This window comes from Sphingomonas longa (assembly GCF_016892685.1).
GTDB classification, from domain to species: domain Bacteria; phylum Pseudomonadota; class Alphaproteobacteria; order Sphingomonadales; family Sphingomonadaceae; genus Sphingomonas; species Sphingomonas longa.
The window spans coordinates 563,956-618,741 of sequence record NZ_JAFEMC010000002.1; the positions used below are offsets into that span (position 1 = coordinate 563,956).

Here is a 54,786-nt window from a genome sequence, read left to right on the forward strand (position 1 = left end):
GGACCCCGCCTTCACCCGCCGCAACACCAAGGACAATACGCCGAGCGTGCTGCACGTGGAGATGGTGCCGGGCACGACGGTGTCCGTCGACGTCGCGGCGAAGGGCGGCGGGTCGGAGAACAAGTCCAAGTTCAAGATGATGAACCCCAGTGATTCGATCGTCGACTGGGTGCTGGAAATGCTGCCGCAGATGGGGGCGGGCTGGTGCCCGCCAGGGATGCTGGGCATCGGCATCGGCGGCACCGCGGAAAAGGCGATGCTGCTCGCCAAGCAATCGCTGATGGGCGCGATCGACATGGGCCAGTTGAAGCAGCGGGGCCCGAGGAACGACATCGAAGCGCTGCGCATCGAACTGATGGACAAGGTGAATGCGCTCGGCATCGGTGCGCAGGGCCTGGGCGGGCTGTCGACCATTCTGGACGTGAAGATTCTCGACTGGCCGACGCATGCGGCGTCGAAGCCCGTTGCGATGATCCCGAATTGCGCCGCGACGCGCCACGCGCACTTCACGCTCGACGGTAGCGGCCCGGTGTATCTGGAGACGCCGAAGCTGAGCGATTGGCCGCAGGTGAACTGGACGCCGGACAAGACCGCGATCCGCGTCGACCTCGACACGCTGACGCCGGACGTGGTGGCGACGTGGAGGCATGGCGATCGGTTGTTACTCAACGGCAAGATGCTGACCGGGCGCGATGCGGCGCACAAGCGCATCGCCGACATGCTGGCGAAGGGCGAGCCGCTGCCGGTCGAGTTCGCCGGCCGCGTGATCTATTATGTCGGGCCGGTCGATCCTGTCGGCGAGGAGGTGGTCGGACCGGCCGGGCCGACGACCGCCACGCGCATGGACAAGTTCACGCGCATGATGCTCGACCAGGGCCTGCTCGCGATGGTCGGCAAGGCGGAGCGCGGTCCCGCCGCCACGGAAGCGATCCGCGAGGCGAAGTCGGCCTATCTGATGGCGGTCGGCGGTGCGGCGTACCTCGTGGCGCGCGCGATCAAGGGCAGCAAGGTCGTCGGCTTCGAGGATCTCGGGATGGAGGCGATCTACGAGTTCGAGGTCAGCGATTTCCCGGTGACCGTGGCGGTGGATAGCGAGGGGCAGAACGTCCACCAGCTCGCGCCGCTGGTCTGGCGCGAGAAGATCGCGCGCGAGGGGTTGCTGACACCCGCGTGATCACGGCCGTCGCGGCTGGCGGTGGCGGCGGACGGACGAGCAGCAGGAACGTCCGCCCTCGGCGGGTCGTTCTGGGTGCGTCCACCGGAGTATGTGCCATGAAGTCGATCGCTGCCCTCGCCCTGCTACTGTCGAGTCCCGCCGCGATCGCGCAGAGCGGGGGGCAGACCGGCGCGTCCTCTGCTCCTGCGGCGCGGCAGGGGGGCGGGTTGCTGGGGCAGATGGGCGGATTGCTGGGCAATAGTGGTCTGCCGGCGATCGGCTCGGTCGGGGCGGGCAACGCCGCCGGGCTGTTGGGCTATTGCGTCAAGAACAGGCTGCTGGGTGCGACCGGATCGTCGACGGGCGCGGCGGGGGTGCTGGGACGACTGACGGGCAAGCGCGCGATCACCTCCTCCCCAGAATACAAGGCGGGGCAGGCGGGTGAGGTGCAGGTGCCGAACGGTGAGGCGCTGTCGCTGGACTCGCTGGGCGGTCAGATGAAGAACCAGGTGTGCAAGGTGGTGCTGAACAGGGCGCGATCGTTCCTGTGACGGGTCACTTGCGACGCCGGCGCGCCGATTCGGCGGTCAGTAATTGAACTGAAGCTGCGTGCGGATCAGGCTGCCTTCGGCGCGGCCGATGCGCCGCTCGTCGGCCTCCTGCCGGTGCATGCGCGAATAGGCGAGGGTGAGTTCAAGCGGTGCGATCGGCTGGAACTCGATACCCAATTCCAGCTCGTTCGTCGCCAGTCGCGGGGCGTTGATCGCCGCCTTCCACCCACCGCGATACCGCTGCCATCGCGCATAGGGCATGAACGTCCCCAGCGGGGATTGACCGACCCGCCACATCGTCTGGATATAGCCACCATCGAGCGGCCGGGTGGTGATTGCGCCGAGGCGTGTATCGAATTCCGGACCCCGACCCCAATTCCACTCCGCCTGGATGCCGAACGGCTGCGGATAGAGCATCGCGTGCAGGCCGACGCGCTCGTCACGGAACGCGGTCGGACTGGTGCCGCCGGTGCGGATTTCGGGCTGGACCCGGTTGCGGAGCAGCGCGCCGCCGAACTCCACCACCTGTCCATTCGCCAGTTCCACCGGCCACGTCGCCATCGCGACGGTCATCAGGTCGTTGTTGACCTCGACGCGGTTGATGCCCTGCCCGTTGAAGACGCCGACGCCGAACGCGCCGTAATTGCCGAACAGCTTCTGCCCGGCGTCCGCCAACCGATCCCAGATGCGCTGCACGGAAGGGGGTGTATAATAGGCGACGATGCCGAGTTCGCGCTCGCTGGGGATCGCGCTGTTGATCCCGTCGCTGCGATCGAGCGTCAGCCGGTTCGATGAGGATTGCAGGTTTTCCCACCCGAACGGCACCTTGGACTGGCCGAAGCGCAAGCGGAGGCGATGCTCCTTGTCGGGAAACCAGTCGGCATAGGCGTCGCGGATCTGGCCGAACCCCTCCCGTGGTTCGCCGACGGACTGACCACCGACGCGGGTGGCGAAATCGGGCTGGATATAGATCGAGACGTCGTCGCTGACCCGTCCTTCGAGGACGATGCGCAATCGCCGGAACGTGAAATTGCCGGCCTCCGTCACACCGCCGTCATGAACCGAGCGTAGTCGCGATCCCGACGGAATATCGAGGTCGCCGCCCGAGATCGTCTCGTTCAGACGCATCTGCGTGTAGCCGCGCAGGCGCAGCCGGTCGTACCACGCCTTGCGCTGGGGCGGGGCGACGGCGACCTGGGCGGGCCCGGTCATCATCGGGCGGGGCGGTGGTATCTCGGCAACCTGCGGCGGCGCGGGCGTGGGTGCAGGTGGCGTCGCGAGCGCGGTTGCAGGGGTCCGTTGCTGCGCCTCCTGCTGGAGCTGGCGGACCATCGTCTTCAGCTCGTCGATCTGGCGTTGCAGTTCCTGCACCGACTGCGCGGCGGCGGGAGGTGCGAAGCAGAGGACGAGTGTGAATGCCGTCACGCCGGGCGCGATGCGATAGTGCCTGACGCCCCGTGTCATCGTCGCTTACCCCAGCGACGGCGGCTCGCAAACCGAGGTGCCGTCGAAAGGGCGGCGTTATGACCCGTTGGGCGATGCCGCAAGAGCTGGCGGACGCGCAGACGCCGAATAGGCATGTCCGTAGCCCGGATATGAAAAGAGGTTGCCGAGCGCCTCCCGGCGACTCGACAACCCCTAAACATGGTCAGCGGCCGGAGAGCTCCAGCCCGGGAAACCATGATGCTTCTGACATCCTCGTCGTGCCGTTGATTGGGGGAGGATACCCCCCGACACGATTCAAACGGATATTAGAAGCGAGTCTCCCGAACGAACTGAACCGACCCCACTGCTGAACCATGAGACATCGGATCACCTCCTTTCGCTTGTTAATAGCCACGTGACCGGACCCGATCACAACCGGAATGTGCGGTGTCCGGGCTGCGGATACAAGAGGTTTTTCGGGTATTCGTCCGCTCATGCGATGGACCGTTCAGCGGCAGTCCTGAACGACGCGGCCGACCTCCGCATAGGGGGGGATCACCAGTGTCGGCGCGCCCGGCTGTTCGACCACTACTCGCCCGCGGCTGAATGCCATCGCATCCAGTAATGGGTCGGTGGCGGCGAACGCGGCCGCAACATAGGGCGGCGTGCCTCCCGTCGGTTGGACGGCGATCGCGCGGGTCGCGCTGCTGGTGCGGATCGTCAGCGCTGCCGTCGCCGCACCGCTGCGCGACAGATAGATTTGTCGGGCCGTCGTGTCGCACCGCAGGGTCAGGCCAGCGTCACTGCCAGTCTGGCCGAACAGCGCGAGGCTGCCGCGGGCGTCGCGGCGATAGCTCCAGGTGCCGGGCGTGACCGGCCAGTCCTGCCAATCCCCTGATAACGCGACGGGTTTCGGCGGCGGCGGCAGCGCGACCGGCGCGGCGGGGGCGGGCGCGCGCTGGACCGGCGGGGCGACACAGCCGGCGACGGCCAGCACGAGAAGCAGGGGGGATGCACGCATCGCCTTCGTCTACGGGCGGCGGCGGCGATGCTCAACCCGCGTGAGGCCCGGTTCGGCGATGGAACCGGCAGGGCGCGCCACAGGTTCGACCGGCGACCATCAGGAGTAACCCATGTCGACCGAGCAGGCCCCCACCCAGTTGCTGATCCAATCCAATGTCGCGCACACGCTGAAGGTGGAAAGCCGCGACGGTGACGCGGTGGGGCAGGTCTATTCGTTCATGGTCCACAAGGGATCGGGCCGCACCACGCATGCGGTACTGTCGCTCGGCGGGTTCCTGGGGATGGGCAAGAGTTTCTATCCGGTGCCGTTCGGCCTGCTCCAGTTCGATCCCGTCCGCGATTTGTACGTCATCACCGTCGACCGCCGCCTGCTGGAGGGTGGGCCGAGCTGGTCCAACAACGCACCCGTGTTCGACCAGGCTTACGCGGACCGGGTCGCCAGCTATTACGGTGTGTCGGGCGAAGACCTGAACGCGGGCTAAGCCAGCCCGTGACCGTACTGCACGTCGCCGGCATCAAGTCAGGGGAGGGCGGAACGGCCGCGATCGACGATCATGTGCGGTTCGCGTTCGAAAGTCCCTTTGGCACCGGAGGTACGGGCACGATCGTGGTCGTCGATGAGCCCGGCGGGATGGCGGAGATCGGGATCGATTGCGCGACCGGGCGATTGCGGGGCGCGACGCTCGTGACTTTCGCCCGGCAGGTTTTGGACGTGCCCGACGACCTGGTGATGTCGCTGCCGGTCGACGAAGGGCTTCCCGTCCTGTCAGCCGATATGTTCGCCGGGGATGCGGACGGGCTATTGCCGCGGATCGTCGTTCCGGGTCCGATCGACCTGCTCCGCGGCGCAAAGTTCGGGATCGTCAGGATCGGCACAGCCCAGCCCGACCGGGTGATCCGGTCGGGCGACGCGGTGTTCCTGATCGCCGGCGACGCATTGTGGGGCTTCGGCGCGGATCGCCTCTCGGCTGACGCCCGCGCGCGGATGACGGGGTAGAGGCTACCGTCCGCCGCGCCGACCGCCCATCCGCATCTTCGATTCCTTGCCGTAGCGGGTCTTGCGGGTGCCGGGCTTGCCCTCGTTGCTGCGGCCCATGACGGGCGCTTTCTGTTCGTGGCTGGGCAAGCCGAGTTCGTCGTTCTCCAATGCGCGAATCTCGTCGCGGAGACGACCCGCGGTTTCGAACTCCAGATCCGCGGCGGCCTTGCGCATCTGCTTTTCGAGATCCTCGATATAGGCGCGAAGGTTGTGGCCGACCATGTGCGGACGGTCCTCGTCGATCGGGATGGTGACCTGATCGCCTTGCGACACGTGCGAAATGATGTCGCCGATGTTGCGGCGGATCGTCGTCGGCGTGATGCCGTGGATGATGTTGTATTCCTCCTGCTTCTCGCGGCGGCGACCGGTTTCGTTCATCGCCCGCTCCATCGAGCCGGTGATGCGGTCGGCGTAGAGGATGACGCGGCCGTCGACGTTGCGCGCGGCGCGGCCGATCGTCTGGATCAGCGAGGTTTCGGAGCGCAGAAAGCCCTCCTTGTCGGCATCGAGGATCGCGACCAGCCCGCATTCGGGGATGTCGAGCCCCTCGCGCAGCAGGTTGATGCCGATCAGCACGTCATAGACGCCCAGCCGCAGGTCGCGGATCAGTTCGATGCGCTCCAGCGTCTCCACATCGCTGTGCATGTAACGGACCTTGATGCCCGCTTCGTGCATGAACTCGGTCAGGTCCTCGGCCATACGCTTGGTCAGGGTGGTGACGAGCGTGCGGTAGCCGGCCTCCGCGGTCTTGCGGCATTCGACGATCAGATCCTGCACCTGCTCCTCGACCGGCTTGATCTCGATCGGCGGGTCAATCAGTCCGGTCGGGCGGATGACCTGCTCGGCGAAGACGCCGCCGGTCTGCTCCATCTCCCACGGGCCGGGCGTTGCGGAGACGCACACCGTCTGCGGGCGCATCGCGTCCCATTCGTTGAAGCGCAGCGGCCGATTGTCGATCGCGGACGGAAGGCGGAAGCCATATTCCGCCAGCGTGATCTTCCGACGGTGATCGCCGCGCGACATGCCGTTGATCTGGCCGATCGTCTGGTGCGACTCGTCGACGAACAGCAGCGCGTTCTCGGGTAGATATTCGAACAGCGTGGGCGGCGGCTCGCCGGGGAGGCGGCCGGTCAGGAAGCGGCTGTAATTCTCGATGCCGTTGCAGCTGCCGGTCGCGGCGATCATCTCCAGATCGAAATGCGTCCGCTGTTCGAGCCGCTGGTGCTCGATCAGCTTCCCCTCCGCCTCCAGCTCCTTCAGCCGTTCGGACAGCTCGTGCTTGATGGCCTCGGCCGCCTGCTTCATCGTCGGGCCGGGCGTGACATAGTGGCTGTTGGCGTAGACACGCACGCTGTTGAGCGAGGCCGATTTCTTGCCGGTCAGCGGATCGAACTCGACGATCTCCTCGATGTCGTCGCCGAAGAAGCTGATCCGCCACGCGCTGTCTTCATAGTGCGAGGGAAAGAGTTCGAGCGTGTCGCCCTTGACGCGGAAATTGCCGCGCTGGAACGCCGCGTCGTTGCGCTTGTACTGGAGCGCGACGAGCTTGCGGACGATCTCGCGCTGGTCGACGGTCTGACCCTTTTTCAGGTCGAAGATCATCGCGGAATAGGTCTCGACCGAGCCGATGCCGTACAGGCATGACACGGAGGCGACGATGATGACGTCGTCCCGCTCCAGCAGCGACCGCGTCGCCGAGTGGCGCATGCGGTCGATCGCCTCGTTGATCGACGATTCCTTCTCGATGTAGGTGTCGGAGCGTGGGACGTACGCCTCGGGCTGGTAATAGTCGTAATAGCTGACGAAATATTCGACGGCGTTGTTCGGGAAGAACGACTTGAATTCGCCGTAGAGCTGCGCCGCGAGGATCTTGTTCGGGGCGAGGATCAGGGCGGGCCGCTGCAACGCCTCGATCACCTTGGCCATCGTGAAGGTCTTGCCCGAACCGGTGACGCCGAGCAGCACCTGATCCTTCTCCCCCGTCAGCGCGGTATCCACGAGTTCGCGGATCGCGGTCGGCTGGTCGCCGGAGGGGGTGTATTCGCTGACCAGTTCGAAGCGTTTGCCGCCCTCCACCTTTTCGGGGCGGGCGGGGCGGTGGGGTACGAAGTTCTCGCCGGTTTCCGGTTCGGACAGGTTCGTGCGGATCTGGATGGCCATGCGGGCGAATATGGGGAACGGGAGCGGAACAGGCAACGTGGGGCGTGCCCAAGATGCGCTATGGTTGCAATGCAGCGGACCCGCCCATATTGCGCATTGTTCGCAAAACATCGGAAGCTTGATGACCGACACTGTCACTGCCGTGGAGCGCGCGCCCGCGCTGATCCCGGAGAACGCCGCGTTCCTGACGTCGAAGGTGCTGTGGGTGCGCCACTGGAACGAGCATCTGTTCTCGTTCGCGATCGAGCGGCCGGACAGCTTCCGGTTTCGTTCGGGCGAGTTCGTGATGATCGGCCTGCCGGGCGAGAAGAAGCCGTTGATGCGCGCCTATTCGATCTGCTCGCAGCATTATGCGGAGGAGCTGGAGTTCCTGTCGATCAAGGTGCCGGACGGCCCGCTGACGTCGCGGTTGCAGCTGATCGAGCCGGGTGACGAGCTGTATCTGGGCAAGAAGCCGGTCGGCACGCTGGTGACCGACGCGCTGCTGGGCGGGAAGCGGCTGTTCATGTTCGCGACCGGCACCGGCCTTGCGCCGTTCCTGAGCCTGGCGCGCGATCCCGACGTGTACGGGATGTTCGACGAGGTGGTGATCGTGCATTCGGTGCGGCGCGTGTCGGACCTTGCCTATCATGACGAGCTGGCGGCGCGGTTGACGGACGATCCTTTGGTCGCGGACGAGGCGGCGACGCAGTTCCACTATGTGCCGACCGTGACGCGCGAGCCGTTCCACACGTCGAAGCGCATCGGCGGCCTGATCGAGGACGGCAGCCTGTTCGCAGAGCGGTTGCAGGGTCCGCAGCATCTGGACCCGAAGAACGACCGCGTGATGCTGTGCGGATCGACGGAGATGATCCACCAGACGGCCAAGATGCTCGACGAACTGGGTTTCGTGGAGGGCTCGAACTCGCAGCCGGGGACGTATGTGATCGAGCGGGCGTTCGTCGGGTAATCGAGGGCCGTCACTCCGGCGAACGCCGGGGTGACGGCTCTACCGGCTGTTGCCGGTCAGTCGAACAGCCCCAGCGCGGCGACCTCCTCCTTCGTCAGGGCGATGCCGAACATCAGGCCTAGGCGCATGCGATAGACGCGCGGGTCGTCGATGATGCCGGCGGTTTCGTTGTCGCCGGCGCGGCGGCGATAGGCGCGGTCGGTCAGGCCGGCGAAACCGTGCGGCAGGACGATGCTGGCGATCGCGTGCGTCGTGAAGCGCGTGCCCGGCGCGGTCGAGGTCCAGTGGTTGCTGAGCGCGAGATCGGCCTGCTCGACGGTCGCCAGCGTGAAGCTGTACTGCCGCTGCCACCCGGCACCGCCGCCGCGCCCGTCGGTCGTCGCGGCGGGGCCGTCGCGCAGCAGCAACCAGCCGTCGCCCTCGGTCACCAGCAGGAAGCGGGCACCGTCGGGCGCGACCGCCTCTGCGCCGTCGATCAGCGGCATCGGCGGCGCATAGCTGCCGCCGAACCCCGCATCGGCGATCCAGTGCTGACCCTCGATCGTCACGAGGCTAAACGTGTGGGTCAGTGGTGGTGGTGTCGTCATGCCGAGCCACACGCGGGCGAGCAGTGGGCGCACGATGAATCCGAGCGCCGACAGTGCGTCGCCGAACAGTCGGTCCTGTTCGAAGCAATAGCCGCCGCGACGCGCGGTCACCAGCTTGTCGAACACCGCCGCGCTGTCGATCGCGATGCCGCGTCCGAGCGCGACGTCGAGGTTTTCGAAGGGCACGGCGAGGCGATGCGCCAGTTGCAGGCGAGCGAGCCCGGCGGCGTCGAGCGTGGGGCGGGCCGGCATGTCGATGCGGGCGAGATAGGCGTCGAGGTCGAACATGGACCGCGCTGTAACCGCTGAGAGGTCACTGGCGCCAGCCGCAAGCACGGCTATGCTGTCCTTCGATCAGGGGGATAGACCATGCGTTACATCGTCGCGGTTGCCGGGCTGTTCGCCGCGGCCAGTCCGGCCGCCGCCCAGACGCCCGACTGGGCCGCGGCGGTGAAGGCGGATTACGACCGCGATCTGGGGCAGATGTGGGACTGGTTCCACCGCAATCCCGAACTGTCGATGAAGGAGGCGAAAACCGGTGCGCGCATGGCGGCGGCGCTGAAGGCCGTGCCGGGCGTCGTCGTGACCGAGAAGGTCGGCGGCACCGGCGTGGTCGGCGTGCTGAAGAACGGCGCAGGGCCGGTGGTGCTGGTCCGTGCCGACATGGACGGCCTGCCCGTGGAGGAGAAGTCCGGGCTGCCGAATGCCTCCACTGCGCGGCAGGTCGGGATCGACGGGGTCGAGGCGCCGGTGATGCACGCCTGCGGCCACGACACGCACATCACGGCGCTGGTCGCGACCGCGCGGCGGCTGGCGGCGCTGAAGGATCGCTGGCGCGGGACGGTGGTGTTCGTGGTCCAGCCGGGCGAGGAGCGGGTCGCCGGCGCCAAGGCGATGCTCGCGGACGGGCTCTACACGCGCTTCCCGAAGCCGGCCTACGCACTGGCGTTCCACGTCGATTCCGAACGCGCGACGGGCACGGTGTCGGCGTCGGAGGGTATCCAGTACTCGTCGTCCGATTCGGTGGACATCACCGTGCCCGGCGTCGGCGCGCACGGGGCCAGCCCGCATATGGGCAAGGACCCGGTGTATATGGCGTCGCAGCTGGTCATCGCGCTGCAAGGTGTCATCAGCCGCGAGCGTCAGCCGCTCGATCCCGGGGTCATCACGGTCGGATCGTTCCACGCGGGCCTGAAGCACAACATCATCTCCGATGTCGCGAAGTTGCAGGTGACGGTGCGCGCCAATGACGAGGCGACGCGGGCGAAGCTGATCGACGGTATCCGGCAGGTCGCGCGCGGGGTCGGCGTGATGAACGGCATGCCGGAGGACAAGATGCCGGTCGTGACCGTGACCGAAGGTACGCCGACGACGATCAACGACGCCGCGCTCGCCCGGCGGCTGAACGCGACGATGGCGCGCACGCTGGGCGCGGACAAGGTCGCCGTCTTTCGGCAGAAGGGGATGGGGGCGGAGGACTTCGCCTATTTCGTGCAGCCGGATCTGGGCGTGAAGGGCTATTACTTTTCGGTCGGGGGTACGCCGCAGGCGGCGATCGACGCCGCGCGCAATGGCGGTCCGCCGGTACCGTCGCATCATTCGCCGCTGTTCAAGATCGCGCCGGAGCCGGCCATCGTCACCGGAGCGGTGGCGATGACGGCGGCGGTACTCGACCTGTTGCCCGTGGGAGGACCCGTTTCGTGATCGGATATGTGACGCTCGGCACCAACGACCAGCCTCGGGCGCTGGATTTCTATGACGGCTTGATCGGCGAACTCGGCGGGCGGCGGCTGTCCACCTTGCCCGATGCGCGCGGCTTCACGCTGTACGGAACGAAGCGGGGCGAGCCGATGCTGGCGATCACGCGGCCCTATGACGGCGGGCCGGCGAACCCCGGCAACGGCACGATGGTCGCGCTCGGCATGGCGAGCCGGGCGCAGGTCGATGTGGTATATGCCCGGGCGCTGGAACTGGGCGCGACCGAGGACGGTGCGCCGGGGTCGCGCGGGCCGGACACGATGGATTTCTACGGCGCGTATGTTCGCGACCCGGATGGCAACAAGCTGTGTTTCTACCGGATGGGGTGAGGCTCACCAGCCTCGTGGCAACTGGACCCCGGCCTTCGCCGGGGAGGTGTGGCAATCGACGGCCCAGCCACGCAATCTACTGGAGTGCCGTGACCGCCGGCGTGTTCAGGCATGCGGCCAATCCTGCCGTCCCACGCTCGTGGAAGGGGGCGTAGGGGGCGACGTCCACCGGGCGGCCGATCCGGGCCATGTCGAAGCCGCGTTGGCCGCGGCAGGCCATGACCGCCTTCAGCAAGGCGGGCGGCGTGCGGAACTGTTCGTAGGACAGGCGGAAGGTGCCCCAGTGGATCGGGATCGCGGTCGCCGCGCCGAGGCGGGCGCGGACTTCGGCGGCCTGGATCGGCCCGATATGGCTGCCGCTTTCCATCTGGCCGGGGACGAAGCGGAAGGCGCCGATCGGGATCAGCGCTAGCCGGATCGGGCCGAGCGCCGCCGCCTCCGCCGGCCAGCGGCCGTCGCCGAAGCCGGTGTCGCCCGCGAAGAACAGGTTGCCGCCCGGCAGGTGCACGACGAAGCTGGACCACAGTGCCCGGTTGCGATCGGTGAACCAGCGGCTGCCCCAATGGTGGTTGCGCGTGACTGCGACGCGGATCGTGTCGTTCCAATAGCGTACGGGAGAGATCCGGGGTCGGCCCTTCACCGTGACCGACTGCCGCCAGTCCGCCGCGACCGCGGGGATGTTGCGCGAGCGCAGAATGGCGTCGTTGCCGAGGCTGGTGACGATCATGGGTCGATCGCGCCGCCACACCTTTTCCAGCGTTGGGAGATCGAGATGGTCGTAATGGTTGTGGCTGACCAGCACGAGGTCGATCCGCGGCAGGTCGGCAAGCGCGATGCCCGGCCGGGCAACGCGTTGCGGCCCGAAGCCGAGCGGCCCGGCCTTTTCCGCCCACACCGGATCGGTGAGGATGTTGAAGCCGGGTAGCTGCACCAGCACCGACGCATGCCCGATCCAGGTCACCCGCATCGGCGTCCGCGCGACCTCTGCCGGCGATGCGGCCTTTAGCTGACCTCCGTTCAAGAGGGACGGCAGCAGTTCGGCTGGGCGGGTCGTCCGGACGGGGACGGTCGTCGGCCATGCCGGTCGCCCGTCGCTACCCGTCAGATAGCGCCAGAAGAACGACGCGCGGCCACCCCCGCCGGGCGGACGAATCGTGTCGTCGTCGCCATCGGGATTGGCGAACCGCTCCCCGTCGAAATGGCCGCTCTCCGGCCCCTGATAATAGATGCGGTCGAGATGGGCGGGGATGATCGTCGCGGCGAGGCACACTCCGACCACGAGGAGCAACAGGAGTTTGCCGAAGGTCTTTGCGGTGGCGGGCAAGTGTGATCCTGACGTGCGGGTGACGGTTTAACGAAGGTTAGCCTGCGCAAGTTCACATTGCCGGACGATTTCGGCCGCCGAAATGGTTGCACTGCAACGGAGCGGCTGCTTTTGTCCGGCCGCACAGGGTGATCCCGGGGGAAAAGATGAAGCGTTCGTCGATCGTTGCCGCGTTGGCGCTTTGCCTCGCCCCGGTTCCCGCTGCGGCCCGGTTCGTGCCGGTCGAGGAACAGTCGATCGCCGATCTTCAGGCGATGCTGAAGGCGGGCAAGGCGTCGAGCGTCGATCTGGTGAAGGCGTATCTGGAACGCATCGCCAAGCTCGATCGTAAGGGCCCGACGCTGCGATCGGTGATCGCGCTCAATCCCGATGCGCTGGAACAGGCGAAGGCGCTGGATGCGGAGCGCAAGGCCGGGCGGCTGCGCGGGCCACTGCACGGCGTGCCGATCCTCATCAAGGACAATATCGAAACCGCGGACGCGATGGCGACGACGGCGGGAAGTCTCGCGCTGAAGGACAATATGACGCGCCGCGACGCGCCGGTGGTGGCCGAACTGCGCAAGGCGGGCGCGGTGATTTTGGGCAAGACCAACCTGAGCGAATGGGCGAACATCCGCTCCACCCGGTCGATGAGCGGATGGAGCGCGATCGGCGGGCTGGTCCGCAATCCCTATGCGCTGGATCGCACCGCGTGCGGATCGTCGTCCGGATCGGGCGCGGCGGTCGCGGCAAGTCTGGCGGCGGCGGCGGTGGGGACCGAAACCGACGGATCGGTCGTGTGCCCGTCGGCCATCAACGGACTGGTCGGGCTGAAGCCGTCGATCGGGCTGGTCAGCCGCACGCATGTCGTGCCGATCAGCCATTCGCAGGATACGCCGGGGCCGATGGCGAAGACCGTGCGCGATGTCGCGACGATGCTGTCGGCGATGGTCGCCGCCGATCCGGCCGATGCCGCAACGGCGGGAGCGAAGACGACGGACTATGCCGCGGGCCTGTCGACCAGCGCCCTGTCTGGCCTGCGCATCGGGGTGGTGCGGCCGGAGATGCCCGCCGACCTTGCGCGCGCCTACCAAAAGGCGCTCGACACGCTGAAGGCGGCGGGCGCAATTCTGGTCGAGGTGAAGCAGCCGAAGCTGGACGGGCTGGGCGAGGCGGAGTTGCTGGTGCTCCAGACCGAGTTGAAGGCCGAGCTCGACACTTATCTGGCGACGACGCCGCCGGCGGTGACGACACGCACGCTGGATCAGGTGATCGCATTCAACGCCGCCAATCGTACGACCGAGATGCCGTTCTTCGAGCAGGAGACGTTCGAGGCGGCGGCGAAGACGAAGGGGCTGAACGACCCCGCGTACAAGGCTGCGCGCGCCAAGTCGCTGCGACTGGCGGGAGCGGAAGGGATCGACGCGATGCTGGCGGACGCGCGGGCGACGCTGCTGGTCGAGCCCACCTATGCGGCGGCGTGGCTGTCGGACCCGGTTTACGGCGACCAATATGGCAGGCCGTCGTCGTCGGAATTGCCGGCGGTGGCGGGCTACCCGAACCTGACGGTGCCGATGGGGCTCGTCCGCGGCCTACCGGTGGGGCTGTCGTTCATCGCGCACAAATATGGCGAGGCGACGGTGCTGGGCGCGGGATATGCGTATGAGCAACTGACGAAGGCGCGGGTCGCGCCCCGTTACCTGCCGAGTGCGGACGTGGGGGCCGGGCTGGACGGGGCGGTGACACCGGCCAAATAACGGCGCGCGAACCCCGCCTGCCACAGCATCAGCAGCGGCACGACGATCGTCTCCATCCCGAGTCCGAGGATGTGGCCGGTCGATGGCACCCCGACCGCGATCAGCGACACGCCGCGCGCCAGCCCACCGACGACGATCAGGCCGCCGAGCAGGCGAAAGCGCGCGCCCTTCGCTTCGACGGCGGGCACGCAGGACAGGAAGCCGAGCCCGGTCGCGAAGAAGATGCCGGAAATGTAGCGGAAATGGCTGTCGAGATCGCGCGGCACGTCGGTCAGGTGGCCGAACGGCGCGGGGCCGTGAACAATGCCCTGTCCGCCGACGACCAGCGGCAGCAGGCAGGCGATCAGGATCACCGCCTGTAGCGCGCGCTTCTCGATCATCTCAGCAATTCCTGGCGAACGTGGATCGCGCGCAGCGATACGCGGACCTCGATCATGAAGCTGACCAGCGCGGCCACCAGCAGGATCATCGCGAGAATGAACGACAGCGCGACGATCGTCGCCAGATGCAGCTTCGCCAGAGTCGCGATGAACAGGCAGGCAATGACGATGCAGGTCATGATCGCGCTCGACACGGCGAGGAACAGCGCGTGGTTGATGATCGAGATGCGGCGATCGAGCAGGCGCAGTTCCCAGACGTGGCGGTCATGCTCCGGTCCGCTGGAGCGGGGGTGAAGCACCTCCAGCGCGCGTGTGCGGTCGACGACGCGGCTGAGGCGACCGGCGAGCACGTTCAGAAGCTGACCGATACCGGCGAGGAGGAACACCGGTGCCAGCGACAGGGCGATCGTCTGGGCGACGGTCGTCACGCCGGGCAGGGTGGGGATCATGCGCAATGCCTTTTTGGCTTGATGGCGGGGCTTGGTAAGGACTTCCTGTCTAGGGAGTGCGCGATGAACGGTCCATCCTCCGCAATCTGGCACGACGGGCTGCCCGAGGCGATCGATGCCGTCGCCGAGCATGCACCAGCCTCGCACCGCTTCCTGCGCCGCGCCTGGTATGCCGCCGCCGCGCGGGGCCGGGCGCGGACGCTGGTGGTGGACGGCGGGCTTGCGCTGCCGGTCGTGCCGCGTGGCGCGCGCGTGTTCGGGCTGGTCGAGGTGCCGGGGTGTTATTGGCCGTTGCGCAGTTTCCCGCTGGTCGATGCGGGCGCGATTCGAGTGGCGCTGCCGATGCTGGCCCAAGGGGCGCGGGCGATCCGGATCGGGCCGGTGCCGGACGGCGACCCCGCCGTCGCGCCGCTGGTCGCAGCGGCGCGAGCGGCGGGCTGGGCGGTGCTGGACCGTTTCGTGGCGCACAGCTGGGTGCTCGACATCGCAGCGTTCCGCACGGCGGGGGGATGGCCGCGCACGTCGACGCTGAAGAAGAACCGCTTTCACGAAAAGCATCTGGCGGAGCATGGCGCACTGGAATGGCGCTTCCTCGGCACGGACGACTGGCCGGCGGCATTCGACATGCTGGGAGAGATCGAGCGGAAGAGCTGGATCGCCGCGCGGACCGATGGCCGCGACGCCAAGTTCACGCATGACGGGCATCTGGCGCTGTGGCGGGGGGCGGCGCGCGACCCGGTGCTGGCGGCGATGATGCGCGCGGCGCTGCTGACGGTCGACGGACGGGCGGCGGCATTCTCGTTCGACATGGAGGTCGGGGCGACCTGCTATGCGATCGCCAACAGTTACGATCCCGCTTTCGCGAAGCACTCGCCGGGCAAGCTGCTGTACTGGCGCAACCTGTCGGCGATGCTGGCGCGCGAGGTCGCGACGGTCGACTGGGGCGCGGGGGACAGTGGGTACAAGCAGGTCATCGGTGCGGTGCAGGGTCCGGCGATGCGCGACTGGCTGCTGGTGCGGCCGGGCGTGTCGGCGGCGGTGGCACGGCGGCTGGCGGGTATATGGACTGGCAGCGGCCAGCACGATCCTGCGCACGCTCCGTCGCAACCCACTTAAGTGCCTGGCAACCAAAAACTAAGGACCTTTGGCTAGGCGCAGTATAACGACGGCCAGCCGTCGCACAGGAGAATCGAAGAATGCCCTGCACCGTGCTCATCGTCGAAGATGATCCGACGGTGCTCGCTTTCCTCGAAGAAGGGCTCATCGATCGTGGCTACGAGGTGCTCAGCGCCCGCAGTGGTGGCGAGGCGCTGAGCGTGCTCGACAGCGGGCTCGACGATATCGACGTCCTGGTCGCCGACATCCGCATCGGGGCGGGCCTCGACGGCTGGGAGATCGCCCGCTGCGCGCGGGAGATCTCGCCGGACTTTCCCATCGTCTACATCACCGGCGACAGCGCCTCCGCTCATGAACTGGAGGGCGTGGCGAACAGCCGGCTGCTGCAAAAACCGTTCGGCAGCGAGCAGCTGGCGCGAGCGATCGAGGCGTTGCTGCCCTGAACCGACGGGCGAGCGTCTACACCCCCTCCAGATAGCGCAGCATCAATTCGACGGCGGTCGGCGTGATGCCGACCATCTCCACGCCGCTCTCGGGCGCGGTCCAGCGATGGGCGAGACCCGACTCGGTGAGTACCAGCAACCACCGCCGGCCGTTCGCCGGCGCGGTGTGGCGTGCGATCAGATCCACCGTCGATCGGGCCACCCCCTCTTCATGGGCGATGAACAGGTCCAGCAGGATATCCCATGCGGGTTCGCTGAAGACGGCGGTGAATCGGCCGAACGCGGCGTCGCGGTCGCGGCGTTGATGATAGAGCGCACGCGCCTTTTCCAGATCGGTGGGGTGATCCGGGCCCTGCGCCGGCATCCGGCCGAACGGTTCCGGCGACGCCTCCTGACTGTGCGCGACGGCGATCGACACCTTGCGCAGCGCCTCGATCAGGCGCCGGAGGGCATCCCTGTCTTCCTCAGGCCACCGGATCAACCGGACGTCGGTGGATGTCGACGTTCCAGGCCGGGTCATGACCGAATTCCCGACAGCGCCGCCGATGCCGGATCGTGCCCGCGACGAGCAGCGCCATCAGCGGATAGGCGATCTGCCCGATACTCCACGCATAGACGAGCGGCACCAGCGCGCGGTCGACGATGCGGATGACGTGGATCGCGACGGATACCATTTGCAGCGCCGCCAGCCAGATCGGCCAGTAGCGGTTGGCCCTGAGCGCCACCGCCGTGAAGGCGGCGAACAGCACCGCATCGACCCCGAACCCGCTCCAGTCGAGCGAATGGAACGTCGATGCCGGATCGTAGGGCAGCAATGCGGTCGCCGCGTTCGCGGCGACCATCAGCCCGGCCACCCACCGCTCCGGCGCGCCCCCGCCCCAGAGGGCAAAGGCGGCGACGGCGATCAGCGCGACGTTGAAGACGAGGATGTGAAGCATCAGTGCGCTCCCCACCGCGATACGGCCGGCGTCGCATCAGGCCGCGACGGAGGACTCGGCGCGCACGCCGACCATGCCGCTGGGCGGGTATTTGCGGCTGTCGCCGAAATCGTCGGCGGCGGTGAAGTCGATGCCGAAGACGCGGGCGATCTTTTCCAGCGAGCGATGTCCGTCGATGGTCGATCCGCGGGCGGAGGACAGGTGGACCAGCGCCTCGCTGAACGCCTTGAACGCGGGCTGCCCGACCGCAGCGCCCAGCCGCTGCTCCGCCTGCGCCGCCGCGAGCATCGTCGCGACTTCGCCACCGATCGCGAAAGCGGCGTCCTGCGCCTGTTCGAATTCGCGCAGCAGCAGGTACAGGCGCTGCGCTGCACCCGCATCCTCATGGCTGGTGGAGCACGGCGACGATGAAGTCGGTGACGAAGCGGAGGCCTGCGGCGAGCATGCCGAAACCGACCGCAAAGGCGAGCGCGAGAAGCGGGATCCACGCGAGACGCTGGAGGGGGCTGAGGTCATTGTGGGCCGATCCTTTGGCGCGAAAGGGAAGCCGCAGCGAACCGCTCGCTGCCGACGCCTGCTTCCCTGCTGCCGCGGGTGCGGTCGGAACCACCCGCGAAGGTTGACCGGGTGGATTTTGGGGGTCCCCCAGCCGCTCGTGCGCCTGGAACCAGAGCGCCGCCGTGGCGCGGTCGGGCGCACCCAGCACCTTGGTCGCGCTGTCCAGATGGCCGTAGACGGTGGATTCGGAAATGCCGAGATCGTTGCCGATCCGCTTCGCTGACTTGAGCGCGACGAGCCCGCGCAGGCAATCGCGCTGGCGCGGGGTCAGCCGATCGAAGTTCGGGTCGGTCATGGGCGAAGGCGGATAGCCGCCGCGCGATCCGCGCTGCCAGCGTCTCGCCGGGCGCATGACCGCGACGCTACTATCCGTCCTTCAAAATCGCTCCCGAACCCCACGCTGTCCTTCGCTTCGACTGCAAGTTTCTACAATGTCGGCACATTGCACATGGTTTGGCCCCATGTCTCGACAGAAGCGCGAGGGATCGGTCGGCGCGTCAGACGCGGACGTACCGGAAATACCAGACCTCGTGCCCCTGCCGCCGTGCCTTGCGCTCGTAGCGGGTTTCGGGCCAGTCGGCGGGGCGGGTCAGGAAGTCGGCGGCCTCGCTCGCCTGCCACACGAAATCGCGGCGCTGGTTCATGACCATCATCGACCAGCGGCAATAGGTCGGGTCGTCGGTCCCCAGCCGGAACTCGCCGCCCGGCCGGAGCTTGGCGGCGATCGCGTCGAGCGGGCCGTGGTTCATCATCCGTCGCTTCGCGTGGCGCGCCTTGGGCCAGGGATCGGGGTGGAGCAGATAGACCCGCTCCAGCGAGGCGTCCGGCAGGCGCTCCACGACCTCCAGCGCGTCGCCCATGTGCAGGCGGACATTGTCCAGCGCCTCGTCGCGAATGTGGTTGAGCGCGCCGACGACGCCGTTCAGGAACGGCTCGCAGCCGATGAAGCCCGCTTCGGGATGCGCCGCGGCCTGGCCGGCGAGGTGCTCACCCGCGCCGAAGCCGATCTCCAGATGCAGCGGCCGCTCGTTTCCGAACAGCGTCGCGGCGTCGAGCGGTCCCGTGTCCGGTACGGCGACCTGCGGCAACAGCTCCTCGACCAGCGCGGCCTGACCGGTGCGCAGCTTGTGGCCCTGACGACGGCCATAGAGGCGGCGGATGACGGCGGGATCGTTCATGGCGGCGGCCCTTAGCGCGGCCGTCCGCCGGAGCAAAGCACGAGCCGGGCCGTTACCGTCGCGCAATGGATCGACACGACACGCCAGACCCCGACGAAACCGGCGATGTCGAGGACCTGAAAGCCGCCGACGCGCGCGAGCTTCACCGTACCGTCCGCGAAACCGGCGAAGAGGAGCTGAAGCGGCCTGCGGCGGCGTTGTTCTGGTCCGGGCTGGTCGCCGGTCTGGCGATCACGACATCGTTGATCGCGGAAGCGGCGATCCACCGCGCCCTGCCGCAGGAGCCGTGGAGCGAACTGGTCGTGGCGCTAGGCTACCCGATCGGGTTCCTGATCGTGATCCTGGGCCGAATGCAGCTGTTCACGGAGAGCACCGTGACCGCGATGCTGCCGCTGGTGACGCGCCCGTCGCGCTGGGCGCTAACGCGGACGCTGCGGCTGTGGGGGATCGTACTGGCCGCCAATCTGGTCGGGACGGCGGTGGCGGCGGCGCTGATTGACGCCGGACTGCTGGGCAATACCGAACTGCGACATGCCGCGCTGACGATTTCGGCCCGCATTCTGGAACTCGGCGCGTGGGACACGTTCCTGAACGCGATCCCGGCGGGCTTCCTGATCGCGATCATCGCGTGGACGCTGCCGAACGCGCGCGAACAGGCGTTCTGGGTCATCCTCGCGATCACCTATATCGTTGCGATCGCCGGGTTCAGCCACTCGGTGGTCGGTTCGGACGAGGCGTTCCTGCTGTTGTTCGCCGGTCAGACGACGCTGGTCCAGACGCTGTTCGCGCTGATCCTGCCAGCCGTGCTCGGCAATCTCGTCGGCGGCGCGGGGCTGTTCGCGCTGCTGGCGCATGCGCAGGTCAAAAGTGATGTGGAGGATGCACCGGGTGGGTAAGGCGAAGACGACGATCAAGAAGATCGGACGCGCCGAGCGGGCGTCGACGCACCGGGCCGCGCGTCGCAAGAACGGGCCGTTGATCGACGCTGCCGGCAAGGCGGCGGAAATTGCCGATCAGCCGCCACTGATCGCGATTTCGGTCGTGACGATCCTGGTGGGGGCGCTGGCGCGACGTCCGGCGGTGACGCGCAGCGGTGTGCGGATGCTGGCCAGCCATCTGCTGGCGACAGGCGTCAAGACCGTGCTGAAATCCTCGATCGATCGAACCCGCCCGGCGCGCGCGCTGCGCGGCGGGCATCATATCGGCAAGGGCGACGGTGCCGACGATACGACGCTCAACTCCTTCCCGTCGGGACACACCGCCGGGGCCGTAGCGGTGGCGCAGGCGGTCGCGACCGAATCACCGCGGGCCGGACTGCCGTTGCAGGCAGCGGCGATCGCAGTCGCCGCGCTTCAGCCGAGCGGCGGCAAGCATTATTGGAGCGACGTGCTGGCGGGGGCCGCGATCGGCTGGGCGGCGGAGCGGGTCGCGAACGCGGGTCTTCGAATCGCCGAGGCGACGGTGAAGAGTGCGCTGGATCGAACCGACGGGCTCGAACCGCCGGCCCTCGCGACGCCCACCTAGGCCGCGATCAGCACCGGGCATCGCTCCACGTCCAGATCGAGCACGTATTCGATGCTCGACGCCGAATCGCTGCGCGCGGCCGAAGGGCGCTGCATCATCGTCCCCGTCGGCCGGAACCCGAGCTTGCGCAGGACCTTGCCGGACGCCGGATTGTCCGCGAAGTGCCATGCACCCAGCCGCGCCAACGGTAGAGCGTGGCGGGCCATCGCGATCACCGCACGACCGGCTTCGGTGGCGTAGCCGCGACCCCAGGCGGCGGGGGTCAGCCAGTAATGGAATTGCGGACCCTCGCCGCAACGATCGGCGATGCCGATGCCGCCGACCAGCACGGGCGTCCCACTCTCCAGCGAATCGATTAGGAAGCGCGGTTCGTGCGCAGCACGCGGCTCCAGCGTGCGCGCGACCGCGTGGTCCAGTGTGTAAGGATGCGGGATGCGGGCCAGCATCCGGGCCACGCGCGCATCGGCCAGCGCCGATGCCAGTGCGCCTGCGTCCTCCGGCCAGGCCGGGCGCAGCAACAGTCTCTCCGTCCGCGCGAACATGTCGTCGTGTCTCCTCGTCGCGTCGCGCCGGGCCTGCCACGTCTTGATGACGGGACAGCGACAGGCGCGGGGGAGGGAGCACGAAAAAAGGGAGCCGGGATGACCCGTCTCCCTTTTAGAGCTGGTTCCAATGCGGAACCCGGGTCACCCTGGTGGGCAACCCGGTTGGTCGCCCGTTATTCTGCGGCCTGCGCAATCTGCTCCACGAAGCAGAACTTGCGACCAAGTTTGCCCTGCTTGAACGCCACGCGGCCATCGACGAGCGCGAACAGGGTATGGTCGGTGCCCATGCCCACGTTGACGCCCGGATAGAACTTCGTGCCGCGCTGACGCACGAGGATGTTGCCGGCGACGCATTCCTGCCCACCGAACTTCTTGACGCCGAGGCGACGACCGGCCGAGTCACGACCGTTGCGCGACGAACCGCCTGCTTTCTTATGTGCCATGTCGAATAGCTCCGATTTTCTAGCCGGTTACGCCTGCGCGCCGATCGACACGATCTTCAGGATCGTGTGATTCTGGCGGTGGCCGTTCTTGCGGCGATAATTGTGACGGCGGCGCTTCTTGAAGACGATGACCTTCTCGGCCTTCGCCTGCGCGATGATCTCCGCGGCGACGGTCAGCCCGTCGACGCTCTTCAGATCCGAACCCTCGCCCGCGAGCAGCACGTCGCCGAGCGTGATCGACGAACCTGCGTCACCGTCGATCTTCTCGACGACGATCTTGTCTCCGGCGGCGACGCGATATTGCTTGCCGCCCGTGCGCACCACTGCGAACATGGCCCTCATCACTTTCCAAATGCGTAGCCCACGCCGGACGCACATGCCCGCCGGGGAAGAAGGGCCAGCTACGGCGATCAGTTCCGCATGTCAACCGTTCAGCGCCGATTCCCGCCCGTCGGTGCGGCTTCGATGATGTTGCGGTGCGGCAACAGGCTGCGGCCAAAAGGACGCTGACGTACCGATGCGGCATTGAGCCCGGCCAACGTCGTCATACAAGTGTCACGTCGGATCGAGCCGAACTCGACCGCGATATCAGGGGGTTTCATGCGCCGTAATACCATCGTCCTGTCGTTGACCGTATCCACGCTGGCGCTGTCGACGCTGGCGCTTTCCGCGCCCGCTTTCGCGCAGACCACGATCGCACCCGCCGATCAGCAGGCCGACCCGAGCGTTCCGGACGCGGTGGGGACCGAACCGGGGCAGGAGATCCTCGTCATCGGTACGCGTGCGCAGGGGCGCACCGTCGCCGACAGCCCGGTGCCGATCGACGTCATCGGCGGCGAGGCGCTGGTCAATGCCGGCTACACCGAGACGGCCAAGGTGCTGAACCAGCTGGTGCCCTCGTTCAACTTCCCGCAGCCGTCGATCACCGACGGCACCGACGTGGTGCGCCCGGCGACGCTGCGCGGCCTGTCGCCCGACCAGACGCTGGTGCTGGTCAACGGCAAGCGCCGGCACACGTCGTCGCTGCTCAACATCAACGGGTCGGTCGGGCGCGGCTCGGCGGCGGTCGACCTGAACACCATCCCGTCGCTGGCGATCGAGCGCATCGACGTGCTGCGCGACGGTGCCGCGTCCCAGTACGGGTCGGACGCGATCGCCGGCGTCATCAACATCCAGCTGAAGAAGCGCGAAGGCGGCCGCGCTCAGGCGACCTACGGCAAGTACGTGACATCGTTGCAGGACGTGTCCGGCGTGTCGGGGGTGCAGACCGGCGCCAACGGCCAGCCGGTGCTGCGCGCGTCCGACGGCACGTTCGCGCTGAACGAGACGGGCAACGACCGCAAGGCGCGTGACGGCGAGACCATCACCTACGCCGCGAACATCGGCTTGCCGGTGGGCGAATCGGGCTACCTGAACTTCACCGGCGAATATCGCGGGCGCGACGCGACGAACCGCGCCGGCTACGATCCCCGCCGCATCTACCCGCGCCAGACGAACGGGCAGGTCGATCCGCGCGAGCTGACGTTCGACCGGCTCAACCACCGCTACGGCGACGCGAAGACCGACGATCTGAACTTCTTCGTCAACGCGGGAGCCGATCTCGGCGCGTCGGCCGAACTGTATATGTTCGGCAGCTTCGGCAAGCGCGACGGCGAGAGCGCGGCTTTCTATCGTCGTGCGGCAGGCGTCGACACGGCGTTCGCGGGCACGATCCAGGACCTGCGCAACTGCAACTACGCCACGGGTACGTGCCAGCCCTTCTACGCCGATGGGTTCCTGCCGCTCATCACCAGCGAGTCGACGGACTATTCCGCGGCGGTCGGGATCAAGGGCAAGTTCGGCGGCGGCATCAACTACGACCTGTCCTACGTCCGCGGCCACAACAGCTTCGATTTCTACATCGCCAACAGCTACAACACGTCGTTCGGGCCGAACAGCAGCCAGGGCTTCGACGCCGGCGGCACGCGGTTCGCGCAGGACGTCGTGAACCTCGACCTCCAGAAGCAGGTGGAGGTGGGCTTCCTGTCCAGCCTGTCGCTGGCGGCGGGCGCGGAATATCGGCGTGAGAACTACAAACTGGTGGCGGGCGACGTGCAGAGCTACGCCGCCGGACCGTTCGCGACGACCAACAACGCCCCGGCCGGCGCGCAGGGCTTTCCCGGCTTCCGTCCGGCCAATGCTGTCGACCGGTCGCGCGACAGTGTCGCGGGCTACGTCGAGGCCGACGCCGACATCAGCGACGCCTTCACGGTGCAGGCGGCGGGCCGCTACGAGCATTATTCGGACTTCGGCGACACGGTGAACGGCAAGCTCGCCGCGCGCCTCGCACCGATCCGGGGTATCGCCGTGCGCGGCTCGGTCTCCACCGGCTTCCGCGCGCCGTCCCTCCAGCAGCAATATTTCTCGTCCTTCGCGACCAACAACGTGAACGGTACGCTGGTCGAGGTCGGCACCTTCGCCGTCAGCGATCCGGTCGCGGTGGCGCTCGGGTCGCAGCGGTTGAAGGCGGAGAAGTCGCTCAACCTGGGCGGCGGCGTGACGCTTGATCCGTTCCGCGGCTTCACGCTGACGGCGGACTATTACAACATCAAGATCGACGACCGCATCGTCGTGACGGAGAACCTGCAAGGGGCGGGCGTGGTCGCCATCCTGCGCGGGGCGGGGATCAACAACATCACCTCCGCCCGGTTCTTCATCAACGGCATCGACACGCGGACGCAGGGCGTGGAGGTGGTCGGCACCTACCGCGTGCCCGATCTGGGCATCGGCAAGATCTCGCTGACCGGCGGCTTCAACTACAACAAGACGCGGATCACCGATCGTGCGGTGCTGCCGACGCTACCGACGCTGACGCTGTTCGGGCGGCAGGAGTCGCTGCGGCTGGAGCGTGGCCAGCCGCGCACGAAGATCAACCTCGGGGCCGACTGGTCGCTGGGCGCGATCGGCGTGACGGCCCGGACCAACCGGTACGGCAAGGTGCTGTCGCCGGGATCGACCGCGGTCAACGACGTGACGCTGGAGCCGAAGTGGATCACCGACCTGGAGGTTCGCGGCGAATATCGCGGGATCGAGCTGGCGGTGGGTGCGAACAACGTGTTCGACGAATACCCGACCCGCCTGCCGGTGCTGGGCACGGCGGCGACGATCAACAACTACTTCATCCCGTATTCCAGCTTCTCGCCGTTCGGGTTCAACGGTCGGTACCTGTACGCACGGGCGGGGATCAGCTTCTGATCTTCGATGCCTCGTGGCTCATGAAGAGGCGGCGGGAGCGATCCCGCCGCCTTTCTTGTGTCGGGCGGACAGAGCCGACCCACCATCCGTCAGCCAGCGAGATTCGCAGCCTCACCAGCGGGCGAGGACCGACCCCTCACTCGTCACCCCAGCGAAAGCTGGGGTCTCGTGCGAGGAACAGCCTCTCTACGACGAGACCCCAGCTTTCGCTGGGGTGACGGTGATGGGCAGGGTTACGACGTCTGGCGAGAGCCGCGTGCGGTCAACGGGAACGCAAGACCAGACACCCCGAACCCTAGTGCCGGTGTTCCCGCTTCAGCGCGTATCGGCCGTCGGCATATTCCGTGAACAGGCCGGAGATCGCGGGGTGATCGACCGGTTCGTCGGTGTCGTCCGGGATCAGGTTCTGCTGGCTGACATAGGCGACGTAGCTCGACTCCATGTTCTCGGCGAGCAGGTGGTAGAAGGGCTGGTCCTTGCGCGGACGGATATGCTCCGGAATCGCGTCGTACCATTCCTCGCTGTTGGCGAAGACGGGGTCGACGTCGAAGATCACGCCGCGAAAGTCGAACATGCGGTGGCGCACGACATCCCCGATCGCGAACCGGGCGTGCGAGACGGGCGGTGCGATGGGGGCGGGGCCGTCGGCGGCCGGAAGTTCGGATGGAGCCATGACCCCAATCTAGTGTTTCCGCCGCGCCGCACAAGCAGGCGCTTGCAGGGCATGCGATGTTGCGTTAGAGGCGCGCCCTCGACCGACCGACCAGCCTTTTTCGAAGGCTCGTTCGTCCTCCGCGGAGAGGTGGCAGAGTGGTCGAATGTACCGCACTCGAAATGCGGCGTGCCCTCACGGGTACCGTGGGTTCGAATCCCACCCTCTCCGCCATTTTCTACATCTAAATCCTATAGGATCGGTATCCGCGGTTGCCGTACACGCTCGGGCGCGGCATCAGGCGTCGCGTGAACGGTCAGGGCCATGGGGTGCCTAGCGCCGTCGTGGTTGCCAGGGCTGATCGCATGATATTCAGACGTTCGTTTCTTGCGTTGCTGGCCGGCTGCGCGTCTCCGGCGCTGGCGCAAACCCAGACCCCGGAGGGCGGTCCCGACATCGTCGTCACCGGCCGCGGGCTGGACGACCAGCCCGGCGACCGTGCGTTCGACGTGGTGACGATCGACCGCGAGCGGATCGAGGCCAATGCCGCCGGCCGGCTGGAGAGCGTCCTCGCCGATGTCGCCGGGCTTCAGCAGTTCCGCCGGTCCGACAGCCGCAGCGCCAATCCCACCAGCCAGGGCATCACCTTGCGCGGCATCGGCGGCAACGCCGCCAGCCGCGCGCTGCTGGTGCTGGACGGGGTGCCGCAGGCGGACCCGTTCGGCGGCTGGGTGGCTTTCCCCGCCTATGCGACCGACCGGATCGGGCGGGTGCGTGTGACGCGCGGCGGCGGCAGCGGCTTTTTCGGGCCGGGCGCGCTGGCGGGCACGATCGAACTCGACAGCGCCGTGCCGACGACGCCGTTCGGGGGCAGCGTCGCGTACGGAAGCCGCGATTCGGTGGATGCGCGCGGATCGGCGGCGCTGGTGCGGCAGGATGGGTTCCTGACGCTGTCCGGCGCGTATGCGAGGGGCGACGGCTTCACGCCGACCGTCGAGGAGGATCGCGGGCCGATCGACCGGCCCGCGCCGTTCGAACAGGCGTCGCTCGCCGCACGCACCGTGATCCGGGTCGCCGACGCGACGGAGCTTCAGGTCAACGCCGCCGCCTTTACCGACAGTCGCGACCGGGGTACGCCATTCACGGACAACCGGTCGCAGGGCGCGGACGCCAGCATTCGTCTGGTTGGGCGTGGTCGCTGGGGCTTCTCCGCACTCGCCTACCTCCAGACGCGGGTGTTCGAATCGAGCTTCGCCAGCATCAACGCGGCGCGCACGACCGCAACGCAGACGCTGGACCAGTACAACACGCCGGCGACCGGGCTCGGCGCACGCATCGAGGTCGCACCGCCGCTGGGCGAGGCGATCGCCCTGCGGCTGGGCGCGGACGTGCGCAATGTCGAGGGTCGAACGCAGGAACTCTATACCTTCGTCGCGGGCAGCCCCACGCGCCGCCGCGTCGCCGGTGGCGAGAACCGCACGCTGGGCCTGTTCGCTGACGGCAGCATCGAGGCCGGGCGGCTGACGCTGACGCTGGGCGGACGCGTCGACTGGTGGCGGATCGCGCAGGGATCGCTGGTGGAACGGCCGATCGCGATCGGGCCGACCATCAACGACCTGCGCTTTCCGGATCGCGACGGGACGGAGGCGACTGGCCGCGCCGGCCTGGCCTATGAAGCGGTGGACGGCGTGACGTTGCGCGCGGCGGCCTATCGCGGCTGGCGCCTGCCGACGCTGAACGAATTGTACCGTCCGTTCCGTGTCGGGGCGGACGCGACCGGCGCCAACGCCGCACTGGCGCCCGAGGCCCTGAAGGGCGTCGAGGGCGGCGTCACGATCGCGCCGACGCGCACGGTCAGCATCGCCGCCACCTATTTCTTCAACCGGCTGGACGACGCCATCGCCAACGTCACCGCCGGTGCAGGGCCGGGCAACTTTCCGCTGGTGGGTTTCGTCGGAGCGGGTGGCACGTACCGAGTCCGCCAGAATCTGGACGCGGTGACGTCGGACGGTTTCGAGATCGACGCGTCGTGGCGGCCCGGCCCGGTCGGGCTTCGCGCCTCGTGGAGCCATGTCGATCCGCGCGTGAAGGCGTCGGGTGCGGCGGCGGCGCTCGACGGGTTGCGGCCGGCGCAGACGCCGCGGGATCAGGTGTCCGCGACGGTCGACGTACGCTATCGCAACGCCGCCGCGGCGCTGACGGTACGGCATGTCGCCCGGCAGTTCGAGGACGACCAGAACAGCCGCAGCCTGGCGCCGGCGACCACTGTGGACGGGTATCTGGCGGTGCCGGTCACCGCGGGGCTGGCGATCGAGGCGCGGGCGGAGAACCTGTTCGACGAGCGGGTCGAGGCGGGGATCAGCGGCGCGAACATTCTGGAACGCGCGACGCCGCGGACGCTGTGGCTGGGGCTTCGCTACCGACCGGGCTGACACGTCGGCGTTGACGCTGCCGCGACGGAGGATCATTCCCGAGCCGCAACGAGCGAGGGACTGACGATGGCGACCTTGGCACATACGCAGCGCGGTCCGTCGCGCGGGCTGCGATACACGAACGTCGCCATCGCGCTGCATTGGGCGATCGCGGCGCTGATCCTCTACAATCTCACGTCGGGGCTGCTGCGGCCGGTGCTGCCCCGCAGCTTCTTCGTGTTCCACGTCTCGTCGGGCATCACGATTCTGGCGCTGACGGTCGTGCGGGTCGGATGGCGGCTGACGCACCGGCCGCCGCCGCAACTGCCGATGGCCCGGTGGGAGCATCGACTGGCGCATGTCGTCCATTTCCTGTTGTACGCGGCGATGCTGCTGCTGCCGTTCTCCGGCTGGGCGCTGGTGTCCGCCAATCCGCCGGCGGGGTCGCCGGGTGCGGAATGGGCGGCTGCGAACCGTCCTGCGCCGCCGCCGCCCGCCCCGACGCTGAAGCCCGATCCGACGTCGAAGGGCGGGCCGGCCGGGGAGGGCAAGGGTGGCGGACAACCGCCGCGCAAGCGGGGTCCGACGATGCTGTGGGGTGTCGTCGCGCTGCCGCTGATCGGTCCGGTGAACGAGATGGGCCGGACGGCCGCGGGCGTGCCCGGGCAGCGTGAGCTGCACGAGCGGATCGAGACGTTCCATGCACTGGGCGGCTGGGTGATGCTCGCCCTGCTGGCGCTGCATATCGCCGGTGCGCTGAAGCACCAGTTCGTCGATCGCGAACGCGAGCTGGCGCGGATGGGCATCGGCCGCCGCCGGAAATCCGGTATCTGAACGGGAAGGGTCGAGAATGAAGTACGGGTCGCAGCCGGTGTTCGGCGCTGTTGCGCTCTGTGTCGCCACGTTCATCGCCGCCACCGCAAGCGCGCCGATCACCGCCCAGCAACAGCCCCCGGTAGCCATGCGTCCGTCGACGTCCGCAGCGGACGCGGCGGCGCTGTTCGAGAACACCTGCGCCGGCTGCCACGAGCTGGAGCAGGCGACGGCAACGCCGATGGACCTCGACGGCTGGCGCGCGACGGTCGAGCGCATGATCGGCTATGGTGCGAAGCTGTCGCCGGAGCAGGCCGATGCGGTCGTCCGCTATCTGGCGGAACATCATGGACCGGCCGCCGCGCAGGTGCACTGAGCGGTTCCGGCAAACGGAACTTGCCCGACGCAAACCAGAAGTTGCAATCCCTACCGAATAGATGGGATATGAATGGCGGCGGGAGGTGACGCATGTCGCACACGTCGTTCGATACCAAGGCGGCGGATCCGATCGTCCGCAGGTGGCGGGCGAACCGGGTGGCGAAAGCGTCGGCCGGATCGGTGCGGTGCGCCGTTCCCGCCGCGAGGCATTTCGCGCCTCCCGCAGGTTCTATCGTGAAAGGGTTCACTCCATGAAGATCATCGCCGCGTCCCTCCTGGCCGTCGCCGCCCTGTCGGTGGGCGCATGCTCCAAGTCCGACGAAGCATCGAACACCGCCGTCGCCGACAATCTGACGGTCACCGACGACGGCTTCGCCGACAACGGCACGGCGCCGGGCGAGGAGCCGGGCAACGCCACGGCGAACTTCGCGGACCCCGCGCTCGACAACGCCGCGACGCTCGACAACGGCGTCGCCGCGAACATCCAGTAATCCTCTCGCGCGGTCGCTTCCTTCGCGGCGACCGCCCCTCCCACACGCCAGGAAGCTCCCTAGCGTAGCCTCGACCCGGCAGTTCGCTGTCGGGTCGCTTTGTGCGTCCGGGCGTTGGGCGGGGATGAGCATCATCCTCGCCCTCCTCGCCGCCGCGTCCTCCCCGATCGCCGTGACCGCGCCTCCTGCCGGACAGGAGGTCGGCGCGGACCTCGAACATTTCGCCTATCCCTATCCGGTGCGCTGGTTCGTCGCCGGCGAGGGCGCGCGCATGGCCTATATGGACATTGCGCCGACCAGTGCCGCGAATGGCCGCACGCTGGTGCTGCTGCACGGCAAGAACTTCTGCGCGGCGACGTGGGGTGCCACCGCCAAACGTTTGGCGGGGGAGGGGTACCGCGTCATCGTCCCGGACCAGATCGGCTTCTGCAAATCGTCCAAGCCGGCCGCTTTCCAGTACAGCTTCGCCGCGCTGGCGACGATGACGCGCGACCTGTTGGCTGAGGCGGGCGTGACCGGACCGGTGACTCTGGTCGGCCATTCGACCGGCGGCATTCTCGCGGCGCGTTATGCGTTGTTGTACCCCAAGGCGGTCGCGTCGCTGGTGCTCGTCAACCCGCTCGGCCTCAACGACACGCTGGCCGAGGGCGTGCCCTATGCGCCGCTCGCCAAGCTTCGCACCGAGGAGGCGGAAACGAACGCGGCGTCGATCAAGGCGTACCAGCTACGCGCCTATTATCACGGGACGTGGCGGCCCGACTATGACCGCTGGGTCGCGATGCTGGCGGGGCAATATGCCAGTCGCGGCGGCGATACTGTGCGGGAGGCACAGGCCCGGCTGTCGGACATGATCGAGACACAGCCGGTGGCGGCGGAACTGTCGCGGGTGGCTGCACCGGTGACGCTGCTGATCGGGGACCGCGACACGACGGCGTTCCGCGGCACCAGCGCGCCCGCGGGCACGAAGGTCCGGACGGTGCCGGAGGCGGCACGGGAGGTCGCGGGCCGCTGGCCGAACTTCCGGCTGGTGACGCTGGAGGGGCTGGGCCACGCGCCGCAGGTCGAGGATCCGGCACGGTTCGATGCTGCGCTGTTAGCCGCCCTGCGGCGCTGATAGCGAGGTTGTCGCCGATCCGCCACCTGTTAAGGCGCACGCATCGTTCAAGAAGGATTGCAGGCATGGCCACGGCCCCCAGCCATTACGACGTCATTATCGTCGGTGCCGGCCTGTCGGGCATCGACGCCGCGTATCGGCTTCAGACCGAATGCCCGCGTAAGAGCTATGCGATCCTGGAGGCGCGCGGCGCGATCGGCGGCACCTGGGACCTGTTCCGCTACCCCGGCATCCGCTCGGATTCGGATATGTACACGCTCGGCTTCCCGTTCCGACCGTGGACCGGCGACAAGGCGATAGCCGACGGCGGTTCGATCCGCAGCTATGTCGAGGACACCGCACGCGAGTTCGGCATAGACCACCGCATCCGCTTCGATACGCGCGTAGTCCGCGCGTCGTGGTCGACCGACAGTGCGATCTGGACGCTCGATATCGAGGAGAGCGGACGGCGGACGACGCTGACCTGCCGGTTCCTGTACATGGGCAGCGGCTACTACGACTATGCAGCGGGCTTCACCCCCGAGTGGCAGGATGTCGATGCCTTTCAGGGCAAGGTCGTTCACCCGCAGCATTGGCCCGCCGACCTCGAAACCGCCGGCCAGCGCATCGTCGTGATCGGCAGCGGCGCGACGGCGGTGACGTTGGTGCCCGCGTTGGCGGAAACGGCGGCGCACGTCACGATGCTGCAACGCTCACCCACCTACATCGTGTCGCGCCCGTCGCAGGACGGCTTCGCGCAGGCGGTCCAGAAGGCATTGCCACCCTCGCTCGCCGGCCGGGCGACGCGCTGGAAGAGCATCCTGCTCGGCATCGCAACCTATAGCTTCGCGCGCCGCAAACCGGCGACGGTCAAGGCGGCGATCCTGCGCAACGTCGCCGCGCAACTGCCCGAAGGGTACGAGATCGCGCGCGATTTCGAGCCCCGCTACGCCCCGTGGGACCAGCGCATCTGCCTCGTCCCCGACGCCGATCTGTTCCACGCATTGAAATCCGGGCGGGCGGAGATCGTCACCGACACGATCACGCGGTTTACGCCGACGGGGCTGGCGCTCGCTTCGGGCCGAGAAATCGCCGCCGATATCGTCGTCACCGCGACCGGTCTCGTCCTCAAGCTGTTCGGCGGCGTCGAGCTGGTCGTCGACGGGCGCGCCGTCGATCCGGCGGAGCGGATGGCGTACAAGGGCATGATGCTCAGCGACGTGCCGAATCTGGTGCTCGCCTTCGGCTACACAAACGCTTCGTGGACGCTGAAATGCGACCTGTCCGCGCGCTACGCCTGCCGCCTGCTCAACCATATGGACCGGGAGGGCGTCACCACCTGCACGCCGCGTCGCGACTGGGCGGTGGCGCGGGAGCCGATGCTGGGCTTCACCAGCGGCTACGTCACGCGCGCAACCGCGATCCTGCCGCAGCAGGGGGCTACCGCGCCGTGGCGGGTGCACCAGAACTACCTGCTCGACCTCGCCGCGCTGTCCGCTGCTCCGCTGGACGACGGCGTCATGGCGTTCACCCGTCCGGGCGAGGCCGTCGCAGATGCAGCGCCGGCGGAGCGATTGAAACCGGCGGTCGCGTTCGCGATCGGGGTGGGCGTCGTCGGCGGGCTCGCGCTGCTGTTTCGGGGCAGACCGAAGGGTTAGGGTGCTTGCCCTGCCGGATACGGACATTATATACCGGCCGTTATGGAAGCAAGTTTTAGCCCTGCACCTGCTATCGCCCCGAAGGGACGGCCGCGGGAATTCTGCACCGACATGGCGCTGGCGTCCGCACTCCGTGTGTTCTGGAGCAAGGGCTATGAGGGCGCGTCGATGGCCGATTTGACGGAGGCGATGGGCATCACCAAGCCCAGTCTCTATGCGGCGTTCGGCAACAAGGAAGCCTTGTTTCACAAGGCGCTGGATCTCTACGAACAGGAAAAGCTGGAATATACGCGCGTCGCGCTCGACCAGCCCACCGCGCGCGCGGTCGCCGAATATTACATGCGCGGCGCGCTCGAAAGCCAGACCAGCAATTGCGATCCCAAAGGCTGTCTTGGCGTCATTCACTCGATGGCGTGCGGCGCGGAAGCCGAGTCGATCAAGGCGGACGTGATCGCGCGTCGCGCCTCGTCGCAGGCCGCGCTCGTCGCCCGGTTTGAGCGGGCGAAGGAGGATGGCGACCTGCCTGCGCACGTCGATGCGGCCGGGCTGACCAGCTACCTCTATGCGCTGCTGCAGGGCATGGCGGTGCAGGCTGGATCGGGCGCGACCCGCGGCGATCTGGAGCGGCTGATCGACACCAGTCTGGCGATGTGGCCGAGCCGGTAGGCACGCCGGTAGCGCAGGGGTACGAGAAATCGTACCATGCGGTACAAAAAGCCGTTGACCATCCCATGACCGCCATCTATACCGCTTGGTATAGAAGCTGACGGAAAGGGAGAACACTCATGGCTTACCTTGCATTTGCCGAGACATGCGCCGGTGCCGCCGACCGGGTTCTCACCCTCCCGAAGGCCGATACGGTCCCCGCGCGGCTCTCCGCGCTGGAATGGTCCGTCGTCGCGCTGGCGCGGAACGACCGGTTGTCGTCGCTGCGCGAGCCGGGCCGCATCTCGATGGCGATGGGCACGCTGTTCGGCGGCTTTCGCAATCCGCGGCTCGCCGATCCTCAGCTGGAGGCGCTGCGCCGGATCGCGGTGCTCAGCTGGCATCACGGCTACACCGTTCCCTCGCGCGAGGTGAAGGCGTTCATCGCTGCGGGTTACACCCCCGACCAGTACGAGCTGGTCGTCGACAGCGTCGAGGCGGATCGCCTGCACCGCGAGGAGCGGCTGAGCGCCTGATCGCAGCGGTCTCGAACTACTGGCCGAGACCCTGATACCATTGCTTGCGCGGCTTCGATTTGTCCGATTATAGCATCACCGAACGGACGACGATGACGCGTCCAACCGGAGAGGGTGATATGATCGGTCGAACCACCAAGACGGCCTGGGTGTCCGCGGCAATGCTGGCGACCACGATGCTCGCCACGACGGCGCAGGGCGCGACCGCCCGGCGCGAGGCCGCCGGCGCGCTGCCGGACGGTACCAAGGTCGAGGCGATCACGCTGACCGGCACCAACGGCGTGTCGGCGAAGATCATCACTTATGGCGCGACGCTCCTGTCGCTGATGGCGCCCGATCGTCAGGGCAAGTCGGCGGACGTCTTGATCGGCTATGACGGCGTCGACGGCTATGTGAAGAAGCCCGACTATTTCGGCGTCACCGTCGGCCGTTTCGCGAACCGCATCGGCAAGGGACGCTTCACGCTCGACGGCAAGACGTACCAGCTACCCTTGAACGACAAGGTCAACACGCTGCACGGCGGCACCGACGGGTTCAGCCGCAAGCCGTGGAAAATCGTGTCGGTCAAGGACGGCGCACAGGCCAGCGTCGTACTGGCGTTGACCAGCCCGGACGGCGATCAGGGCTATCCCGGCACGTTCCAGGCGACCGTGACCTATTCGCTCGACGATGCCGGCGCGCTGACGATCAAGTTCGAGGGCAAGACGGACAAGCCCACCGTCGTCAACATGACCAACCACGCGATCTTTAATCTGGGCGGCGAGGGTTCGGCGCTCGGCGTGCTCAACCACAAGCTCACGATCCCCGCGAGCGCGATCACGCCCGTTGACGACACGCTGATCCCGACGGGCGAACTGCGCCCGGTGGCGGGCACCGTGTTCGACTTCCGCCAGCCGCGCGTGATCGGCGACGGGCTGCGCGACGGCCGCGATCCGCAGATCGTCGCCGGCCGCGGCTACGACCACAACTTCGCGCTCGACAAGGGGCTTACCGCGTCGCCGCAGCTTGCCGCGCGGCTGGAGGACCCCGTCTCGGGTCGCGTGCTGGAGGTGCTGACGACCGAGCCGGGCGTTCAGATCTACAGCGGCAACTTCCTCGACGGAACCGTGCTCGGCAAGAACGGCCATATGTACCGCATGGGCGACGGGCTGGCACTGGAGCCGCAGAAGTTCCCGGATGCGCCCAACAAGCCGTCCTTCGTGTCGGCACGCGTCGATCCGGGCAAGCCGTACAGCCACACGATGGTCTACCGGATGTCGGTGGCGAAGTAGGGGCGGGAGGCCACTTCCCGCCGATTACGGAACCTCTCACTCCTCCCCGGCGAAGGCTGGGGTCCAGTGGCCGCGAAGGGCGTGAGTCTCACTGCCTTCGAAGCGACTGGACCCCGCCCTTCTCCAGCGAGGTGCTGGAAGCGGAGTTCCTGACGGACTTCACTGCAAGCCCCGACCAGCCGCTACTCGCCAGCCAACACCGACGATCGACGGCCGACAGCAGCCGCCTCGTCCAGATACCCCTCCAACTCTGCCGCACGGTGCGCCGCCGTATGCTGCGCCAGAATGCGCGCCTGCGCCGCCGCGCCGATCGCCGCCGCATCGTCTCGCGCCAGCGCCGCCAGCACATCGGCGGTGCCGTCCGCCAGCACGATTTCGGTACCCGGCGTCAGCAGCGTCTCCAGCCCCGACCAGCGGTCGGACACGATCGCCGTCGCGCATGCGCCCGCTTCGAACAGCCGCACCGAGGGCGACCAGCCCGCCGCGATCATGTCCGCGCGGGTGACGTTCAGCGTGTAGCGGGATGCGGAGTAGAAATGGGCGTGCTCCGCCGGTGGAAGATGCTCGATCCGCTCGACATTGTCCGGCCAATCGATCGACGCGGGATATTGAGGTCCGGCCACCACGAAGCGCAGATCGGGACGCGCCCGCGCCGGCGCGAGCAGCAGGCGGTCCAGCGTCGGCTGGCGGTCGTCGCTATAGGTGCCGAGATACGACAGGTCCCATCGCTTCTCCGCACCGGTCGGACGATAAAGCGCCGGATCGACCGAACAATACAGTGCCCGTGCGGCCGGCGCGCCATAGCGTCCTTCCAGCACGTCGAGCGTCGGCCCACCGGTGAAGGACAGGTACACGTCGTAACCGGGGATCACCTCCGCCGAGATATACTCGAAATCACCGCGCGATAGCTTCGCCAGCGTCACCGGCGTGTCGATGTCGTAGAAGGCGGTGGTGCCGGTCGCGGTCGCCTGGACGAAGCGCGCGACCTCGACGCCCTCGGGAACGTAGGAGCCGACGATCACCGCGTCCGCCCCCGCGATCGCCACGCCCCAGCTTTTCCGCAGGTCCGGCAGGTCGTCGTAAAAGGCGAGCGTGCAATAGTCCGGGGTCAGGCAGTCACGGTGATCCCGGTACCAGGGCACGTCGCGCTCCAGAAACAGGATGTCGTGGCCTCGGGCGGCAAATGCCTTCAGCAACGCTCGGAAGGTCGTGGCGTGGCCGTTACCCCACGCCGACGACAGGCTGAGGCCGAGGACGACCAGCCTCATGCCGCCTCCGCCGTGCGGGTGGCGTATTCGCGCAGCAGCGCATCGACCTGCGCGCCGCGCAGCGCATAGGTATGCTCCGACAAAACACGGGCGAGCGCGGCCTGACCGATCGCGTGGGCGCGCTCTGGCGTCAGGGTGGCCATATGCTCCGCCACGTCCTGACCGTCGCGCGCGACCAGCACTTCCTCGTCGGGGATCAGGAACTGCTCGATCCCCTCCCATGCGTCGGTAATCAGGCACGCCGCCGCGCCCGCCGCCTCGAAGACGCGCGTCGCTGGGGAGAAGCCGACATGCGCCATCGAATCGCGCGCCACGTTCAACACGGCCTTTGGCGTGCAGTTGAACGCGTTGTGCTCGGCCGTGTAGACATGGCCGCGGTGACGGACGTTGCCGGGCATGTCCTTGCTGTCCCAGCCATTGCCGCCGATCAGGAACTGGCGTTCGGGCAGCAGCGCGGCGGGACGCAGGAAGAACTCCTCCACCCGTGCCTCGCGGTCGGGCAGGCGATTGCCGAGAAACGCGAGGTCGCACGCGAACCGTTCATCCGGTTCGACCGGATAGTGCGTCGTCGGGTCGAGCGCGTTGTAGACGGGGATGCACTCCGCCGCACCGAACTGGCGGTAGGCTTCGATGACGGGCGGCCCGCCGCCATAGGTCAGCACCATGTCCAGGTCGGGCAGGGCGGCGCGCACCGGATGGCCGGGATCGGCGCGCATTTCGTCCAGCGTTGCGGCGGCGTCGACATCCCAGAAGATCTTGATCGCATGTGGCGCTGCGTTGGCGATCGCCCCTTCCAGCAATTCGCGGTCGAAGACGCCGACGCCGTTGGCCTTGACCACCACGTCGGCGCGCGCGGCCTCGGCGAGGACGCTGCGCATCGCCTCCTCGGTCGCGGGGTAGACGACGACGCGTGCCCACTCCGGCGGATCGATATCGCGGTGCTGCTGCCGGTCGAACGCATCGGGTTCGTAGAAGGTGATGTCGTGCCCGCGCGACGCGAGATCGCGAAGGATGCCGCGGTAATAGGTGGCGGCACCATTCCAGTAGGAACTGAGCAGGCTGGAGCCATAGAAGGCGATTTTCATGCGGCCTCTTTCCGGTCGAAGGCGGCGACGACCGTCAGCAGTTCGTCGGCGCGGTGGGCGCAGGTATGGCGGGCACGGATCGTCTCCAGCCCGGATCGGACGAGCGAGGCGCGAAGCTCCGCATCCCCGCGCAGGGCGGTCAGGTGGGCGGTGATTGCGTCGCCGTCGGCCGCGGTCAGGTAATCCTGGCCGGGCCGGAACAGATGCTCGGCGTCGTCCCACGGCGCGGAGACGAGCGGGATACCGCACGCCAGCGCCTCGAACACCCGGATCGTTGGAATACCCGGCAGGATCGTCGCATAATAGCGGCGGGGGACATGCACCGTCGCCAGATGGCGGGCGAAAATGCCCGGTGCCGACGCGTTGGGAGCCCAGCCGTGATAGCGTGCGCCGTGCCGCTCCAGCATCGCGAGCGCCTCGTCCGGATAGCGGACGCCGTAGATATCGAGCGGCAGGCCGACCGCGGCGGCGGGGGCGAACAGGAAGCGCTCCAGTTCCGCCGTCCGCTCGCCGTCGCCCCAATTGCCGATCCAGACCAGCCCATCGCGCTCGCCCTCAACCTCGGGTGGATGGAACAGGCGGGTGTCGGCCGCCTCGTGCCAGACCCACACACGGTCGCGCCAGCCCCAGCCGCGATACACCTCGGCCAGCGTCTCCCCGAAGGCGAGGACACCGTCATAGCGCGACAGGTCGAACGCCTGCATCTCCTCGGGCGCGCTGACGGCGCGGTGGTGCGTATCGTGGAACAACAGGCGGAACCGCGCGCCGCGCGCGCGCAGCCGCCCGACCTCGGCGACCAGCGCCGGCTCGTTCCATTCGTGGACGATGACCAGATCGGCACCGTCGACCAGTTCATCGACGGGCGTATCGGGGGCATAGGTGACAGGAGACAAGTCTGGATACAGGGTGCGAAACGGCGTCAGCCCGTCGTCGCCGGCATCGGCGAGCAGGTTGGACAGGCTCCAGTTCTCCTGCGGTTCCAGCGCCTGCACGTCATGGCCGCGCGCGATCAGTTCTCGCAGTACCCCACGCAGGAAATGCGCGTTACCGTGATTCCAGCAGGAGCGCAGCGAGTGGGTGAGATAGACGATCCTCATGCCGCGACCTTCGCGCTGGGCGTCACCAGCCCGGCATACAGCGCCGCCATCGCGCCCGCCGTCGCGGCGGGCGTGTAGCGCTGCGCCCGCAGGCGGGCGGCTTCCGACAGATGCGCGCGCAGGCCGGCGTCTCCGCGCACGCGCGCGATCGCGGCGACATAGGCGTCCTCGTCCTCCTCGACGAGCAACGCGGCACCGGTCCAGAGTTCGCGGAACGTGTCGATGTTCGACAGGATCAGCGGACATCCCGCCTGCGCCGCCTCCAGCACCGCCAGCCCGAACGGTTCGAAGCGGGCGGCGGACACGAAAATCGGGCGCGCCGCCAGCTCGCGCGCGAGCCCGTCAGGGCCGAGCCGGCCCAGCGCCTTGAGATACGCGATGTCGGCGCGCTCTCCGTGCGGCCCCATCACGGCACCGGCGGCGCGGAACGACACCGGCAACCGCGCGGCGACGCGGTCGAGCATCGGGGTCTCCTTGACCAGATCCCACAGGCGTCCAGCGGTGAATAGGGCGTCGGCTGGCGGTATGCCGGTGGGCAGCGGCAACGGCGCGCGGCCATTGTGGACGACGAGCGGCGCGACCTCCAGCGTATGGTGGCGAGTCACCGCGTCGGCGTGGCTGGCGCTCGGCGCGACGACGACATCGGCGGCTTGCAGACCGACGCGGTTCATCGCGTCGAGCCATGCGTAGCGGTCGCCCGGCACCTCCCCATGCGCAGCGCGCCACCACGTGCCGATGCAGCCATGCGCGACGGCGACGACGGGCTGCGAGAGGTCTCCGCCCGCCGCCAGCGTCGGCATGTTCGCCTGCACCAGATCGACCCGCTCGCGCCGGGCGAGGGCAGCGATCGCGCGGCCGGCGGCAATCATCGGTGCGGGGCCGTCGCACAGCCAGTCGAGCGGCAGGCCGGTATCGACCAGCGTCACGCCTGCTATGGCCGCGACCTGCGCCCGCTGCTCGTCGTCGGGAGAGGGGCCGAGCACCGCCAGCAGCGTTTCGACGCCGAGCGGCGTCAGCGCCTCCGCCAGATCGGTCGCGTACTGCCAGACACCGCCGATCGCGTCGGCGGTCATCAATATCCGCATCAGGACGCCATCGCGTGCTGCCGCAGCGTCAGGCCGCGCTCGCCCGCCAGCCACTCGGCCAGTGCGGCGACGCCATCGCGCCACGGCACCTTCGGCTTCAGCCCGAGTTCGGCCTCTGCCAGCCGCGTGTCGGCGACGAAATACCGCTGGTCGCCCGCGCGCCAGTCCGAATAGCTGACGTCGACGTCGCGCCCCGTCAGATCGCCGATATGCGCGAGCAGGCGGCGCAGGCTGACCGCGTTGCCGGCACCACCGCCCAGATTGAATGCGCGCCCCGATACGCGATCGATCCGCCGCCACGCCTGCACATAGGCGTCGACGGCGTTCGACACGTCGAGAATGTCGCGGACCTGATGCCCGTCGCCGTAGAGCGTGATCGGCTTGCCCTCCAGCGCGCGGATCAGGAAATGCGCCACCCAGCCCTGATCCTCCGTCCCCATCTGCCGCCGCCCATAGATGCAGCTCATCCGCAGTACCGCCGTCGGCACGCCGAAACTGCGCGCGTAATCCAGCACATACTGGTCCGCCGCGCCCTTGGAGCAGCCGTAAGGGGTGTGGAAGTCGAGCGGCCGACGCTCGTCGATGCCATGCCCGCGCACCGCCGGATCGACGGGCACATAGGCGTCATTCTCCAGCGCGAAGTCGAGGTCGGTCAGGTCGCCATACACCTTGTTGGTCGAGGCGAAGACCAGCGGCGTACCGTCACCGCGACGTCGCAGCGCATCAAGAAGGTTCAGCGTGCCGGCGATGTTGATCGAGAAATCGTCGCGCGGATCGTCGAGGCTGGTCGTCACCGCAACCTGCGCGGCGAGGTGGAACACCGCCTTGGCGTCGCGCGCCGCATCGACCAGGACCTGTTCGTCACGGATGTCGGCGACGACCGGCTCGATCCGGTCGCCATGCCGCTCCGTCAGCCAGCGTAGATTGCCCTCCACGCCCGATCGCAGCAGCGCGTCATAGACCCGGACACGGTGGCCGTCGCTTGCCAGCCGGTCGGCAAGGTTGGAGCCGATGAACCCGGCCCCGCCGGTGACGAGGATCGGCCGGTCGTCGCTCATGCCACCAGCCCCCGGCTTTCGAGTTCGGCGCGCATCTGGTCGACGCGGTCGCTCGCGGTCTGCTGTGCCACCCACTCGGCCAGCACTGCGAGGCCGTCGCCGAAATCCTGCCGCGCGCGGAAGCCGAGCGTGTCGGCGGCGAGCGTCGTGTCGCAGAAACAATGGCGGATATCGCCGATCCGCGCCTTGCCGACGATCTGCGGCTCGATCTGGTTCTTGCCCATCGCTTTCGCCAGTTCGGTCGCGACTTCGGTGACGGAGCGATCATGACCGGAGCCGATGTTGAACGTGCCTCCCGCCGCCTGCGGCAGCACGAGCGCCTCCGCAAAGGCGCGCGCCACGTCGCCGACATGCACGAAGTCGCGGCGCTGTTCGCCATCCTCGAAGATCATCGGCTGCTGCCCGTTGAGCAACCGCGATGCGAAGATCGCGAGCACGCCCGTATAGGGATTGGAGAGCGCCTGACCCGGGCCGTAGACGTTGAACAGGCGCAGGCACACGCCCTCGATCCCGTACGGCGCGGACATGATGTGCGTGGTGCGCTCCTGCACATATTTGTTGAGCGCGTAGATCGAAGACAGGTTCGGCCGCTTCCACTCGGGCGTGGCTACCGCCTGCAACGGACGGCCGGCGCGATCGACGGGTTCCCAGTTGGATAAACCGTCGCGCAGACCGCGGCGTTCGGCATCCTCGATCAGCGTGCCGTCCGCATCGCGGTACAGCCCCTCGCCATAGATCGACATCGACGACGCGGTGACGACACGACGAACCGGCTGGTCGATCAGCGCCTCGAACAGGACAGCCGTGCCGACGTCGTTGGTCGAGGTATAGCGCTCGACCTCGTACATCGACTGGCCGACGCCGACTTCGGCGGCCAGGTGGATGACGCTGTCCACGCCCTGCAAGGCGCGCGCGACGGCGGCCTTGTCGCGCACGTCGCCGCGGATCAATTCCGCTTCCGGGTTGAGCATCGCGGATCCATCGACATCGCCGTGCACCTGATCGATCAGCGCATCCAGCACGCGGACCTCGTGCCCCCGCGTCAGCAACTCTTCGGCGACCGAGCGCCCGATGAACCCGGCGCCGCCGGTGATGAGGACCGTCTCGCTCACGGCCGCACTCCCTGCGGTTGGCTGAGCGAGGTTAATGCACGGGCGCGCGGCTTGATGCTCAAAGTACCTGTTCCCCTATCGTCGGGCGTTTTCGCCACGGGGGTGTAACAATCCGGCTTCTTCTTTGTTCCTATTGATTTGGATCAACTATCAACGGCTTAGACCAAGGAACTTAGAAGCTGCATGAGGTGTTGGACCCGTAACGACGCCGGCGACTCGCGGGCTTTTCCGGAGTGGCGATACAGGCGTGACGGCGACGTTCCTTCTCATCAGGCATGCGGCGCACATCCATCTGGACCGGATCTTCTCCGGCCGGATGCCCGCCGTGCCATTGAGCAACGTGGGCCGCGCACAGGCGCAGAGGCTGGCCACCAGCCTTTCGTCCGAGCCGGTCGACCGCATCATCGCCAGCCCGCTCGACCGTACGCGCGAAACCGCGCAGGCAATTGGCGACGCGCGCGGGCTGCCGGTGCAAACTGATCCGGCGTTGCTGGAAATCGACCTCGGCGACTGGACCGGGCGGACGCTCGACGGTTTCGGCGACGATCCCGAGTGGCGCGCGTGGAATACCGCACGCGGCACTGCGCGCATTCCCGGCGGCGAGACGATGGCGGAGGCCACCGGGCGGATCGTCGCCCTGCTCGACCGGTTGGCGCGCGAGCCGGCGGATGCGACGATCGCGATCGTCAGCCACTCCGACATAATCCGCGGCGCGGTGGCGCATGTGCTCGGCCTGCCGCTGGACCATCTGCTGCGCTTCGACATCCACCCGGCCTCCGTCACGCGCGTCGTTTGGGGTGACTGGGGGGCGAAACTCATGAGCTTGAACGAACGGGGAGGGGCGTGATGGACGCGAACGCGCTGAGGGAACGGGTGGCGGAGTTGTCGCCCTGGTTTCACAATATCGATCTCGGCCACGGTGTGTGGACCGCGCCCGAGCATTTTCTGGGTGATTATCCCGGCTTCAAGTTCCATCGCTTCGCCGATGCGCTGCCCGCCGACCTGACCGGCAAGACGGTGCTCGATATCGGCTGCAACGCCGGCTTCTACTCAGTGGAGATGAAGCGGCGCGGCGCGGCCCGGGTGTTGGGGATCGATAGCGACGACCGCTATCTGGCGCAGGCTCGGCTGGCGGCCGAAGCCTTGGGAGGGGCGGGCGACATCGAGTTCCGCAACCTGTCGGTCTACGACGTGGGCGCGCTGGGCGAGCGGTTCGACGTCGTCATATTCATGGGCGTGCTCTATCATCTGCGCCACCCGCTGCTCGCGCTCGACCTGATCCGGGAGCATGTCGCGGACGACCTGATGCTGTTCCAGACGATGCAGCAGGGGTCGGACGACCTGTCCGACGTGCCGGCGAACCATCCCTTTCACAAGCCGGGCACGTTCGACCCGCCCGACTATTTCAACGATCCCGGCTACCCCAAGCTGCACTTCATCGAGCGCGAGTTCGCGGACGACTGGACCAACTGGTGGGCCCCGAACCGCGCCGCGAGCGAGGCGATGCTGCGCGCCGCCGGCTTCACGGTCGAGGCGCAGCCGGACCACGACGTATATCTGTGCCGCGTCGCGCCCGTTCCCTATGCGGAATACGGGCCGGCGGCGGTCTATCCTGCGAAAGGCGTGCGATGATCGAAGCGGCGATGATCTGGAACGAGCCCAACAACAAATCGCATTGGGACCCGGAGGTCGATCCCGACTGGTCGATCTTCGCCGACACGGTGACGCGGGCCGGCGGCGCGATCGCCGCGATCAACCCGGCAGTGACGCGGGTGCTGGGCGGCATGTCGCCGATCGACCCGCTGTGGCTGAAGCGGATCGAGGCGCACGGCGCGCTGGATGCGGTCGACGTCATCGCGGTGCATGGGTTTCCGCTCGACTGGAACCTGTGGTCGATCCACGACTGGCCGCAGCGGATTGCCGAGATCGAGGCGGTGACTCACAAGCCGGTCTGGGTGACGGAGGTCGGCGTCGGCTCGTTCGGGGCGGAGGAGGTGCAGGTGTTCGGCCTGCGCCGCACCGCCGAACTGCTGATCGGCCGCGTTCCGCGCGTCTTCTGGTACTCGCTGTTCGACCTGCCGATGGAGTGGGGCGCGGAGACGCGCCACCGCGAGGCGGAAGGTTCGAGCTATTACCGGCATTTCTACATGGGCCTGATCCGCCCGGACGGCACACCCAAACCAGCGCTGGACGATTATGCCAAGGTGGCGGGCGAGATGGGCCTGATGCAGTGGTTCCATTATCAGGACCCGCGGCTGGACGACGCGGTCGCGTGGATGAAGCGGCTGGGTACGAAGAAGCTGCGTACCGGGCTGAGTTGGGCGGACAGCTTTCGTCCGGACGCGATCGGCTGGTTCGACCGACAGATGGAGGCGCTGGCGGAATTCGACGTCACCGTCACCTTCTGCTTCACACCTGAGCATCTCGGCGTCCAGCCGCATCACACCAGCGCCGCGCGCGATCCGCAGGCGTTCGCGGATTTCTGCGCGTGGATGATCGACCGCTATGCACCCGCCGTCGCGAACACGGCGGTGGCGTGACCCATCACTCCTGCCGTTCGAGTGCGTCCAGAACCTTGCCGGGCTCGATGTCGGCGGTGATGTCGCGCATCGTCTCGGCATCGGTGTCCGCGCCGACCTTGTGGGCGATGCGCTCGACGACGCCAGCCAGCTTCGATAGTTCGTGCTCGGCCAGCAGGTTGATGTGCAGGTCCAGATCGGCGCGCGCGTCAGCGGCCGCCTGCATGCGGTTCTGGCTGATGAGGACGAACGTCGACAGGAAGATCGCCTCCACCGAGGCGACCATCGCCAGCACGACGAAGCTGGGATCGAACTTCGGTGAACCCCAAAGATTCCAGCCGATCCAGCCACCGAACAGTAGCAGGTGCAGCCCGACGAACGCCATCGATCCGGTAAAGCCGGTGATCCGGTCGGCGATCCGCTCCGACAGCGGTGCATCGGCGCGGCGGCGGTGGCGGCGTTCCGCCAGCCGATCGATATTCTGCCGCAACGTAGCGGTCATGCCGGGTTCGGATGCCATGCCTGCACAACGCAAAGCCAAAGAAAAGGTCCTGTCTTGAATAGCTTAATGCGCGCGGCGGTGCTCAGCGGCCCGGCGAGGATGGAGATGACGGACGTGCCGGTACCGCAGCCGGAGCCGGGCGAAGTGCGCGTCAGGCTGGAGGGGTGCGGCGTCTGCGCGTCTAACATCGAACCGTTCGAGGGGCAGCCCTGGTCCAGCTTCCCCGGTGAAGCGGGAGGGATGGGACACGAGGGCTGGGGCGTGGTCGACGCGCTGGGCGAGGGGGTGACGACCCCCGCGATCGGCACCCGCGTCGCCTCGCTCGCGCATCGCAGCTTCGCGGAACACGACGTGGTCGCGGCGGATGCGGTGGTCGAACTGCCCGCGTCGCTGGCCGGTCAGCCGTTCCCCGGTGAGCCGCTGGGCTGTGCGATGAACATTTTCCGGCGCAGCGACATCGTCGAGGGGCAGACGGTCGCGATCGTCGGCATCGGCTTCCTCGGCGCGGTCCTGACGAAGCTGGCGAGCGATGCCGGCGCGCGCGTGATCGCGATTTCGCGGCGCCAGGAATCACTCGATCTCGCCAAGCAATACGGCGCCGCCGAGACGATCGTCATGGACGATCACTGGGCGATCATCGACGCGGTCAAGCGCCTGACCGACGATCGCCTGTGCGAGCGCGTGATCGAGGCGGTGGGCAAGCAATGGCCGCTCGATCTGGCGGGGGAACTGGTCGGCTTCGGCGGCAAGCTGATCGTCGCGGGCTATCACCAGGACGGGCCGCGACAGGTGAACATGCAGATGTGGAACTGGAAGGGCATCGACGTCGTCAACGCGCACGAACGCGATCCCGCGGTGAACCTCCGCGGCCTGCGCGAGGCGGTGGAGGCGGTAGCGAGCGGCCGGATCGACACCGCGCCGCTGTATACGCATCGCTACCCGCTGGACCGCTTGGGCGAGGCGATCGTCGCGACGCGCGACAAGCCGCAGGGCTTCGTCAAGGCACTGGTGATGTATGACTAAGCCCCGCATCGGTTTTCTCGGTGTCGGCTGGATCGGTCGCCACCGCATGGCGGCGATGCTGGCGACGGGCGCGATTGAGGCGGCAGCGGTCTGCGATGCCTCGCCCGAGATGCTCGCGGAGGCGGCGGCGCTGGCTCCCGATGCTGTCGTCATGCCTGATCTGGACGCCATGCTGGCGCTGGGCCTCGACGGCGTGGTGATCGCCACGCCCAGCGCGATGCACGCCGACCAGTCGATCCGCGCGCTGGAGGCCGGAGCCGCGGTGTTCTGCCAGAAACCGCTGGGTCGCGACGCGGCCGAGGCGGCGCGCGTGGTAGAGGCGGCAATAGCCGCCGACCGGCTGCTGATGGTCGATTTCTCGTACCGCTATACGGAGGGGATGCGGCAGATCGCCCAACTGGTCCGCGGCGGAGCGTTGGGCAACGTCCACGCGATCGATCTTACCTTCCACAACGCCTATGGGCCGGACAAGCCGTGGTTCTACGATCGCGCATTATCGGGCGGCGGCTGCGTCATGGATCTGGGCGTGCACCTGATCGACCTCGCCATGTGGACGCTGGAGTTTCCCGGAGAAGCCTCGAACGTGAACGCGCGCCTGTTCGCGGGCGGACAGCGCTTGGCGGGCGACACGGTCGAGGATTACGCCACCGCCAGCTTCGATCTGCCCGGCGGCGTCGCGGTGCGGCTGGCCTGTTCGTGGCGGCTGCATGCTGGACAGGAGGCAATCATCGCGGCGCAGTTCCACGGCACCGAAGGCGGCGCGACGCTGCGCAACGTCGGCGGCTCCTTCTACGACTTCGTCGCCGAACACTACACCGGCACGACCAGCGAAACGCTGGTCGGCCCGCCCGACGACTGGGGTGCGCGCGCCGCAGCCGACTGGGCGCAGCGGATCGCCACCGACGCGCGCTTCGATCCGGCGGCGGGGCAACTCGTCTCCGTCGCGCGCACGATCGACACGATCTACGCCGCGGGCTGACGGCTCGCCGGAATTATCCCAACGCCGCCGTCAGCACCCGCTCCAGCCGTTCCGCCCACGCGGCCTGCCCGGCCGTATCGGCGATCAGATCCTGCCGGACCTCCAGTTCCGCATAGGGTAGCCCGGCCGGATAGGCGTGGCGCGGCACGGTGTAGTCGATCAGGTCCATCCGGTACGGCTCGTTATCCCCGACCGTCAGGTCCGCCTCCCGCCGCAGCACCGCCAGCATCGCCTGTGCAAAGCTCGGGTCGCCGCCGTCGTGCAGGACGCCGATCTGCCACGGCCGCGCGACGCCGCCGAACACCGGCGTGAAGCTATGCAGCGCGATCAACACCGTAGGCTGTCCGACTGCCGAGCGTCGCGCGATCTCCGCCGCGATCGCCGCCTGATAGGGTTCGTGGATCGCCGCGAACCGCGCCGCGCGATCCGTGTCGCTCAGATCGGCGTTACCCGGCACGACCGTCCCGTCGCTGACCGGTGCGATGGCGTCGGGTGCGTCGTGGCGGCGGTTGCAGTCGACGACCAGCCGCGAATAGGTCTGGCGCACGAACACCGCGTCCATCGCCGTCGCCAGTCGTTCGCCGAGCCCCGCCACGCCGATGTCCCACGCGATGTGCCGCACCCGCTCCGCGTCATCCAGTCCCAGCGTGCCGAGTGACAAGGGGATGACATTCCCGGCATGATCGCCGATGAAGAGGAACGGCGACGCTCCTCCGGGGTTGACCACCGAGACGGGTGGCAGATCGCCTGCGACAAACAGGGGGCTTGCTTGGACGTCCAATGCCATTCCTGAACCTGTCGCACGTCACGACGTATACGTACAGGCAGCCCGTGTCCTTCGGCGAGCACCGGATCATGGTGCGCCCGCGCGAAAGCTACGATCAGCATCTGCTGTCCGCCACGCTCGACATCGAACCTCGGCCCAGCGACGTGCGCTGGTTGCAGGACGTGTTCGGCAACGCGGTGGCGATCGCCACCTTCGATCGACCTGCGGCGCGGCTGGTCTTCGACAGCCGCATCCACCTCATGCACGAACCCGCCGACCTCGATCATGTCGATATCGAGGATTATGCGCGCACCTATCCCTTCACCTATTCGTCCGAAGAGATACCCGACCTGCTGCGGTCGATCGAGCGCCAGCATCTCGACCCGCGGCGCCAGATCGATAGCTGGGCTCGGCGTTTCGTCGGCACCGGCCAGACCGACACGCTGACGCTGCTGTCCGACATGACGACCGCGATCCGCCGCGAGTTCACCTATGTCGCTCGTGCCGAAAAGGGGACGCAGACGCCGATCGAGACGCTGGAACGGCGCAAGGGCACGTGCCGCGACTATGCGATGCTGATGATCGAGGCGGTGCGCGCGCTGGGGTTCGCGGCACGGTTCGTGTCGGGGTACGTCTACAACCCCACCGCGCACGACCAGCGGCTCGGCGGCGGCAACACGCATGCGTGGGTGCGCGTATACCTGCCCGGCTCCGGCTGGGTCGAGTTCGATCCGACCAACGGCATCATCGGCAATCGCGGCCTGATCCGCGTCGCCGTCGCCCGCGACATCTATCAGGCGGTGCCGATCTCCGGCACCTGGGCCGGCTTTCCCGGCAGCTTCCTCGACATGGAGGTCGCGGTGAACGTCAGCGTCGCCGGTCCTCCGCCCGTACCCGTATCCGTCCCCGACCAGAAGGAGCCTGTCCGATGCTGATCCGCGCCGGTTATGACATCAGTTTCGCCACGGACGTGCCCACGCCGATGATGGCGCTGCTGAGCATCCATCCGTCGCGGAACAAGGACCTCAGGACGATGCAACGCATCACCAGCGTCCCGCATGTGCCGATGTACGATTACGTCGACACGTTCGGAAATGTGTGCACGCGCTTGACCGTGCCCGCCGGTGGCCTGACGCTCAGCTGCGACTTCACGATCGAGGATGGCGGCCTGCCCGATCCCTACACCCCGGACGCGGTGCAGCACGCGATCGAAGACCTGCCCGACGACGTGCTCGTCTACCTGCTCGGCAGCCGGTATTGCGAGACGGACCGGCTGTCGGAAACCGCATGGGGATTGTTCGGCCACGTCCCCGCCGGGTGGCAGCGGGTGCAGGCGATCGTCGACTTCACGCACGATCACGTCGAATTCGGCTACCACCACGCGCGCTCGACCAAGACCGCGTGGGACGCGCATCAGGAGCAGAAGGGCGTGTGCCGCGACTTCGCGCATCTGGCGATCACGCTGTGCCGCTGCATGAACATCCCCGCGCGCTATTGCACCGGATATCTCGGCGATATCGGCATCGATCCGGTCGATGCGGCGATGGATTTCTCGGCGTGGTTCGATGTGTATCTCGGCGGTGCGTGGCACACGTTCGATGCGCGGCACAATCTGCCGAGGATCGGCCGCATCCTGATGGCGCGCGGCCGCGACGCCACCGACACGGCGCTGACGACTGCCTTCGGCAGCGCCACGCTCGCCGGTTTCCAGGTGCACACCGACGAGGTGACGGACATTGCCTGATCCGCTGCTGGACGAAAGCGACCTGCCGTTCGGCGCGCCGGCGTTCGATCGTATCGCGCCCGACGCGTTCCTGCCCGCGCTGACGATCGCGCTGGCAGAGGCGAAGGCGGAGATCGAGGCGATCGCCACCGACCCGGCCGAGCCGGATTTCGCCAACACGGTCGAGGCGATGGAGCGGGTGGGCGGCACGCTGGCGCGCGTCCGGCGCATCTTCTGGACGCTGTCGTCGGCACAATCGACGCCGTCGATCCGCGCGGTGGAGGCGGAGGTGTCGGCCATGCTGACCCGCCACGGCATCGCCGTTTCGCACGATCCGCGCCTGTTCGCGCGCGTCGATGCGCTGTGGTCGCGCCGCGACGCGCTCGGCCTGAACGAAGCGCAGATGCGTTTGCTGGAGGGGAGCCGTCGTGGCTTCGTCGACGGCGGCGCGCTGCTTGCGCATGCCGACAAGGCGCGGTTCGCTGCCATTGCGGAGCGTTTGTCGCTGCTCGGCACGACCTTCGGCCAGAACGTGCTCGCCGCCACTCATGCCTGGACGTTGCGCCTCGACACGGAGGATTGCGCCGGCCTCCCCGACACGATGCTCGCCGCGACCGCACGCCGCGCCGAGGCGACGGGGCAGGGCGGTCACGTCATCACGCTCGACCGCGGCGACGTGGAGGGCTTCCTGTCCTTCGCCGACCGCCGCGATTTGCGCGAGCAGGTCTGGCGGGCCTTCACCACACGCGGCGACGGTGGCGCATATGACAACCGCGCGATCATCGACGAGATGCTGGCCCTCCGCCGCGAGAAGGCGGCGCTGCTCGGCCACGCTAGCTATTCGGATTTCGCGCTCGCCGACAGCATGGCGAAAACGCCCGACGCCGCGGAGGCGCTGTTGATGCGCGTCTGGACGCCGGCGCTGCGGCAGGCGGCAGCGGAACAGGCGGAGCTTCAGATGTTGGCGGGCGACACGCCGATCGCGGCATGGGACTGGCGCTACTACGCCGAACGCATCCGCCGCGAACGCCACGCACTCGACGGTGCCGCGGTGAAGCGGTTCCTGACGCAGGACGCGGTGCGCGACGCCGCCTTTGCCGCCGCCGGACGGCTATACGGGATGGAGTTCGCTGCCATCCCGAGCCTGCCGGGTTGGCATCCTGGCGTGCAGCCATGGTCGGTCAGCGATGCCGGCGGCACGCCACGCGGGCTGCTCTACACCGACTTCCATGTGCGACCCGAAAAGCACGGCGGCGCGTGGATGGGCGCGTTGCGCGTGCAGGAAGCGCTGGACGGGCCCGTGCTGCCGATCGTCTACATCGTCGCCAATTTCGCACCTGGCGCGGGCCTGTCGATCGACGAGGCGCGGACGCTGTTCCACGAATTCGGCCACGCCTTGCATGCGTTGCTGTCGGACGTCGTCTATCCCAGCCAGTCCGGCACCGCCGTCGCGCGCGACTTCGTCGAATTTCCCAGCAAGTTCATGGAACACTGGATCGTCGCGCCGGAGGTGCTCGTCGGTCTCGGCGTACCCGCGCCGCTGGCGGACGCGATCGCGAGCGCGGATCGCTTCGGGCAAGGCTTCGCGACGGTCGAGTTCCTCGCCTCCGCGATCCTCGACCTGTCGTTGCATCGCCGGACGGACGGCAGCGATGCCGTCGCAGAGGGCGAAGCGCTGCTCGCCGAACTGGGGCTGCCCGACACGATCGTCCCGCGCCACGGCCTGACCCACTTCACGCACGTGTTCGACGGCGGCTATGCCAGCCAATATTACAGCTATCTGTGGTCGGAAGTGCTCGACGCGGACGCCTATGCCGCATTCGAGGAGCGCGGCGACCTGTTCGCCCCCGATCTTGCCGGCCGCCTCCGCACGGAAGTGCTGGCGCGCGGCGACACCCGCGATGCGATGGCCGCCTACGTTGCCTTCCGGGGCCGCGAACCGCGCGAGGCAGCGCTGCTGGAGGCGCGGGGACTCGCGGCGTGAGATCCGGCGATCAGGATCATTCCGGCGCCCGCCAAAGATCCGGCTCCCGTTATGCGGCATCGACCTATGCCTCACTCTGGCGTTGACGCGCCGGACACGGTTATGTCAGGAGATCGGCGTCAGGATCGGTCGGACCGATAGCAGCGTGCTATCGGATCGGCAGGGGCCCAGAGACGCGGGTGTAGCTCAATGGTAGAGCAGAAGCTTCCCAAGCTTACGACGAGGGTTCGATTCCCTTCACCCGCTCCAGCCCTCGCTGCCAAATCACCGAGCGGCCCGTCTGCCTTACGCGTGCGGCTCTAGGCGGATATCAGATCAACCCGGACGGTGTCGTGCCCGGCGCGGCATTCTCGGCTAGATGCGCCGGCATGAACCGACGACGTCCGACATTCGCAGCGCTCTCCGCGATCCTCTGCCTCTCGGCGTGCCATTCTGCGCATTACCGCCCCGTCAGCGATTGGCCGGTCAGCATCGGCAAACCCTATAAGGTCGCGGGAGTGACCTACGTGCCCGCGGCCGATGAGCATTTCGATGTGCTCGGCTACGCAAGCTGGTACGGTCGGGAGAGTGGCAACCGTGTCGCGCTCGGTGAGCGCTTCGATGCGACATGGATCACCGCCGCGCACACGACATTGCCGCTGCCGACCTATGTCGAGGTCACGTCGCTCGATACCGGCCGCACGATCCTCGTCCGCGTCAACGATCGAGGTCCTTTTTCGCGCGGCCGTATCCTCGACCTCTCGCGCGGCGCGGCAGAGCAACTCGGGGTGCGGGCTCGCGGCCATGCGGCGGTGCGCGTAAGACGGGTCGATCCGCCGGAGGAGGAGCGGGCAAGGCTGCGCCGCGGCAAGGCGGTCGCCGAACGTCCACGCCTGAGCGACGTCGCGCTCGCCAATCTGCGCGCGCAGTTACAGGCTGGCATCGCCGACGGACTGGTCGCTGCTCCCTGACGGGGCCCAGCTTCATGCTGTCCAAGCGCTCACGTCGCCGTCCTGCGCGATCAGCGCCAGTCCGTTGGCGATCGAGGTGAGCTCACCGCCGGCCTCGATCCGCGCTTCGCCGAACCGTGCCGTGAAGATCGCGCGGACGGCCGGAACGAGGGAGGTGCCGCCGGTCAGGAAGACCCGGTCGATGTCCCGTTCGGTGACGCCGGCCACGATCAGGGCGCGGTCCACGGTCGCGGCGATCCGCGCAAGATCGTCGGCGATCCATGCCTCGAACTCGGTCCGGCTCACCTCCGCCTCGATCGTCAGACCGGCGTCGTGGAAGGCGAACGCGGCGGACGCATCCTGCGACAGCGCGCGCTTCAACCCGCCGATCGCGCCATAGAGCCCAAAGCCGGACTCGTTCTCGATCAGCGCGATCATCCGCCCGATGGCGTCGGGATCGAGCGCACTGCGCCTTAGCCGGTCCAGCTCCGCCAACGTCCGGCGATTGCGCATCATCGCCAGCTTCGACCAGTCGGCGACGTCGGCGAAATAGCCGCCGGGGATGTCGAGCACCTTGTCGAACGATCGATACTGCCCGCCCTTGCCGAGGAACGGCAGCACCAGCCGGTCGATGATCCGCGCATCGAACCGGTCGCCGGCCACCCCGATGCCGGCGTGACCCAGTGGGACGCAGCGTCGCGCCGCACCCGGCTCCGCCACCCGCACGACGGAGAAGTCGCTGGTGCCGCCGCCGAAATCGGCGACGAGCAACGTCGTCGGTTCGGTCAGCGTCGATGCGTGGCTATAGGCGGCGGCGAGCGGTTCGTAGACATAGTGCACCTCGCGCGCGAAGCCGGCGAACATCGCGTCGTAGCGCGTCCGGGCCAGCGCCTCGTCGGGCCGAGATCCCGCCCATGTCACCGGGCGTCCGACGACGACCCGGTCGAGCTGGTCGAGCGCCCCGCCGGCATGCGCGGCGAGCCGTTCGAGGAACATGCGACCGAGCTCCTCGAACCGATGGCGCTTCTCGAACACGGGCGCGGTGTCGAACGACGCGCTGGCCGCGACCGACTTGAACGATTGCAGGAACCGGCTGTCGGACGGGAACTCCAGATACTCGCGGATCGCGGCGGGCCCAGCCTCCACCGCCACGCCGCCGCGCACGTCCTCGTCATGCCAGAAGCACAGCGCCGTGCGGAATACGTCGTCCGCGTCGTCGACGGGGATCAGCGCGGTGTCGCCTTCTGCCCCGGCCAGCGCCGCGACCGTGTTGGTGGTGCCGAAGTCGAGGCCGACGGCCCGGCCTGTGGTCGCGATCATAAGGCGGGTCCGAAATGCTGGCGAGTGCGCGGGCTTACCGGTCCGTGCGGCGGATGCAAACCGCCGCTCACCCTTCGCCTGCTCACTCGGTCGGCAGCGAGGCCAGCGTTTCCGATACTCTCGTCCGCAACGCCGGATCGCGCGTGATCTCGAGGATCGCACCCAGACTACCGCGCGCGGCGGCGATGTCGTTGTCGACCAGCTCCAGCCGCGCCCGCTCCCACCACGCATGCACCGTTTCGGGGGCCATCACCGTCATGCGCGTATACAGTTCCAGCGTCCGCCGCCCCTTGCCCGCCTGCTCCGCACGCGAGGCCTGGTTCTGGAGCAGCCGCACCAGCACCGCGCGATTGGGCATCGCCGCGACGTGGGTCACCGCGCGATCCGGCTCCCCGAACGCCTGCACCAGCGCGACCAGCCGCTCGCGGTCGACACGAATCCCGGCGGAGAACGGGTCGACGATCACCGGATCGGCATCCGCCCCGATCAGGACCAGCACGTGCCCCGGCACGTCGAGCAGGTCGGCGCTCCACCCCAGTCGCCGCGCCGTGGCGACCCACAGGATCGACAGGCTGACCGGCAGGCCGCGACGCCGGTCGAGCACGCGGATCAGGTCGGCATTGTCGGGATCGTCGTACGTCTCCGCATCGCCGACGAACCCGAACTCGCCCGCCAGCACCGCCGCCAGCGCGTCGGCCCGCGCTGCGGGATCGTGCGCGTCGTCGCCGACGATCTCCAGCCGCGCCTCGATGGTGTCGAGCAGGTCGTAATAGGGGTCGAGGTCGGTGCCGGGATGATCGAGCAGCGCCAGCGACAATGCCGCTTCGTCGAGGTCGATATCATCCTCTTCGACGAGCCCGAGGCGGTTGAGGTCTTCGTTCATGCGAGGAACATGGGAACGCCGGTCGCAAAATCGAACCCTCCCGGCGGGGCAAACATGGCGAAGTGCGCCGGACATGGTATGTTCCGGCCGATGAACGTCATGACGACCATAGAGGCCAGCGCGGAACCGGATATCGATTTCGTCGTCGTTGACGTGGAAACCGCCTGTTCGCGGGTCAGCAGCATCTGCCAGATCGGCATCGTCGGGTTTCGCGACGGGCGGGAGGTGTTCGCCTACGAAACGCTGGTCGATCCCTGCGACGAGTTCTCGCCCTTCAACACGCGCATCCACGGCATCAGCGGCGATCATGTCGCGGGGCAGCCGACCTACGCCCATATCCACGACATTGTTGCCGGCCACCTGACCGGCCGCGTCACGGTGGCGCATTCCTATTTCGACAAGGGTGCGTTGGCGGCGGCCTGCCGGGTCCACGACCGGGTCGCGATCGAGACGACGTGGCTGGACAGCGTTCGCGTCGCGAAACGCGCATGGCCGGACTTGCCGAGCCACCGGCTGAACGTGCTGACGCGTTTCCTCGGTGTGCGACACAAACATCACGACGCCCTGAGCGACGCGCGCGCGGCGGGCATGGTGATCGTCCGTGCGATCGATCACACCGGGATCGATCTGGCGGGCTGGCTCAAACCCACCACCCCGAAA

The 54,786-nt window shown here is 67.8% G+C and carries 57 protein-coding genes and 2 tRNA genes (2 of these 59 cut by a window edge); 34 read left to right on the forward strand and 25 right to left on the reverse strand.

Going from position 1 to position 54,786, the window contains the following annotated elements; translation table 11 throughout:
* Positions 1-1,174, forward strand: partial view of a fumarate hydratase gene (locus tag ILT43_RS08795; protein ID WP_204198582.1) — the 3' portion only. Its footprint begins 347 nt before the window's first position; 1,174 of the gene's 1,521 nt are visible here — the last part of the coding sequence; its start codon lies off the left edge, out of view; its stop codon occupies positions 1,172-1,174.
* 98 nt (positions 1,175-1,272) lie between these two features.
* Positions 1,273-1,707 (forward strand): DUF2501 domain-containing protein, encoded by a 435-nt coding sequence (locus ILT43_RS08800; RefSeq protein WP_204198583.1) that lies wholly within the window; start codon positions 1,273-1,275, stop codon positions 1,705-1,707.
* Positions 1,708-1,743: 36 nt separating this feature from the next.
* Here the strand turns inward: ILT43_RS08800 and ILT43_RS08805 are convergent, their stop codons facing one another.
* On the reverse strand, positions 1,744-3,171 hold the full coding sequence (locus ILT43_RS08805; protein WP_204198584.1) for a porin: 1,428 nt from the start codon (positions 3,169-3,171) through the stop codon (positions 1,744-1,746).
* 469 nt (positions 3,172-3,640) lie between these two features.
* Positions 3,641-4,153, reverse strand: a complete 513-nt coding sequence (locus ILT43_RS08810; RefSeq protein ID WP_204198585.1) for a hypothetical protein — start codon at positions 4,151-4,153, stop codon at positions 3,641-3,643.
* Positions 4,154-4,265: 112 nt separating this feature from the next.
* On the opposite strand from ILT43_RS08810, the gene ILT43_RS08815 reads away from it, so the two are divergent.
* Both ILT43_RS08815 and ILT43_RS08820 read left to right on the forward strand, forming a co-directional pair.
* Positions 4,266-4,637, forward strand: coding sequence for a PRC-barrel domain-containing protein (locus ILT43_RS08815; RefSeq protein WP_055843864.1), 372 nt, complete (start codon positions 4,266-4,268; stop codon positions 4,635-4,637).
* 8 nt (positions 4,638-4,645) lie between these two features.
* Complete coding sequence (locus ILT43_RS08820; RefSeq protein WP_204198586.1) at positions 4,646-5,152, forward strand: hypothetical protein; 507 nt, start codon at positions 4,646-4,648, stop codon at positions 5,150-5,152.
* A gap of 3 nt (positions 5,153-5,155) precedes the next feature.
* Here ILT43_RS08820 and uvrB read toward each other — a convergent pair whose 3' ends face one another.
* The gene (uvrB, locus tag ILT43_RS08825; protein ID WP_204198587.1) at positions 5,156-7,354 is read right to left on the reverse strand and encodes an excinuclease ABC subunit UvrB; all 2,199 of its coding nucleotides are present in this window, start codon (positions 7,352-7,354) and stop codon (positions 5,156-5,158) included.
* Positions 7,355-7,475: 121 nt separating this feature from the next.
* On the opposite strand from uvrB, the gene ILT43_RS08830 reads away from it, so the two are divergent.
* Entirely contained in the window at positions 7,476-8,303 is an 828-nt protein-coding gene (locus ILT43_RS08830; RefSeq protein WP_204198588.1) for a ferredoxin--NADP reductase, read from the forward strand.
* A 56-nt stretch (positions 8,304-8,359) separates the two neighbouring features.
* Here ILT43_RS08830 and ILT43_RS08835 read toward each other — a convergent pair whose 3' ends face one another.
* Complete coding sequence (locus ILT43_RS08835; protein WP_204198589.1) at positions 8,360-9,178, reverse strand: arylamine N-acetyltransferase family protein; 819 nt, start codon at positions 9,176-9,178, stop codon at positions 8,360-8,362.
* Between the two features lie 81 nt (positions 9,179-9,259).
* Between ILT43_RS08835 and ILT43_RS08840 the strand changes: the two genes are divergently transcribed.
* Positions 9,260-10,594, forward strand: a complete 1,335-nt coding sequence (locus ILT43_RS08840; protein WP_204198590.1) for an amidohydrolase — start codon at positions 9,260-9,262, stop codon at positions 10,592-10,594.
* The gene (locus ILT43_RS08845; RefSeq protein ID WP_204198591.1) at positions 10,591-10,977 is read left to right on the forward strand and encodes a VOC family protein; all 387 of its coding nucleotides are present in this window, start codon (positions 10,591-10,593) and stop codon (positions 10,975-10,977) included. Before ILT43_RS08840 ends, ILT43_RS08845 begins: the two co-directional genes overlap by 4 nt.
* A 76-nt stretch (positions 10,978-11,053) precedes the next feature.
* On the opposite strand, the gene ILT43_RS08850 is transcribed toward ILT43_RS08845, so the two are convergent.
* Positions 11,054-12,301 carry an MBL fold metallo-hydrolase gene (locus tag ILT43_RS08850; RefSeq protein ID WP_204198592.1) on the reverse strand — a complete coding sequence of 416 codons (1,248 nt, stop codon included), beginning with the start codon at positions 12,299-12,301 and terminating at the stop codon, positions 11,054-11,056.
* Between the two features lie 146 nt (positions 12,302-12,447).
* On the opposite strand from ILT43_RS08850, the gene ILT43_RS08855 reads away from it, so the two are divergent.
* Positions 12,448-14,037, forward strand: a complete 1,590-nt coding sequence (locus ILT43_RS08855; RefSeq protein ID WP_204198593.1) for an amidase — start codon at positions 12,448-12,450, stop codon at positions 14,035-14,037.
* On the opposite strand, the gene ILT43_RS08860 is transcribed toward ILT43_RS08855, so the two are convergent.
* Positions 13,977-14,417 (reverse strand): DUF4345 domain-containing protein, encoded by a 441-nt coding sequence (locus ILT43_RS08860; RefSeq protein ID WP_204198594.1) that lies wholly within the window; start codon positions 14,415-14,417, stop codon positions 13,977-13,979. The two genes, ILT43_RS08855 and ILT43_RS08860, sit on opposite strands and share 61 nt — an antisense overlap.
* The gene (locus ILT43_RS08865; RefSeq protein WP_204198595.1) at positions 14,414-14,866 is read right to left on the reverse strand and encodes a DUF2721 domain-containing protein; all 453 of its coding nucleotides are present in this window, start codon (positions 14,864-14,866) and stop codon (positions 14,414-14,416) included. Before ILT43_RS08865 ends, ILT43_RS08860 begins: the two co-directional genes overlap by 4 nt.
* Positions 14,867-14,929: 63 nt before the next feature.
* Between ILT43_RS08865 and ILT43_RS08870 the strand changes: the two genes are divergently transcribed.
* Both ILT43_RS08870 and ILT43_RS08875 read left to right on the forward strand, forming a co-directional pair.
* On the forward strand, positions 14,930-15,982 hold the full coding sequence (locus ILT43_RS08870; protein WP_204198596.1) for a GNAT family N-acetyltransferase: 1,053 nt from the start codon (positions 14,930-14,932) through the stop codon (positions 15,980-15,982).
* A gap of 80 nt (positions 15,983-16,062) precedes the next feature.
* Entirely contained in the window at positions 16,063-16,425 is a 363-nt protein-coding gene (locus ILT43_RS08875) for a response regulator (protein WP_204198597.1), read from the forward strand.
* A gap of 16 nt (positions 16,426-16,441) precedes the next feature.
* Here ILT43_RS08875 and ILT43_RS08880 read toward each other — a convergent pair whose 3' ends face one another.
* The 4 genes from ILT43_RS08880 to trmB all read right to left on the reverse strand — a co-directional run bounded on the left by ILT43_RS08880 (position 16,442) and on the right by trmB (position 19,099).
* Entirely contained in the window at positions 16,442-16,906 is a 465-nt protein-coding gene (locus ILT43_RS08880) for a hypothetical protein (protein ID WP_204198598.1), read from the reverse strand.
* Entirely contained in the window at positions 16,890-17,363 is a 474-nt protein-coding gene (locus tag ILT43_RS08885; RefSeq protein ID WP_204198599.1) for a hypothetical protein, read from the reverse strand. The genes ILT43_RS08880 and ILT43_RS08885 overlap by 17 nt, the downstream gene beginning before the upstream one ends.
* Before the next feature lie 382 nt (positions 17,364-17,745).
* A complete protein-coding gene (locus ILT43_RS08890; protein ID WP_204198600.1) occupies positions 17,746-18,216 on the reverse strand; it encodes a response regulator transcription factor in 471 nt (156 codons plus the stop codon).
* Between the two features lie 202 nt (positions 18,217-18,418).
* Positions 18,419-19,099, reverse strand: a complete 681-nt coding sequence (trmB, locus tag ILT43_RS08895) for a tRNA (guanosine(46)-N7)-methyltransferase TrmB (RefSeq protein WP_204198601.1) — start codon at positions 19,097-19,099, stop codon at positions 18,419-18,421.
* Between the two features lie 65 nt (positions 19,100-19,164).
* Between trmB and ILT43_RS08900 the strand changes: the two genes are divergently transcribed.
* Both ILT43_RS08900 and ILT43_RS08905 read left to right on the forward strand, forming a co-directional pair.
* Positions 19,165-19,995, forward strand: coding sequence for a formate/nitrite transporter family protein (locus tag ILT43_RS08900; protein ID WP_204198602.1), 831 nt, complete (start codon positions 19,165-19,167; stop codon positions 19,993-19,995).
* Positions 19,988-20,623, forward strand: coding sequence for a phosphatase PAP2 family protein (locus tag ILT43_RS08905; protein WP_204198603.1), 636 nt, complete (start codon positions 19,988-19,990; stop codon positions 20,621-20,623). Before ILT43_RS08900 ends, ILT43_RS08905 begins: the two co-directional genes overlap by 8 nt.
* On the opposite strand, the gene ILT43_RS08910 is transcribed toward ILT43_RS08905, so the two are convergent.
* The 3 genes from ILT43_RS08910 to rplU all read right to left on the reverse strand — a co-directional run bounded on the left by ILT43_RS08910 (position 20,620) and on the right by rplU (position 21,944).
* Positions 20,620-21,165, reverse strand: coding sequence for a GNAT family N-acetyltransferase (locus tag ILT43_RS08910; protein ID WP_204198604.1), 546 nt, complete (start codon positions 21,163-21,165; stop codon positions 20,620-20,622). The genes ILT43_RS08905 and ILT43_RS08910 overlap by 4 nt on opposite strands.
* 176 nt (positions 21,166-21,341) lie before the next feature.
* Positions 21,342-21,611: a 50S ribosomal protein L27 gene (gene rpmA, locus ILT43_RS08915; protein ID WP_055842088.1), complete on the reverse strand. Its 270-nt coding sequence runs from the start codon at positions 21,609-21,611 to the stop codon at positions 21,342-21,344.
* A 27-nt stretch (positions 21,612-21,638) separates the two neighbouring features.
* Complete coding sequence (gene rplU / locus ILT43_RS08920; protein WP_055842092.1) at positions 21,639-21,944, reverse strand: 50S ribosomal protein L21; 306 nt, start codon at positions 21,942-21,944, stop codon at positions 21,639-21,641.
* Positions 21,945-22,211: 267 nt separating this feature from the next.
* Between rplU and ILT43_RS08925 the strand changes: the two genes are divergently transcribed.
* Complete coding sequence (locus ILT43_RS08925; RefSeq protein ID WP_204198605.1) at positions 22,212-24,845, forward strand: TonB-dependent receptor plug domain-containing protein; 2,634 nt, start codon at positions 22,212-22,214, stop codon at positions 24,843-24,845.
* Between the two features lie 295 nt (positions 24,846-25,140).
* Here the strand turns inward: ILT43_RS08925 and hspQ are convergent, their stop codons facing one another.
* The gene (gene hspQ, locus ILT43_RS08930; RefSeq protein ID WP_204198606.1) at positions 25,141-25,518 is read right to left on the reverse strand and encodes a heat shock protein HspQ; all 378 of its coding nucleotides are present in this window, start codon (positions 25,516-25,518) and stop codon (positions 25,141-25,143) included.
* 123 nt (positions 25,519-25,641) lie between these two features.
* On the opposite strand from hspQ, the gene ILT43_RS08935 reads away from it, so the two are divergent.
* The 10 genes from ILT43_RS08935 (at position 25,642) to ILT43_RS08980 (ending at position 34,793) form a co-directional block, all read left to right on the forward strand.
* Positions 25,642-25,731 (forward strand) — tRNA-Ser (locus ILT43_RS08935).
* Positions 25,732-25,862: 131 nt separating this feature from the next.
* The gene (locus ILT43_RS08940) at positions 25,863-27,929 is read left to right on the forward strand and encodes a TonB-dependent receptor (RefSeq protein ID WP_204198607.1); all 2,067 of its coding nucleotides are present in this window, start codon (positions 25,863-25,865) and stop codon (positions 27,927-27,929) included.
* Between the two features lie 66 nt (positions 27,930-27,995).
* Complete coding sequence (locus ILT43_RS08945; protein WP_204198608.1) at positions 27,996-28,742, forward strand: cytochrome b; 747 nt, start codon at positions 27,996-27,998, stop codon at positions 28,740-28,742.
* 16 nt (positions 28,743-28,758) lie between these two features.
* Positions 28,759-29,097 carry a c-type cytochrome gene (locus ILT43_RS08950; protein WP_204198609.1) on the forward strand — a complete coding sequence of 113 codons (339 nt, stop codon included), beginning with the start codon at positions 28,759-28,761 and terminating at the stop codon, positions 29,095-29,097.
* A 253-nt stretch (positions 29,098-29,350) separates the two neighbouring features.
* Entirely contained in the window at positions 29,351-29,590 is a 240-nt protein-coding gene (locus ILT43_RS08955) for a hypothetical protein (protein WP_204198610.1), read from the forward strand.
* Positions 29,591-29,714: 124 nt separating this feature from the next.
* The gene (locus tag ILT43_RS08960) at positions 29,715-30,704 is read left to right on the forward strand and encodes an alpha/beta fold hydrolase (RefSeq protein ID WP_204198611.1); all 990 of its coding nucleotides are present in this window, start codon (positions 29,715-29,717) and stop codon (positions 30,702-30,704) included.
* Positions 30,705-30,769: 65 nt separating this feature from the next.
* The gene (locus tag ILT43_RS08965; protein ID WP_204198612.1) at positions 30,770-32,341 is read left to right on the forward strand and encodes a flavin-containing monooxygenase; all 1,572 of its coding nucleotides are present in this window, start codon (positions 30,770-30,772) and stop codon (positions 32,339-32,341) included.
* 42 nt (positions 32,342-32,383) lie between these two features.
* The gene (locus ILT43_RS08970; RefSeq protein WP_204198613.1) at positions 32,384-33,007 is read left to right on the forward strand and encodes a TetR/AcrR family transcriptional regulator; all 624 of its coding nucleotides are present in this window, start codon (positions 32,384-32,386) and stop codon (positions 33,005-33,007) included.
* A gap of 119 nt (positions 33,008-33,126) precedes the next feature.
* Positions 33,127-33,522: a hypothetical protein gene (locus tag ILT43_RS08975; protein ID WP_204198614.1), complete on the forward strand. Its 396-nt coding sequence runs from the start codon at positions 33,127-33,129 to the stop codon at positions 33,520-33,522.
* Positions 33,523-33,683: 161 nt separating this feature from the next.
* Positions 33,684-34,793, forward strand: coding sequence for an aldose epimerase family protein (locus ILT43_RS08980; RefSeq protein WP_425530294.1), 1,110 nt, complete (start codon positions 33,684-33,686; stop codon positions 34,791-34,793).
* 182 nt (positions 34,794-34,975) lie between these two features.
* Here ILT43_RS08980 and ILT43_RS08985 read toward each other — a convergent pair whose 3' ends face one another.
* Genes ILT43_RS08985 through ILT43_RS09010 form a run of 6 tightly spaced genes read right to left on the reverse strand, consistent with a single transcriptional unit; the run spans position 34,976 to position 41,498 of the window.
* Entirely contained in the window at positions 34,976-36,061 is a 1,086-nt protein-coding gene (locus tag ILT43_RS08985) for a CgeB family protein (RefSeq protein ID WP_204198616.1), read from the reverse strand.
* Positions 36,058-37,146: a CgeB family protein gene (locus tag ILT43_RS08990; protein ID WP_204198617.1), complete on the reverse strand. Its 1,089-nt coding sequence runs from the start codon at positions 37,144-37,146 to the stop codon at positions 36,058-36,060. Before ILT43_RS08990 ends, ILT43_RS08985 begins: the two co-directional genes overlap by 4 nt.
* Positions 37,143-38,243 (reverse strand): CgeB family protein, encoded by a 1,101-nt coding sequence (locus ILT43_RS08995; protein ID WP_204198618.1) that lies wholly within the window; start codon positions 38,241-38,243, stop codon positions 37,143-37,145. Before ILT43_RS08995 ends, ILT43_RS08990 begins: the two co-directional genes overlap by 4 nt.
* A complete protein-coding gene (locus tag ILT43_RS09000) occupies positions 38,240-39,328 on the reverse strand; it encodes a glycosyltransferase family 4 protein (protein ID WP_204198619.1) in 1,089 nt (362 codons plus the stop codon). The genes ILT43_RS08995 and ILT43_RS09000 overlap by 4 nt, the downstream gene beginning before the upstream one ends.
* Positions 39,328-40,386 (reverse strand): NAD-dependent epimerase/dehydratase family protein, encoded by a 1,059-nt coding sequence (locus ILT43_RS09005; protein ID WP_204198620.1) that lies wholly within the window; start codon positions 40,384-40,386, stop codon positions 39,328-39,330. The genes ILT43_RS09000 and ILT43_RS09005 overlap by 1 nt, the downstream gene beginning before the upstream one ends.
* Entirely contained in the window at positions 40,383-41,498 is a 1,116-nt protein-coding gene (locus ILT43_RS09010) for an SDR family NAD(P)-dependent oxidoreductase (protein ID WP_204198621.1), read from the reverse strand. The genes ILT43_RS09005 and ILT43_RS09010 overlap by 4 nt, the downstream gene beginning before the upstream one ends.
* Positions 41,499-41,745: 247 nt before the next feature.
* Between ILT43_RS09010 and ILT43_RS09015 the strand changes: the two genes are divergently transcribed.
* Genes ILT43_RS09015 through ILT43_RS09025 form a run of 3 tightly spaced genes read left to right on the forward strand, consistent with a single transcriptional unit; the run spans position 41,746 to position 44,038 of the window.
* Complete coding sequence (locus ILT43_RS09015; RefSeq protein ID WP_204198622.1) at positions 41,746-42,345, forward strand: histidine phosphatase family protein; 600 nt, start codon at positions 41,746-41,748, stop codon at positions 42,343-42,345.
* Positions 42,345-43,130 (forward strand): TIGR04290 family methyltransferase, encoded by a 786-nt coding sequence (locus ILT43_RS09020; RefSeq protein WP_204198623.1) that lies wholly within the window; start codon positions 42,345-42,347, stop codon positions 43,128-43,130. The genes ILT43_RS09015 and ILT43_RS09020 overlap by 1 nt, the downstream gene beginning before the upstream one ends.
* On the forward strand, positions 43,127-44,038 hold the full coding sequence (locus ILT43_RS09025; protein WP_204198624.1) for a glycosyl hydrolase: 912 nt from the start codon (positions 43,127-43,129) through the stop codon (positions 44,036-44,038). The genes ILT43_RS09020 and ILT43_RS09025 overlap by 4 nt, the downstream gene beginning before the upstream one ends.
* Positions 44,039-44,042: 4 nt before the next feature.
* Here the strand turns inward: ILT43_RS09025 and ILT43_RS09030 are convergent, their stop codons facing one another.
* On the reverse strand, positions 44,043-44,537 hold the full coding sequence (locus ILT43_RS09030; RefSeq protein WP_204198625.1) for a DUF1003 domain-containing protein: 495 nt from the start codon (positions 44,535-44,537) through the stop codon (positions 44,043-44,045).
* An 87-nt stretch (positions 44,538-44,624) separates the two neighbouring features.
* Between ILT43_RS09030 and ILT43_RS09035 the strand changes: the two genes are divergently transcribed.
* Positions 44,625-45,542 carry an MDR/zinc-dependent alcohol dehydrogenase-like family protein gene (locus tag ILT43_RS09035; RefSeq protein WP_204198626.1) on the forward strand — a complete coding sequence of 306 codons (918 nt, stop codon included), beginning with the start codon at positions 44,625-44,627 and terminating at the stop codon, positions 45,540-45,542.
* Entirely contained in the window at positions 45,535-46,521 is a 987-nt protein-coding gene (locus ILT43_RS09040; protein ID WP_204198627.1) for a Gfo/Idh/MocA family protein, read from the forward strand. The genes ILT43_RS09035 and ILT43_RS09040 overlap by 8 nt, the downstream gene beginning before the upstream one ends.
* A gap of 13 nt (positions 46,522-46,534) precedes the next feature.
* On the opposite strand, the gene ILT43_RS09045 is transcribed toward ILT43_RS09040, so the two are convergent.
* Positions 46,535-47,308 (reverse strand): N-formylglutamate amidohydrolase, encoded by a 774-nt coding sequence (locus tag ILT43_RS09045; RefSeq protein ID WP_204198628.1) that lies wholly within the window; start codon positions 47,306-47,308, stop codon positions 46,535-46,537.
* Here ILT43_RS09045 and ILT43_RS09050 point away from each other — a divergent pair.
* From ILT43_RS09050 to ILT43_RS09070, 5 genes are all read left to right on the forward strand, one after another.
* Complete coding sequence (locus ILT43_RS09050) at positions 47,302-48,222, forward strand: transglutaminase family protein (RefSeq protein WP_204198629.1); 921 nt, start codon at positions 47,302-47,304, stop codon at positions 48,220-48,222. The two genes, ILT43_RS09045 and ILT43_RS09050, sit on opposite strands and share 7 nt — an antisense overlap.
* Positions 48,216-49,031 (forward strand): transglutaminase-like domain-containing protein, encoded by an 816-nt coding sequence (locus tag ILT43_RS09055; protein WP_204198630.1) that lies wholly within the window; start codon positions 48,216-48,218, stop codon positions 49,029-49,031. Before ILT43_RS09050 ends, ILT43_RS09055 begins: the two co-directional genes overlap by 7 nt.
* Positions 49,024-50,994, forward strand: a complete 1,971-nt coding sequence (locus ILT43_RS09060) for a M3 family metallopeptidase (protein ID WP_204198631.1) — start codon at positions 49,024-49,026, stop codon at positions 50,992-50,994. Before ILT43_RS09055 ends, ILT43_RS09060 begins: the two co-directional genes overlap by 8 nt.
* Positions 50,995-51,169: 175 nt before the next feature.
* Positions 51,170-51,243, forward strand: a tRNA-Gly gene (locus tag ILT43_RS09065).
* A gap of 119 nt (positions 51,244-51,362) precedes the next feature.
* Complete coding sequence (locus tag ILT43_RS09070) at positions 51,363-51,944, forward strand: septal ring lytic transglycosylase RlpA family protein (RefSeq protein ID WP_204198632.1); 582 nt, start codon at positions 51,363-51,365, stop codon at positions 51,942-51,944.
* Between the two features lie 12 nt (positions 51,945-51,956).
* On the opposite strand, the gene ILT43_RS09075 is transcribed toward ILT43_RS09070, so the two are convergent.
* On the reverse strand, positions 51,957-53,243 hold the full coding sequence (locus ILT43_RS09075) for an Hsp70 family protein (protein WP_204198633.1): 1,287 nt from the start codon (positions 53,241-53,243) through the stop codon (positions 51,957-51,959).
* A gap of 82 nt (positions 53,244-53,325) precedes the next feature.
* Positions 53,326-54,126 carry a SirB1 family protein gene (locus ILT43_RS09080; protein ID WP_204198634.1) on the reverse strand — a complete coding sequence of 267 codons (801 nt, stop codon included), beginning with the start codon at positions 54,124-54,126 and terminating at the stop codon, positions 53,326-53,328.
* Positions 54,127-54,225: 99 nt separating this feature from the next.
* On the opposite strand from ILT43_RS09080, the gene ILT43_RS09085 reads away from it, so the two are divergent.
* Positions 54,226-54,786: the 5' portion of a 3'-5' exonuclease gene (locus ILT43_RS09085; protein WP_204198635.1), read on the forward strand. It continues 303 nt past the right edge of the window; the window shows 561 of its 864 coding nt (coding positions 1-561); its start codon is at positions 54,226-54,228; its stop codon lies off the right edge, out of view.

Bases quoted from the DNA above. Each gene is read 5' to 3' on its own strand.
- ILT43_RS08800 (WP_204198583.1), top strand. From the start codon at position 1,273: ATGAAGTCGATCGCTGCCCTCGCCCTGCTACTGTCGAGTCCCGCCGCG.
- ILT43_RS08805 (WP_204198584.1), bottom strand. From the start codon at position 3,171: ATGACACGGGGCGTCAGGCACTATCGCATCGCGCCCGGCGTGACGGCA.
- ILT43_RS08810 (WP_204198585.1), bottom strand. From the start codon at position 4,153: ATGCGTGCATCCCCCCTGCTTCTCGTGCTGGCCGTCGCCGGCTGTGTC.
- ILT43_RS08815 (WP_055843864.1), top strand. From the start codon at position 4,266: ATGTCGACCGAGCAGGCCCCCACCCAGTTGCTGATCCAATCCAATGTC.
- uvrB (WP_204198587.1), bottom strand. From the start codon at position 7,354: ATGGCCATCCAGATCCGCACGAACCTGTCCGAACCGGAAACCGGCGAG.
- ILT43_RS08830 (WP_204198588.1), top strand. From the start codon at position 7,476: ATGACCGACACTGTCACTGCCGTGGAGCGCGCGCCCGCGCTGATCCCG.
- ILT43_RS08835 (WP_204198589.1), bottom strand. From the start codon at position 9,178: ATGTTCGACCTCGACGCCTATCTCGCCCGCATCGACATGCCGGCCCGC.
- ILT43_RS08840 (WP_204198590.1), top strand. From the start codon at position 9,260: ATGCGTTACATCGTCGCGGTTGCCGGGCTGTTCGCCGCGGCCAGTCCG.
- ILT43_RS08855 (WP_204198593.1), top strand. From the start codon at position 12,448: ATGAAGCGTTCGTCGATCGTTGCCGCGTTGGCGCTTTGCCTCGCCCCG.
- ILT43_RS08860 (WP_204198594.1), bottom strand. From the start codon at position 14,417: ATGATCGAGAAGCGCGCGCTACAGGCGGTGATCCTGATCGCCTGCCTG.
- ILT43_RS08865 (WP_204198595.1), bottom strand. From the start codon at position 14,866: ATGATCCCCACCCTGCCCGGCGTGACGACCGTCGCCCAGACGATCGCC.
- ILT43_RS08870 (WP_204198596.1), top strand. From the start codon at position 14,930: ATGAACGGTCCATCCTCCGCAATCTGGCACGACGGGCTGCCCGAGGCG.
- ILT43_RS08875 (WP_204198597.1), top strand. From the start codon at position 16,063: ATGCCCTGCACCGTGCTCATCGTCGAAGATGATCCGACGGTGCTCGCT.
- ILT43_RS08885 (WP_204198599.1), bottom strand. From the start codon at position 17,363: ATGCTTCACATCCTCGTCTTCAACGTCGCGCTGATCGCCGTCGCCGCC.
- ILT43_RS08890 (WP_204198600.1), bottom strand. From the start codon at position 18,216: ATGACCGACCCGAACTTCGATCGGCTGACCCCGCGCCAGCGCGATTGC.
- trmB (WP_204198601.1), bottom strand. From the start codon at position 19,099: ATGAACGATCCCGCCGTCATCCGCCGCCTCTATGGCCGTCGTCAGGGC.
- ILT43_RS08900 (WP_204198602.1), top strand. From the start codon at position 19,165: ATGGATCGACACGACACGCCAGACCCCGACGAAACCGGCGATGTCGAG.
- ILT43_RS08910 (WP_204198604.1), bottom strand. From the start codon at position 21,165: ATGTTCGCGCGGACGGAGAGACTGTTGCTGCGCCCGGCCTGGCCGGAG.
- rpmA (WP_055842088.1), bottom strand. From the start codon at position 21,611: ATGGCACATAAGAAAGCAGGCGGTTCGTCGCGCAACGGTCGTGACTCG.
- rplU (WP_055842092.1), bottom strand. From the start codon at position 21,944: ATGTTCGCAGTGGTGCGCACGGGCGGCAAGCAATATCGCGTCGCCGCC.
- ILT43_RS08925 (WP_204198605.1), top strand. From the start codon at position 22,212: ATGCGCCGTAATACCATCGTCCTGTCGTTGACCGTATCCACGCTGGCG.
- hspQ (WP_204198606.1), bottom strand. From the start codon at position 25,518: ATGGCTCCATCCGAACTTCCGGCCGCCGACGGCCCCGCCCCCATCGCA.
- ILT43_RS08940 (WP_204198607.1), top strand. From the start codon at position 25,863: ATGATATTCAGACGTTCGTTTCTTGCGTTGCTGGCCGGCTGCGCGTCT.
- ILT43_RS08945 (WP_204198608.1), top strand. From the start codon at position 27,996: ATGGCGACCTTGGCACATACGCAGCGCGGTCCGTCGCGCGGGCTGCGA.
- ILT43_RS08950 (WP_204198609.1), top strand. From the start codon at position 28,759: ATGAAGTACGGGTCGCAGCCGGTGTTCGGCGCTGTTGCGCTCTGTGTC.
- ILT43_RS08955 (WP_204198610.1), top strand. From the start codon at position 29,351: ATGAAGATCATCGCCGCGTCCCTCCTGGCCGTCGCCGCCCTGTCGGTG.
- ILT43_RS08960 (WP_204198611.1), top strand. From the start codon at position 29,715: ATGAGCATCATCCTCGCCCTCCTCGCCGCCGCGTCCTCCCCGATCGCC.
- ILT43_RS08965 (WP_204198612.1), top strand. From the start codon at position 30,770: ATGGCCACGGCCCCCAGCCATTACGACGTCATTATCGTCGGTGCCGGC.
- ILT43_RS08970 (WP_204198613.1), top strand. From the start codon at position 32,384: ATGGAAGCAAGTTTTAGCCCTGCACCTGCTATCGCCCCGAAGGGACGG.
- ILT43_RS08975 (WP_204198614.1), top strand. From the start codon at position 33,127: ATGGCTTACCTTGCATTTGCCGAGACATGCGCCGGTGCCGCCGACCGG.
- ILT43_RS08980 (WP_425530294.1), top strand. From the start codon at position 33,684: ATGCTGGCGACCACGATGCTCGCCACGACGGCGCAGGGCGCGACCGCC.
- ILT43_RS08985 (WP_204198616.1), bottom strand. From the start codon at position 36,061: ATGAGGCTGGTCGTCCTCGGCCTCAGCCTGTCGTCGGCGTGGGGTAAC.
- ILT43_RS08990 (WP_204198617.1), bottom strand. From the start codon at position 37,146: ATGAAAATCGCCTTCTATGGCTCCAGCCTGCTCAGTTCCTACTGGAAT.
- ILT43_RS08995 (WP_204198618.1), bottom strand. From the start codon at position 38,243: ATGAGGATCGTCTATCTCACCCACTCGCTGCGCTCCTGCTGGAATCAC.
- ILT43_RS09000 (WP_204198619.1), bottom strand. From the start codon at position 39,328: ATGCGGATATTGATGACCGCCGACGCGATCGGCGGTGTCTGGCAGTAC.
- ILT43_RS09005 (WP_204198620.1), bottom strand. From the start codon at position 40,386: ATGAGCGACGACCGGCCGATCCTCGTCACCGGCGGGGCCGGGTTCATC.
- ILT43_RS09020 (WP_204198623.1), top strand. From the start codon at position 42,345: ATGGACGCGAACGCGCTGAGGGAACGGGTGGCGGAGTTGTCGCCCTGG.
- ILT43_RS09025 (WP_204198624.1), top strand. From the start codon at position 43,127: ATGATCGAAGCGGCGATGATCTGGAACGAGCCCAACAACAAATCGCAT.
- ILT43_RS09030 (WP_204198625.1), bottom strand. From the start codon at position 44,537: ATGGCATCCGAACCCGGCATGACCGCTACGTTGCGGCAGAATATCGAT.
- ILT43_RS09035 (WP_204198626.1), top strand. From the start codon at position 44,625: ATGACGGACGTGCCGGTACCGCAGCCGGAGCCGGGCGAAGTGCGCGTC.
- ILT43_RS09040 (WP_204198627.1), top strand. From the start codon at position 45,535: ATGACTAAGCCCCGCATCGGTTTTCTCGGTGTCGGCTGGATCGGTCGC.
- ILT43_RS09050 (WP_204198629.1), top strand. From the start codon at position 47,302: ATGCCATTCCTGAACCTGTCGCACGTCACGACGTATACGTACAGGCAG.
- ILT43_RS09045 (WP_204198628.1), bottom strand. From the start codon at position 47,308: ATGGCATTGGACGTCCAAGCAAGCCCCCTGTTTGTCGCAGGCGATCTG.
- ILT43_RS09055 (WP_204198630.1), top strand. From the start codon at position 48,216: ATGCTGATCCGCGCCGGTTATGACATCAGTTTCGCCACGGACGTGCCC.
- ILT43_RS09070 (WP_204198632.1), top strand. From the start codon at position 51,363: ATGAACCGACGACGTCCGACATTCGCAGCGCTCTCCGCGATCCTCTGC.
- ILT43_RS09075 (WP_204198633.1), bottom strand. From the start codon at position 53,243: ATGATCGCGACCACAGGCCGGGCCGTCGGCCTCGACTTCGGCACCACC.
- ILT43_RS09080 (WP_204198634.1), bottom strand. From the start codon at position 54,126: ATGAACGAAGACCTCAACCGCCTCGGGCTCGTCGAAGAGGATGATATC.